General features: G+C 64.9%; 54 protein-coding genes, 2 tRNA genes and 1 riboswitch (2 of these 57 running past the window's edge). Of the genes, 26 read left to right on the top strand and 30 right to left on the bottom strand.

From position 1 onward, the window contains the following. From C7G41_RS18540 to C7G41_RS18510, 7 genes are all read right to left on the bottom strand, one after another. Positions 1–613: the start of an ammonium transporter gene (locus C7G41_RS18540; RefSeq protein ID WP_106943926.1), read on the bottom strand. It extends 836 nt beyond the left edge of the window; 613 of the gene's 1,449 nt are visible here — the first part of the coding sequence; its start codon is at positions 611–613; the stop codon falls past the left edge of the window. Between the two features lie 38 nt (positions 614–651). After that, entirely contained in the window at positions 652–990 is a 339-nt protein-coding gene (locus C7G41_RS18535) for a P-II family nitrogen regulator (protein ID WP_008142813.1), read from the bottom strand. A gap of 434 nt (positions 991–1,424) precedes the next feature. Next, positions 1,425–2,027, bottom strand: a complete 603-nt coding sequence (locus C7G41_RS18530) for an ATP-dependent Clp protease proteolytic subunit (protein WP_106943925.1) — start codon at positions 2,025–2,027, stop codon at positions 1,425–1,427. Between the two features lie 41 nt (positions 2,028–2,068). Further along, positions 2,069–2,425 carry an SRPBCC domain-containing protein gene (locus C7G41_RS18525; protein ID WP_106943924.1) on the bottom strand — a complete coding sequence of 119 codons (357 nt, stop codon included), beginning with the start codon at positions 2,423–2,425 and terminating at the stop codon, positions 2,069–2,071. Next, positions 2,422–2,736 carry a helix-turn-helix transcriptional regulator gene (locus C7G41_RS18520; RefSeq protein ID WP_106943923.1) on the bottom strand — a complete coding sequence of 105 codons (315 nt, stop codon included), beginning with the start codon at positions 2,734–2,736 and terminating at the stop codon, positions 2,422–2,424. Before C7G41_RS18520 ends, C7G41_RS18525 begins: the two co-directional genes overlap by 4 nt. Before the next feature lie 41 nt (positions 2,737–2,777). Further along, a complete protein-coding gene (locus tag C7G41_RS18515; RefSeq protein ID WP_106943922.1) occupies positions 2,778–4,079 on the bottom strand; it encodes an ammonium transporter in 1,302 nt (433 codons plus the stop codon). Positions 4,080–4,277: 198 nt separating this feature from the next. Further along, a complete protein-coding gene (locus tag C7G41_RS18510; protein ID WP_106943921.1) occupies positions 4,278–4,616 on the bottom strand; it encodes a P-II family nitrogen regulator in 339 nt (112 codons plus the stop codon). A 239-nt stretch (positions 4,617–4,855) separates the two neighbouring features. Here C7G41_RS18510 and C7G41_RS18505 point away from each other — a divergent pair, with 239 nt between their 5' ends. Continuing rightward, on the top strand, positions 4,856–5,749 hold the full coding sequence (locus C7G41_RS18505) for a DUF4339 domain-containing protein (RefSeq protein WP_106943920.1): 894 nt from the start codon (positions 4,856–4,858) through the stop codon (positions 5,747–5,749). A gap of 40 nt (positions 5,750–5,789) precedes the next feature. Here the strand turns inward: C7G41_RS18505 and tesB are convergent, their stop codons facing one another. After that, positions 5,790–6,653, bottom strand: coding sequence for an acyl-CoA thioesterase II (gene tesB / locus C7G41_RS18500; protein WP_106943919.1), 864 nt, complete (start codon positions 6,651–6,653; stop codon positions 5,790–5,792). 212 nt (positions 6,654–6,865) lie between these two features. Between tesB and C7G41_RS18495 the strand changes: the two genes are divergently transcribed. After that, positions 6,866–8,086, top strand: coding sequence for a ubiquinone biosynthesis hydroxylase (locus C7G41_RS18495; protein WP_106943918.1), 1,221 nt, complete (start codon positions 6,866–6,868; stop codon positions 8,084–8,086). Positions 8,087–8,281: 195 nt separating this feature from the next. Here C7G41_RS18495 and C7G41_RS18490 read toward each other — a convergent pair whose 3' ends face one another. Both C7G41_RS18490 and C7G41_RS18485 read right to left on the bottom strand, forming a co-directional pair. Then, a complete protein-coding gene (locus C7G41_RS18490; RefSeq protein ID WP_027514851.1) occupies positions 8,282–8,479 on the bottom strand; it encodes a Trm112 family protein in 198 nt (65 codons plus the stop codon). 61 nt (positions 8,480–8,540) lie between these two features. Beyond that, entirely contained in the window at positions 8,541–9,071 is a 531-nt protein-coding gene (locus tag C7G41_RS18485) for a TetR/AcrR family transcriptional regulator (protein WP_106943917.1), read from the bottom strand. A 107-nt stretch (positions 9,072–9,178) separates the two neighbouring features. Between C7G41_RS18485 and C7G41_RS18480 the strand changes: the two genes are divergently transcribed. From C7G41_RS18480 to C7G41_RS18455, 6 genes are all read left to right on the top strand, one after another. Further along, positions 9,179–9,529, top strand: coding sequence for a hypothetical protein (locus tag C7G41_RS18480; RefSeq protein ID WP_106943916.1), 351 nt, complete (start codon positions 9,179–9,181; stop codon positions 9,527–9,529). Positions 9,530–9,570: 41 nt separating this feature from the next. Beyond that, positions 9,571–10,374, top strand: a complete 804-nt coding sequence (locus C7G41_RS18475) for a crotonase/enoyl-CoA hydratase family protein (protein WP_106943915.1) — start codon at positions 9,571–9,573, stop codon at positions 10,372–10,374. Beyond that, entirely contained in the window at positions 10,359–10,817 is a 459-nt protein-coding gene (locus C7G41_RS18470; RefSeq protein ID WP_245446576.1) for a PaaI family thioesterase, read from the top strand. Before C7G41_RS18475 ends, C7G41_RS18470 begins: the two co-directional genes overlap by 16 nt. Before the next feature lie 3 nt (positions 10,818–10,820). Further along, a complete protein-coding gene (locus C7G41_RS18465; RefSeq protein WP_106943914.1) occupies positions 10,821–11,663 on the top strand; it encodes an SDR family oxidoreductase in 843 nt (280 codons plus the stop codon). A gap of 131 nt (positions 11,664–11,794) precedes the next feature. Further along, the gene (locus tag C7G41_RS18460; protein ID WP_106943913.1) at positions 11,795–12,073 is read left to right on the top strand and encodes a PepSY domain-containing protein; all 279 of its coding nucleotides are present in this window, start codon (positions 11,795–11,797) and stop codon (positions 12,071–12,073) included. Between the two features lie 41 nt (positions 12,074–12,114). Next, on the top strand, positions 12,115–12,729 hold the full coding sequence (locus C7G41_RS18455) for a cytochrome b/b6 domain-containing protein (protein WP_106943912.1): 615 nt from the start codon (positions 12,115–12,117) through the stop codon (positions 12,727–12,729). A 19-nt stretch (positions 12,730–12,748) separates the two neighbouring features. On the opposite strand, the gene C7G41_RS18450 is transcribed toward C7G41_RS18455, so the two are convergent. Both C7G41_RS18450 and trxA read right to left on the bottom strand, forming a co-directional pair. Next, a complete protein-coding gene (locus tag C7G41_RS18450) occupies positions 12,749–13,426 on the bottom strand; it encodes an LON peptidase substrate-binding domain-containing protein (RefSeq protein ID WP_106943911.1) in 678 nt (225 codons plus the stop codon). A 68-nt stretch (positions 13,427–13,494) separates the two neighbouring features. Continuing rightward, positions 13,495–14,418: a thioredoxin gene (gene trxA, locus C7G41_RS18445; RefSeq protein ID WP_027566282.1), complete on the bottom strand. Its 924-nt coding sequence runs from the start codon at positions 14,416–14,418 to the stop codon at positions 13,495–13,497. Positions 14,419–14,693: 275 nt separating this feature from the next. Here trxA and C7G41_RS18440 point away from each other — a divergent pair. The 4 genes from C7G41_RS18440 (at position 14,694) to C7G41_RS18420 (ending at position 18,277) form a co-directional block, all read left to right on the top strand. After that, positions 14,694–14,768 (top strand) — tRNA-Gly (locus C7G41_RS18440). 76 nt (positions 14,769–14,844) lie between these two features. Next, positions 14,845–15,831, top strand: a complete 987-nt coding sequence (locus tag C7G41_RS18435) for an NAD(P)-dependent oxidoreductase (RefSeq protein ID WP_199198460.1) — start codon at positions 14,845–14,847, stop codon at positions 15,829–15,831. Positions 15,832–16,208: 377 nt separating this feature from the next. Continuing rightward, on the top strand, positions 16,209–17,489 hold the full coding sequence (locus C7G41_RS18425; protein WP_106943909.1) for a sorbosone dehydrogenase family protein: 1,281 nt from the start codon (positions 16,209–16,211) through the stop codon (positions 17,487–17,489). A gap of 194 nt (positions 17,490–17,683) precedes the next feature. After that, positions 17,684–18,277 carry a c-type cytochrome gene (locus tag C7G41_RS18420; RefSeq protein ID WP_106943908.1) on the top strand — a complete coding sequence of 198 codons (594 nt, stop codon included), beginning with the start codon at positions 17,684–17,686 and terminating at the stop codon, positions 18,275–18,277. Positions 18,278–18,446: 169 nt separating this feature from the next. Here C7G41_RS18420 and panE read toward each other — a convergent pair whose 3' ends face one another. The 4 genes from panE to C7G41_RS18400 all read right to left on the bottom strand — a co-directional run bounded on the left by panE (position 18,447) and on the right by C7G41_RS18400 (position 22,291). Further along, the gene (panE, locus tag C7G41_RS18415) at positions 18,447–19,370 is read right to left on the bottom strand and encodes a 2-dehydropantoate 2-reductase (protein WP_106943907.1); all 924 of its coding nucleotides are present in this window, start codon (positions 19,368–19,370) and stop codon (positions 18,447–18,449) included. A gap of 182 nt (positions 19,371–19,552) precedes the next feature. Then, entirely contained in the window at positions 19,553–20,161 is a 609-nt protein-coding gene (locus C7G41_RS18410) for a 2-hydroxychromene-2-carboxylate isomerase (RefSeq protein WP_199198459.1), read from the bottom strand. A 94-nt stretch (positions 20,162–20,255) separates the two neighbouring features. Further along, positions 20,256–21,620 carry an MATE family efflux transporter gene (locus C7G41_RS18405; RefSeq protein WP_106944059.1) on the bottom strand — a complete coding sequence of 455 codons (1,365 nt, stop codon included), beginning with the start codon at positions 21,618–21,620 and terminating at the stop codon, positions 20,256–20,258. A gap of 74 nt (positions 21,621–21,694) precedes the next feature. Beyond that, positions 21,695–22,291 carry a DUF2239 family protein gene (locus C7G41_RS18400; protein WP_106943905.1) on the bottom strand — a complete coding sequence of 199 codons (597 nt, stop codon included), beginning with the start codon at positions 22,289–22,291 and terminating at the stop codon, positions 21,695–21,697. A 149-nt stretch (positions 22,292–22,440) separates the two neighbouring features. Between C7G41_RS18400 and C7G41_RS18395 the strand changes: the two genes are divergently transcribed. Next, positions 22,441–23,106 carry a glutathione S-transferase family protein gene (locus C7G41_RS18395; protein WP_063992271.1) on the top strand — a complete coding sequence of 222 codons (666 nt, stop codon included), beginning with the start codon at positions 22,441–22,443 and terminating at the stop codon, positions 23,104–23,106. Positions 23,107–23,204: 98 nt separating this feature from the next. On the opposite strand, the gene C7G41_RS18390 is transcribed toward C7G41_RS18395, so the two are convergent. Next, positions 23,205–24,500: an MFS transporter gene (locus C7G41_RS18390; protein WP_106943904.1), complete on the bottom strand. Its 1,296-nt coding sequence runs from the start codon at positions 24,498–24,500 to the stop codon at positions 23,205–23,207. Between the two features lie 96 nt (positions 24,501–24,596). After that, positions 24,597–26,348 carry a gamma-glutamyltransferase gene (gene ggt / locus C7G41_RS18385; protein WP_106943903.1) on the bottom strand — a complete coding sequence of 584 codons (1,752 nt, stop codon included), beginning with the start codon at positions 26,346–26,348 and terminating at the stop codon, positions 24,597–24,599. 99 nt (positions 26,349–26,447) lie between these two features. Here ggt and C7G41_RS18380 point away from each other — a divergent pair, with 99 nt between their 5' ends. Further along, on the top strand, positions 26,448–27,836 hold the full coding sequence (locus C7G41_RS18380; RefSeq protein ID WP_106943902.1) for an MFS transporter: 1,389 nt from the start codon (positions 26,448–26,450) through the stop codon (positions 27,834–27,836). A gap of 145 nt (positions 27,837–27,981) precedes the next feature. Here C7G41_RS18380 and purH read toward each other — a convergent pair whose 3' ends face one another. From purH to C7G41_RS18365, 3 genes are all read right to left on the bottom strand, one after another. After that, complete coding sequence (purH, locus tag C7G41_RS18375; RefSeq protein WP_106943901.1) at positions 27,982–29,574, bottom strand: bifunctional phosphoribosylaminoimidazolecarboxamide formyltransferase/IMP cyclohydrolase; 1,593 nt, start codon at positions 29,572–29,574, stop codon at positions 27,982–27,984. Positions 29,575–29,596: 22 nt separating this feature from the next. After that, positions 29,597–29,678: riboswitch (ZMP/ZTP riboswitch) on the bottom strand. Between the two features lie 59 nt (positions 29,679–29,737). After that, positions 29,738–31,456, bottom strand: a complete 1,719-nt coding sequence (locus tag C7G41_RS18370; protein ID WP_199198478.1) for a heparinase II/III family protein — start codon at positions 31,454–31,456, stop codon at positions 29,738–29,740. A 156-nt stretch (positions 31,457–31,612) separates the two neighbouring features. Continuing rightward, on the bottom strand, positions 31,613–32,959 hold the full coding sequence (locus C7G41_RS18365; RefSeq protein WP_106943899.1) for an RsmB/NOP family class I SAM-dependent RNA methyltransferase: 1,347 nt from the start codon (positions 32,957–32,959) through the stop codon (positions 31,613–31,615). Between the two features lie 187 nt (positions 32,960–33,146). Between C7G41_RS18365 and C7G41_RS18360 the strand changes: the two genes are divergently transcribed. Both C7G41_RS18360 and C7G41_RS18355 read left to right on the top strand, forming a co-directional pair. Beyond that, positions 33,147–33,356: a DUF1674 domain-containing protein gene (locus tag C7G41_RS18360; RefSeq protein WP_106943898.1), complete on the top strand. Its 210-nt coding sequence runs from the start codon at positions 33,147–33,149 to the stop codon at positions 33,354–33,356. A gap of 57 nt (positions 33,357–33,413) precedes the next feature. Next, positions 33,414–34,004 (top strand): thermonuclease family protein, encoded by a 591-nt coding sequence (locus tag C7G41_RS18355; protein WP_106943897.1) that lies wholly within the window; start codon positions 33,414–33,416, stop codon positions 34,002–34,004. 55 nt (positions 34,005–34,059) lie between these two features. Here C7G41_RS18355 and C7G41_RS18350 read toward each other — a convergent pair whose 3' ends face one another. Next, entirely contained in the window at positions 34,060–34,575 is a 516-nt protein-coding gene (locus tag C7G41_RS18350) for a L,D-transpeptidase (protein WP_007598677.1), read from the bottom strand. 451 nt (positions 34,576–35,026) lie between these two features. After that, positions 35,027–36,973: an acetate--CoA ligase gene (acs, locus tag C7G41_RS18345; protein WP_199198458.1), complete on the bottom strand. Its 1,947-nt coding sequence runs from the start codon at positions 36,971–36,973 to the stop codon at positions 35,027–35,029. Between the two features lie 393 nt (positions 36,974–37,366). On the opposite strand from acs, the gene C7G41_RS18340 reads away from it, so the two are divergent. After that, a complete protein-coding gene (locus tag C7G41_RS18340) occupies positions 37,367–38,536 on the top strand; it encodes a DNA topoisomerase IB (RefSeq protein WP_106943896.1) in 1,170 nt (389 codons plus the stop codon). A 13-nt stretch (positions 38,537–38,549) separates the two neighbouring features. Here the strand turns inward: C7G41_RS18340 and C7G41_RS18335 are convergent, their stop codons facing one another. Continuing rightward, positions 38,550–39,005, bottom strand: a complete 456-nt coding sequence (locus C7G41_RS18335; RefSeq protein ID WP_106943895.1) for an SRPBCC domain-containing protein — start codon at positions 39,003–39,005, stop codon at positions 38,550–38,552. Between the two features lie 101 nt (positions 39,006–39,106). Here C7G41_RS18335 and C7G41_RS18330 point away from each other — a divergent pair, with 101 nt between their 5' ends. Continuing rightward, positions 39,107–40,201 carry an adenylate/guanylate cyclase domain-containing protein gene (locus tag C7G41_RS18330; RefSeq protein ID WP_199198457.1) on the top strand — a complete coding sequence of 365 codons (1,095 nt, stop codon included), beginning with the start codon at positions 39,107–39,109 and terminating at the stop codon, positions 40,199–40,201. An 88-nt stretch (positions 40,202–40,289) separates the two neighbouring features. Here the strand turns inward: C7G41_RS18330 and C7G41_RS18325 are convergent, their stop codons facing one another. The 4 genes from C7G41_RS18325 to tsaD all read right to left on the bottom strand — a co-directional run bounded on the left by C7G41_RS18325 (position 40,290) and on the right by tsaD (position 44,093). Next, positions 40,290–40,703 (bottom strand): EVE domain-containing protein, encoded by a 414-nt coding sequence (locus C7G41_RS18325; RefSeq protein ID WP_106943893.1) that lies wholly within the window; start codon positions 40,701–40,703, stop codon positions 40,290–40,292. Between the two features lie 101 nt (positions 40,704–40,804). Beyond that, on the bottom strand, positions 40,805–41,920 hold the full coding sequence (locus tag C7G41_RS18320; RefSeq protein ID WP_106943892.1) for an alpha/beta hydrolase: 1,116 nt from the start codon (positions 41,918–41,920) through the stop codon (positions 40,805–40,807). Positions 41,921–42,036: 116 nt separating this feature from the next. After that, positions 42,037–43,017, bottom strand: a complete 981-nt coding sequence (locus C7G41_RS18315; RefSeq protein ID WP_106943891.1) for an NAD(P)H-dependent glycerol-3-phosphate dehydrogenase — start codon at positions 43,015–43,017, stop codon at positions 42,037–42,039. A gap of 2 nt (positions 43,018–43,019) precedes the next feature. Further along, positions 43,020–44,093 (bottom strand): tRNA (adenosine(37)-N6)-threonylcarbamoyltransferase complex transferase subunit TsaD, encoded by a 1,074-nt coding sequence (gene tsaD / locus C7G41_RS18310; RefSeq protein WP_106943890.1) that lies wholly within the window; start codon positions 44,091–44,093, stop codon positions 43,020–43,022. 164 nt (positions 44,094–44,257) lie between these two features. Here tsaD and C7G41_RS18305 point away from each other — a divergent pair, with 164 nt between their 5' ends. The 6 genes from C7G41_RS18305 (at position 44,258) to C7G41_RS18280 (ending at position 51,498) form a co-directional block, all read left to right on the top strand. Beyond that, entirely contained in the window at positions 44,258–45,004 is a 747-nt protein-coding gene (locus C7G41_RS18305; protein WP_106943889.1) for a uroporphyrinogen-III synthase, read from the top strand. Positions 45,005–45,069: 65 nt separating this feature from the next. Beyond that, a complete protein-coding gene (locus tag C7G41_RS18300) occupies positions 45,070–46,362 on the top strand; it encodes a COG4223 family protein (protein WP_106943888.1) in 1,293 nt (430 codons plus the stop codon). 36 nt (positions 46,363–46,398) lie between these two features. Beyond that, positions 46,399–48,198 carry a heme biosynthesis HemY N-terminal domain-containing protein gene (locus C7G41_RS18295; RefSeq protein ID WP_106943887.1) on the top strand — a complete coding sequence of 600 codons (1,800 nt, stop codon included), beginning with the start codon at positions 46,399–46,401 and terminating at the stop codon, positions 48,196–48,198. A 100-nt stretch (positions 48,199–48,298) separates the two neighbouring features. Continuing rightward, positions 48,299–48,374, top strand: a tRNA-Thr gene (locus tag C7G41_RS18290). A gap of 260 nt (positions 48,375–48,634) precedes the next feature. Continuing rightward, on the top strand, positions 48,635–51,010 hold the full coding sequence (locus C7G41_RS18285) for a hypothetical protein (protein ID WP_106943886.1): 2,376 nt from the start codon (positions 48,635–48,637) through the stop codon (positions 51,008–51,010). Positions 51,011–51,114: 104 nt separating this feature from the next. Beyond that, positions 51,115–51,498 carry a hypothetical protein gene (locus C7G41_RS18280; RefSeq protein ID WP_106943885.1) on the top strand — a complete coding sequence of 128 codons (384 nt, stop codon included), beginning with the start codon at positions 51,115–51,117 and terminating at the stop codon, positions 51,496–51,498. Between the two features lie 76 nt (positions 51,499–51,574). Here C7G41_RS18280 and C7G41_RS18275 read toward each other — a convergent pair whose 3' ends face one another. After that, positions 51,575–52,621 carry a polysaccharide deacetylase family protein gene (locus C7G41_RS18275; protein WP_106943884.1) on the bottom strand — a complete coding sequence of 349 codons (1,047 nt, stop codon included), beginning with the start codon at positions 52,619–52,621 and terminating at the stop codon, positions 51,575–51,577. 253 nt (positions 52,622–52,874) lie between these two features. Here C7G41_RS18275 and C7G41_RS18270 point away from each other — a divergent pair, with 253 nt between their 5' ends. Next, entirely contained in the window at positions 52,875–53,186 is a 312-nt protein-coding gene (locus C7G41_RS18270) for a hypothetical protein (RefSeq protein ID WP_106943883.1), read from the top strand. A gap of 161 nt (positions 53,187–53,347) precedes the next feature. Next, positions 53,348–53,560: a hypothetical protein gene (locus tag C7G41_RS18265; RefSeq protein ID WP_007604145.1), complete on the top strand. Its 213-nt coding sequence runs from the start codon at positions 53,348–53,350 to the stop codon at positions 53,558–53,560. Positions 53,561–53,585: 25 nt separating this feature from the next. Here C7G41_RS18265 and C7G41_RS18260 read toward each other — a convergent pair whose 3' ends face one another. Continuing rightward, positions 53,586–55,266, bottom strand: partial view of an MFS transporter gene (locus tag C7G41_RS18260; RefSeq protein WP_106943882.1) — the 3' portion only. The gene runs 8 nt beyond the window's last position; the window shows 1,681 of its 1,689 coding nt (coding positions 9–1,689); the start codon falls outside the window, past its right edge; the stop codon is at positions 53,586–53,588.

The following is a 55,266-nucleotide window of genomic DNA, read 5'->3' as shown; positions in this document are numbered from 1 at the left end:
CGGTCTTCGCCGCCGCGTCAGTCGCAGCAGCGAGCGCCTTGGCAGCGTCCTGGATCATGTCCGGGCCGGGCCAGTACCACACCATGTGCGCGATCGGGAAGTAGATCAGCGTCACCCAGAGCGGGATGAAGAGCGCGATGGCCGCGAACTTCATGCGCTCGGCGAAGGCGCCGACGATGAGGGCGGGCGTGATCGCCGCGAAGGTCATCTGGAAGCACATATAGATGAGCTCCGAGATGTTGGCGTCGACCGAGAAGGTCGCAGCCTTCGAGTCGGTGGTGACGCCCATCATGAAGGCCTTGGAGAAGCCGCCGATGAAGTCCGAGCCGCCGGTGAAGGTGAGGCTGTAGCCGTACACGGCCCAGATCACGGTGACGACGCAGACGGTGTAGAACACCTGCATCAGGACCGAGAGCATGTTCTTGGAGCGGACGAGGCCGCCGTAGAACAGCGCGAGGCCGGGGATGGTCATCAACAGCACGAGCACTGTCGATGTCAGCATCCAGGCGTTGTCTCCCTTGTTGACCGTTGGCTCGGCGTAGGCTGCGGTCGCAGCGAACAGGCCGACTGCGAGAGCCGCCAATCCCGCGCCATAGGGACGCTTAAACGTCATTTTATTTACTCCTGATTGAATTTTGATTGAGCGCGAAATCAGAGGGCCGCAGCATCGGCCTCGCCGGTGCGGATGCGAACCGCATGGTCGAGATTGATGACGAAGATCTTGCCGTCGCCGATCTGTCCGGTTTTCGCGGCGGACGTGATGGCGTCGATGGTCTTGTCGACCTGGTCGGAGGCGACAGCGACCTCGATCTTGATCTTGGGCAGGAAGCTCACGGCATATTCGGCGCCGCGATAGATTTCCGTATGGCCCTTCTGGCGGCCATATCCCTTGACTTCCGTCACCGTGAGACCGTGAACGCCGATGGCGGTCAGGGCGTCACGGACTTCTTCCAGCTTGAATGGCTTGATAATCGCCATAACAATTTTCATGGGTCCTATCCCCGCTTGGGCCCGGTCCGGACGTGGCCGGGCGTTTCTCGACTGGTTCGCCACGAGGGAGAAAGTTCACTACGCGGGCACAGCCAGAACCCTTAGAATCAAATGCCGTGCCAGATCGGGCGTGTTGCCTAACGGACTATGAAAACGGGTGTTTTCGGGTTTGACGCGTATTGCGGTGCAGTGCGCCATTACGCCGCGCTCAATACCTGACCACGCCTGATTAAAATAAAGGCACGACAGGCTGTCGACACATTGGTGCTCACGCGTCGGGCAGCAGAAAGGTATTTCCGTAAGGCGGGCGCCTGTTGCATGGCTGGTCGTGCCGCGAAATATCGGGCCGCTCGCACTTTTGCTCACGGAATGCGCGCATCCGGCCCACCAGCTTGGGCGGGGCGGGCTTGCGGGACGGCCGCGGGCAGAGACGGTCAGGCGGCGCTGCGTTCCGCGAACACCCGGTCGATCAGCCCCCAGTCGGCCGCCTGCTGTGCGGTCATGAAGTGGTCGCGGTCCAGGGTCCGCTCCACGTCCGGCTCGGGGCGCCCGCAATGGTGGGCATAGAGCCGGATGATGCGCCGCTTGGTTTCCTGCATCTCGGTGGCATGGATCAGGATGTCGGACGCCTGGCCCTGGAAGCCGCCGAGCGGCTGATGCACATGAAGGCTTGCATTGGGCAGAGCGGCGCGGTGACCGGGCTCGCCGGCCATCAGCAGGAACGAGCCCATGGAGCGCGCGGTGCCCATGCACAGCGTATGCACCGGCGCCTTGATGAATTGCATGGTGTCGTACATCGCGAGGCCAGCGGTGACCACGCCGCCATAGGAATTGATGTAGAGGTTGATCGGCTTGTTCGGATTCTCCGCCTCAAGGAACAGGAGCTGCGCGCAGACCAGTCCGGACATCGCATCATTGACCTCGCCGTTGAGGAAGATGATGCGCTCGCGCAACAGCCGCGAATAGATGTCGAAGGATCGCTCGCCGCGGGCGGATTGTTCGACGACCATAGGGACGAGCTGAAGCATGTCGCGCATCGGCGACCTCCATGTCTGCGGGTGATGAAGTGGTGTCGGTGTCAGGCGGCCGCGCGCATCAGGCAGCCATTGCTGTTGGCCGGCTGCGGCAGCTTCATGCCGATATCGCAGGCGTGCTGGATGATGCGAAATCGGGTGCCGCCGTCCTCGTTCGGTTCGATCCGGAAGATGACATGGCTTTCGCGAAACGGCGGTTCGGAATCGCGAAGCCGGTAGCGTACCTCCTGGCCTGGGATCGATGTCTCCGGCTCGGCGCCCGCAAGATCGCAATCCGGCAGCCAGCGCTCGCGCAACGCCGGAATGGTCACCGCGCGCCAGACCTTGGCCGGCGGCGCATCGAATTCATATTCGAGCACCAAGTCTGTTTCGGAGGGATCAGGCTTCACGACGTCGCTCATTGATCCATCTCCTTCAAGAGATCGGCGAGGGCATCCATGCGTTTCGGCCAATAGGCGCGGTAGCGCGCAAGCCAGGTCCCGATGGCGACGATTCCTTCGGGATCGACTTCGTAATTCACAAAGCGGCCCTGCCGCTGTTCGCGCACCAGGCCTGCCCCGCGCAGCACCGCAAGATGCTGCGACATCGCCGGTTGGCTGATCTCCAATCCGTCGCGCAAAGCGCTGGCATTCAGGCTTCCGCAGGCCAGCTTCTCAAAGACCTTGCGGCGGGTCGGGTCGGCCAGCGCCTTGAAGATGTCGGCTTCGATCATGGCGAGACATAAGCACGTGCTTATGTGTCGCGCAAGCCCGATTACTGCAGCGCCTCGCCGTGCTGCGAAATATCCAGCCCTTCGAGCTCGTGCTCGCGGGAGACGCGCAACGGCACGAACAGGCCGACCAGCTTGAGCAGGATGAAGGTCACGCCCGCCGACCAGACGAAGGTGACGGCGACCCCGTAGAGCTGGATCAGAAGCTGCTGCGGATGGCCTTCGAGCAGGCCGGCCGTGCCGCCGATCGCGCTGGTTGCGAACACGCCGGCCAGCAGGGTGCCGGTCAGCCCGCCGATGCCGTGGACGCCGAACACGTCGAGCGAATCGTCATAGTCGAAGCGGTGCTTCAGCCAGGTGCAGGCCCAGTAGCAGACCAGGCCCGCGATCACGCCGATGACGATGCCGTGCCAGGGCGCCACGAATCCCGACGCCGGCGTAATGGTGCCGAGGCCGGCCACCGCGCCGGAGATCATGCCGAGCACGGAGGGCTTGCGCCGCGTCGACCATTCGATCGCGGCCCAGGTCAGCGCGCCGGAGCAGGCTGCGAGATGGGTCGCGATGATCGCCAGCACCGCGCGCGAATTGGCCGCGCCCGCCGAGCCGCCGTTGAAGCCGAACCAGCCGACCCACAACAGGCCGGTGCCCATCACCGCGAGCGACAGATCGAACGGCGAGAGATTTTCGGTGCCGTAGCCATGACGGCGTCCCATCACCTTGGCGGCGACGAGGCCGGCGGTGCCGGCCGACAGATGCACCACGAGGCCGCCGGCGAAATCCAGCACGCCCATGCCGGCGAGGAAGCCGCCGCCCCACACCCAATGCGCCAGCGGAATGTAGACGAAGATGAACCATGCCACCGAGAACAGCAGATAGGCGGAGAAACGCATCCGGTCGGCGACCGCTCCCGCCACCAGCGCCACCGTGATGATCGCAAACGTCATCTGGTACAGCATGAACAGCGCTTCCGGGATCGTCTTCGCTGCCGGGTTGACGCTGTCCATGGTCATGCCGGCGAGGAACCAGCGGTCGAGTGTGCCGATCCACGGGCCGTCGCCGACGAAGCACAGCGAATAGCCGAACGCGACCCAGAGAATGGAGATGATCGTCACCGCGGCGAGGCTCTGCGCCATGGTGGCGAGCACGTTCTTCTTGCGCACCATGCCGGAATAGAACAGCGCGAGCCCCGGGATCGTCATCATCAGCACGAGCGCGGTGGCGACGATCATCCAGGCGGTGTCGGCGGTGCTGATCTCGGAGCCTGCAGCATGCGCCGGCGAAGCCATGATCGACGCAAGCCCGACCGGCACGGCCATAGCGGCCGCGCGGCGCAACAATCCCGCCATGTCGTTTCCCCCAGCATAGTGATTGCGTCGCACGCTGTGGCGCCGTTGCCCGGTGCGATCTAGATAAGAGTTAGTCCTTGCCTCACCGCACTCCACCCTCATCCTGAGGGGCCCGCGACAAGCGGGCGTCTCGAAGGATGGCCGTGAGCGACTCCATGGTTCGAGACGCGCGTTCCGCGCTCCTCACCATGAGGGTCTTCAGAGCGCGTCGCTGTCGGTCTCGCCGGTGCGAATGCGGATCGCGTGATCGACCGGCGTGACGAAGATCTTGCCGTCGCCGATCTGGCCGGTGCGCGCCGTCGCGGTGATGACGGCGACGGCCTTCTCGGCGATATCGGAGGCGACCGCGATCTCGATCCGCAGCTTCGGCAGGAAATTCACGACATATTCGGCGCCGCGATAGATCTCGGTATGGCCCTTCTGGCGGCCATAGCCCTTCACTTCGGTCACGGTCATGCCGTGGACGCCGATCGCCGTCAGCGCCTGGCGGACTTCATCGAGCTTGAAGGGTTTGATGATCGCGACGACGAGTTTCATGGTCAGGCCTATTCCCCGGGATGCGCCGCGCCGTATGTCCCCGGCGCAGCGTCAATCCTGGCATCTTTCCGGGCAAATGGCATAAAAATGTTGCAGATTGAAGCAGAAAATCGTTGGGCCATGTGAACGACCGCCTCTGTACAGGGCAGCCGTTCATCCTCCACAATGCGTTTTTGGAATGGATGCGATGAACCCAAGCGTCGCGGCCGGCACAAAACTATGTTCGAGGGGGACGCTTCATGGCGAGTTGGTTCTACGCATCCGAGGGTAAGCAGCAGGGACCCTATCCGGAAGGGCAATTCCGCGACCTCGTCGCCCAGGGGGTCGTGCGCCCGGATACGCTGGTGTGGTCGGAGGGCATGGCGGGCTGGCAGAAGGCCGCTGAAATCCCCGGCCTGATCGGCGGCGGCGGCGGTGCGCCCCCGATGATGCCCGACGGCGGCCCGCCGGCGATGGGCTCCGGCGGTTATGCTGGCGGTGGCGCCGGAGGATCGCTGGCGGTCGATTTCGGCATCCTCGAGTTCACCTGGCGCAGCCTCGTGATGCTGATCGGCATGTGCTTCATCATCCCGGTGCCGTGGGTGTTCGTCTGGTACACCAAATGGATCGTGTCCTGCGTGAAGGTCCCTGGACGGCCCAATCTCAGCTTCACCGGCAACGCGATGGCGCTGGTGCCCTGGTATTTCGGCTTCATCGTTCTGGCGATCGTGATCGGCTACATCGGCGTCCCCTTGCTGAGCAATTTGCTGTTCATCGCCCAGATCGTTCTGTACTGGCTCCTGATCAAATGGATGGTCGCGAACCTCGCCTCCAACGGGCAGCCGCTCGGCCTCAGCTTCACCGGCACGGTCTGGGCCTATGTCGGCTGGAGCCTGCTGTTTGCGATCTCCATCATCACCATCATCGGCTGGGCCTGGGTCGCCGCGGCTCAGATGCGCTGGTTCTGCCGCAGCATCGAAGGCACGCGGCGCGAGATCGTCTTCAACGGCAGCGGTCTCGGGATTCTCTGGCGGGGCATCGTCGCCGCATTCCTTTGCGGCTTCATCATCCCGATCCCGTGGGTGTATCGCTGGATCATGAACTGGTTCGCGTCGGAGACCGTTCTGGCTCCGCGAGGATCGAGCCGGGCATGACCTCGCGAGGCATAAGCGCGATCGATCGTGCTTATGCCTCTTAGGCCTTCCGCTCGCGCACGGAGCCTTCCTGCGCGACGGAAGCCACCAGCGTGCCGTCAGGCTTGAAGATCGAGCCGCGGGTCAAGCCGCGGCCGCTTCGCGCGCTCGGCGAGTCCTGTGCGTAGAGCAGCCATTCGTCGGCACGGAACGGGCGGTGAAACCACATCGCATGGTCGAGGCTCGCTGGCATCATACGCTTGTCGAACAGGGTGCGGCCGTAGCGCGCCATGATCGCATCGAGCAGCGAGAAGTCGGACGCGTAGGCCAGCGCGCACATGTGCAGCGCCGGATCGTCCGGCAGCGTCGCCGCGGTCTTGATCCAGACATGGATGCGGCCGTCTTCGATCCTCTCACCGAAATAACGGCCGAGCTCGACCGGGCGCAGCTCGATCGGACGGTCGGATTCATAGTAGCGGCGGATGAACTCCGGCATCTCCTTGAACATCGGCTGCTTCGCCACTTCCTCCGCCGTCAGCTTTTCCGGCGGCGGCACGTCGGGCATCTTGTCCTGGTGATCGAACGCGCTCTCCTCCTCGGCATGGAACGACACCATGATCGAGAAGATCGCGTTGCCGTGCTGGATCGCGGTGACGCGTCGCGTCGAGTAGCTCTTGCCGTCGCGCAGGCGCTCGACCTGGTAGATGATCGGAATCTGCGGATCGCCAGGCAGGATGAAATAGCAATGCAGCGAATGCGGCAGCCGGCCCTCGACGGTGCGGCACGCTGCAACCATCGCCTGCCCGATCACCTGGCCGCCGAACACCCGTTGCCAGCTGGTCTTCGGACTGTTGCCGCGGAACAGGTTCACCTCGAGCTGTTCGAGGTCGAGGATCGAGATCAGGTCGATCAGGCTCTTGGACATGCTCGTGCTTTCAAATGCCTCGTCATTCCGGGGCGCACGGTGTGCGAACCCGGAATCTCGAGCTGACGACCTCTGGATTCCGGGTTCGCGCTCGCGCGCGCCCCGGAATGACGGAATGAGGCCGTTCCGCCCTTGTTTCACCGCACTGTTTCGCCCACCTCAAGTCTGGTAGCAAGACCAAGAAAACGCGAAGACTTAGCCGGGAATTGGGTATGTCGGTACAGGGTAGCATTGTCATCGGTGGCGGCGCGTTTGCGGGCCTGGCGCTGGCCCTGGCGCTGCGCCAGGGGCTCGGCCCCGAGATCCCCGTCATCGTCGCCGACCCCGCGCTCGGAACACGTCCGAGCCGGGACCCGCGCGCGACCGCGATCGTGGCTGCCTGCCGCCGCCTGTTCGAGGCGATCGGCGCCTGGGATGACGTCAGGGGCGAGGCGCAGCCCATCCTCGACATGATCGTCACCGATTCAAAGCTGGAAGACGCCACCCGTCCGGCGTTCCTCAACTTTGCCGGCGATGTCGCGCCCGGCGAGCCCTTCGCGCATATGGTCGAGAACCGCCGCCTGATCGATGCGCTGGTGGTGCGCGCCGAAGCCGAGGGCATCGATCTCCGCGCGACCACCGTGTCGTCTTACGACGCGCGGCCCGAGGGCATCGACGTGACGCTCGGTGACGGCAGTGTCATTGCGGCGAGCCTGCTGGTCGCGGCCGACGGTGCGAAGTCGAAACTGCGCGAGCGCGCCGGCATCGCCACACATGGCTGGGAATATGATCAATCCGGCATCGTCGTCACCGTCGGCCATGAGCGCGATCACGAGGGCCGCGCCGAAGAGCATTTTCTGCCGGCGGGTCCGTTCGCGATCCTGCCGCTTTCAGGCAAGCGCTCCTCGCTGGTCTGGACCGAGCGCCGAAGCGAAGCCGCGCGTATCATTGCGTTGAGCGATGAGGAATTCCACGGCGAGCTCGAGCAACGCTTCGGCCTGCATCTCGGCGAGGTGAAGGCGCTCGACAAGCCGCGCGCGTTTCCGCTGTCCTATTTCGTCGCACGCTCTTTCATTGCCCCGCGCCTCGCGCTGGTCGGCGATTCCGCCCACGTCATCCACCCGATCGCGGGTCAGGGTCTCAACATGGGGTTGAAGGACGTCGCCGCGCTGGCCGAAGTCGTGGTCGATGCCGCGCGGCTCGGCATGGATCTCGGCGCCGCCGACGTGCTCGAACGTTACCAGCGCTGGCGTCGCTTCGACACGATGGCAATGGGTGTTGCCACCAATTCGCTGAACTTCCTGTTCTCCAACCAATCGACGCTGCTGCGCACCGTCCGCGACATCGGCCTCGGCCTCGTCGACCGCGCCCCACCGCTGAAGAACCTGTTCATCCGCCAGGCGGCGGGTTTGACCGGCGAGATACCGCGGCTGTTGAAGGGCGAGGCGCTGTAGTTCTCGCTGCCGCCTAGCCCTCCGTCGTCCCGGCGAAGGCCGGGACCCATACGCCGCAGCAATAGTTTTGCGAAGACTCGGAGTTACCAGCTCGCGCCGCAACTTCTCTCTGTGGTTATGGATCCCGGCTTTCGCCGGGATGACAGTGAGCGTGTGGGGCGGTCATCGCGCCATTCTGCGCGCACAACCTCAACCTCAATCGATCTTGCGGGCCTCTTCGGGCAGCATGATCGGGATGCCGTCGCGGATCGGATAAGCGAGCCTGGCGCTGCGCGAGATCAGCTCCTGCTTTGCAGAATCGAACTCCAGCGGACCCTTGGTCAGCGGGCAGACCAGAATCTCCAGCAATTTGGGATCGACGCTGGCTTCGGGGCGTTCGGTGGGCGCGTTCATGGGGGTCTCCGGCGGTCGGTTGCCTCTAGCATAGAAAATCGTAGCAGCCCATCGCGTCGCCTCAAGCGGAAACCATCCGCAGGATCTCGTCGACCAGGCCCTGGAGCCGCGCGGCCGGCAATTGCGGGCCCGACAGTGCGAAGCCGAGAAACGTCCAGTACAGGATTTGCGCGCGGCCTCGCGCCGTCGCCGCCTCGAACCCGCGCTTTCTCAGCAGCTCTTCGATATAGTCGAGCCTGCGCCGGTCAATCGCACGCACCGCCGTTTGTACCGCCGCATCGAAGGCCGCCCAGTTCCGTACCGCGCGCTCGAGGTCGAGCCGCGCGCCAAAAGTCCTGCGCAGCAGCGCCTTCAGCGGCTCGTCGCTGTCCGCCTCGACGTCGGCGATGATCTGCTCGGCCGCGATCTCGCGCCAGCGCTTCAGGAGGGCGGCGTGGAACGCGCCGAGATCGGCGAAATGCCAATAGAAGCTGCCGCGCGAGACGCCCATGGCTTTCGCCAGCGGATCGGCCTTCAGCGCGGTGAATCCGTCTTTCGCGAGTGCCTTCAGTCCCTCTTTGATCCAATCGTCGGCGTTCAGCTGTTCGGCCATGGCGGGTTCCGGGTTCGAACCATACACTAGTGTATTGACAGCCGGCGGGCCAGCGCCTATCTCACCATACAGAACTGTATGGACGACATTTTCAGGGAGCTTTGACGATGCGTGATCTCTTGCTCCAGTGCGCCGGGGTCGTGACCATCGTCGTGGCCCTCATCCACGGCATTCTCGGCGAGACCAAGGTCTTTGCCCGCGCTCGCATCGAGCCGGAACGCCTCCGCACCCTGATCCGCCTGGTCTGGCAGGCCTCGACCGTCGCCTGGATCGGCGGGGGCGTGCTCCTGATCGCGGCGCCCTGGATGGAATCGGAGCCGGCGCGGCACTGGATTGTCGTCACCATGGCAGGTGTGTTCGGCTTCTCTGCCTTCGCCAACGCATGGGCCACGCGCGGCCGGCATTTTGGATGGATGGCGCTCAGCGCCGTCGTCGTCATGGCGGTCGCCGGCTACTGAGCGGCGCGACGATGAGCCACGGACCCCACCGGAGCAGCGTCATGGAAGATCGAGTCCGGCTGACCATCGATAACGGCGTCGCCCATCTCCGGCTCAATCGCCCGGACAAGATGAATGCGCTCGACCCGGCGATGTTCGCGGCGATCATCGAGACCGGCACGCAGCTTGGTGCGCGCAACGACATCCGCGCCGTCGTCCTGTCCGGCGAAGGGCGCGCATTTTGCGCGGGCCTCGACCTCGATCGGCTCGTCGCCACCGCGAACGGCGAAGCGCTGATTCCGTCGATCGACCTGATGCGGCGAACGCATGGCATCGCCAATTATGCCCAGCATCTGGTCTGGCTCTGGCGTGAGTTGCCGGTGCCCGTGATCGCAGCGGTGCATGGCATCGCCTTCGGCGGCGGCTTTCAGCTCGCGCTCGGTGCAGACCTCCGCTATCTCGCACCAGCAACGAAACTCGCAATCATCGAGACGAAATGGGGCCTCGTGCCTGATATGTGCGGCACGCAATTGATGCGTCATCTTGCGCGCGACGACGTTGTTCGCGAGCTGACCTATACGGGCCGCGTCTTCTCGGCCGAACAGGCGCTTGCGTATGGCCTTGCGACGCAGCTCGCCGAAGATCCTGTCGGGGCCGCGCTGGCAACGGCGCATGAAATTGCCGGCCGCAGCCCCGATGCGATCCGCGCGGCCAAGCGGCTGCTCAATCTTTCTGCGGCCTCCGACGTGGCGACGGGGCTTGCTGCGGAGACCGCAGAGCAGGCAGCCCTGCTCGGATCTGCCAACCATTTGGAGGCCGTGGCGAGCAATCTCGACAACCGAACTCCACGATGGAGCATGACATGAGCGAAAGCTTCGGATTTGATCTGCCAACGCTCGGCGCCGTGAACGCATCCGCGGCGTTCAACCGCCTCGCTGGCTTTGAATTGGTTGCGGCCGGCAACGGCGAAGCGACCATCCGCATGACATGGCGTGACGACTTCACCCAGTATTCCGGGCATCTGCACGCCGGCCTGATTGCAGCCCTGCTCGACACAGCCTGCGGCTTTGCTGCCGCGACCTTGGCTGGTTCGGTCACCGCGTCTCATTTTTCAATGAACTGCCTCAAGCCGGCCATCGGTCACCTCTTCATCGCCAAGGGAACGACCCTTCGTGCCGGCCGCAGGCAGGCGTTCGCCCGTGCCGAGCTGTTCCCAGCAGATGAGCATGGCGAACTGTCGCTCGTGGCAACAGGCGAGACCGTCCTCATTCCGACCGGCGAGCCGCCGCGCAAGATTAGCAAGGGCTGACATATGGTGGTCACGCTGGTCACCGGAGGCACAGGTCATCTCGGTCGCGATATCGTCGATCGTCTCGTTCAGGACAGACGACGCGTCCGGGTGTTTGCGCGAACGCCGGGCGCGCGGCTGGATGTAGAATGGGCGAGCGGAGACTTGGCGACAGGCGCGGGACTGCGAGAGGCGTTGCGCGAGGTCGACACGGTCATCAACGCGGCGACGTATTCGCCGATCGCGCGGCGTGGCGGCGTTCGTCCGATAGACTTCTTTAGGTCGCCCTCTGCCGTGGACGTCGAGGGCACCGAGCGGCTCCTGCAGCTCTGCGGGCAGGCCGGGGTGCGGCACTTCCTTCACGTCTCGATCGTGGGCCTCGATGAGGCGACTCTGCCCTACGCGCGGGTCAAGCTTGCCGGCGAGCGGCTGGTGCGTGCGTCGGCCCTGTCCTGGTCCGTGGTTCGCGCAATGCCGTTCTACTATTTGCTCGACAAGTTCCTCTCGGGCCTCGTCTGGCTTCCACTCTGGCCGGTGCCGACCACGACGTTCGATTCCGTCGACACGTCCGATGTGGCCGCTCATGTCGTGACTTGCGCGTTCGACGGGCTGCGCGGCGAGCGCGCGGAGATTGGCGGCCCCGAAGCGCTCGATCTCGTTACCTTCGCCCGCCAATATCAGGATGCGAGGAAACTGCATCGAAGGATCCTGCCGATCGGCGTTTCGGATGCGAAGGCCCGGTGCATGGGCTTTGTCGTCAGCCGCGGGGTGCGAGGACGTCTCTCGTGGTCGGATTGGCTGCGATCAACCGTGAGACGTAAGGCCGCAGTGTCGTCTCGAATGCGCGCTGCATGCGGAGAGCGCTGATCTTTTTCGGATCGTTAGAATAACTCTAAAGCGAGTTGGCCGCGAACCGCATTGACTTCATCATGTGCTTTGCTTCCTTCGGTCCCGCTTCGCCCTAGGGCGTAGCGTCCACGACAGAAGAGGAGAGGTTCGTGAAGTTTATTCGTGTTGTTGCCGTTGCATTGACGATCGGGATTGGCTTGGGATCGGCAGCCTTGGCCGATGGTTTCAAGGACTGCACCAAGCTCGACAAGGCTTCGTGGAAGCCGGCGAGCGAAGCCGAAGCCAAGGCCAAGGCGCTCGGCTACGAGGTGCGGCGCTCCAAGATCGAAGGCTCGTGCTACGAGGTCTACGGCGTCAAGGAAGGCAAGCTTTACGAGCTGTTCTACAGCCCCGAAGATCTCAGCCTGAAGCACACGATTGCGAAGTAGACCGCGCAAAGTGGGCTTCGCGCAAATGTCTGCGCAAAGTTATGCCTGAGGGTGGTCCTCGCTTGATCGAAGAAACGGCACGGCAAGCGCGCGGGGTGTCCAATCGGACCCCCGCGGATCGCACCGCTTCGCGGACAGTCGCGGTCTGGGACCTTCCGCTGCGGCTCTGGCACTGGGCGCTCGCGGCTTGCGTTCTGGCCGCGTGGTTCACGCCGACCGTCTATGACGGACTTCACCGCATCATCGGTTATACGGTGATCGGGCTTGTTGCCTTCCGTCTGGTCTGGGGTCTTTGGGGAAGCCGCTATTCGCGCTTCCGCATGGTCGGCGTCAGGCTTCGGGCCGCGCCGAATTATCTCTGGAATCTGCGCCGCGGCATCACCGGCCGCTATATCGGGCTCAATCCCGCCGGCACATTGATGCTGGTGGCGCTGCTGGTCTCGCTCGCGGTCTCGACAATATCAGGCGCGATGTCGGTGACAGTGACCTTTTTCGGCGTCTGGTGGGTCGAGGACACCCACCACTATTCATCCGACGCGGTCATCGTCCTGGTCGTGCTGCACGTCTTGGGCGTGCTGATGATGGGACGTCTCCAGCGCGAGAACCTGATCCGCTCGATGATCACCGGACGCAAGCGCATCCGCGGTCATTCCTGAGTAGCCGCGCACGCACCGATCACTGCAACGGCGGATCGCCGCTGGTGCGCTTCTTCGCGAGATCCATCTCGGTCACCGCGACCAGGATTTCAGCGCGGGTCTTCAGGTCGGGCGCTTCCAGCATCGCCTGCTTCTCGGCCACGCCATAGGGCGACATCATCGCCAGCGCGTTGACGAGCGCTTCGTTGGGGGCGGTCTCGACGCCCTCCCAGTCGACCTTGAGGTTGTTGGCTTTCAAAAAATCCGCCAGCACCGTCAGCAGTGCCTCGCGATCGACCTCGTCCTCGCCCATGCGCGGCGTGAAGTCGTCGACGAAGGTGAAGAAATCCACCTTGCACTGCCGGTAGGCGGTGAGAACTTCGAGCTCCTCGACCACCTTGAAGCGCGAGACGCCGGTGAGCTCGAGGATGTAGCGGCCGTCGCCGGATTCGGCGAGCTGGGTGATGCGGCCGACACAGCCGACGCTGAACAGCGTCGGCTTGTCGGAATTCTTGGGCGAGTGCGCGATGTCGGGCTGAATCATGCCGATCAGGCGATGGCCGTCGCGGAAGGCATCGTCGATCATCGCGAGGTAGCGCGGCTCGAAGATGTTGAGCGGCATCTGCCCGCGCGGCAGCAGCAGCGCGCCCGGTAGCGGAAACACCGGAAGGATCTCCGGAAGGTCAGCGGGCCCGCGATATTCGATGTTGATCGGCATCTGGTCCCCATTGTCCGCATCAAGTCACGATGCCTAACGCTCCGCCGGCTGTGATGGATCAATCATCGTCAGGAAAACAGGATGATCGACAAGCGCTTGCGTCCCTCGACGGTTGCATCGTCGGTGCCGCCCCAGGCCTCGAAGAACTGCACCAGCTGCTTGCGGGCGCCGTCGTCGTTCCATTTGCGGTCGCGCTTGACGATCGCGAGAAGCTGCTCGGTGGCCGCGGCCCGGTTGCCTTGCGCGTTGAGCGCGATCGCGAGGTCGAATCGGGCCTGATGATCGAGCGGGTCTGCGGCGACTTTCTGTTCCAGCTCGGCGACGGGCCCGAGCTGCTCGGCCTGCTCGGCAAGATCGATCGCGGTCTGCACGGCTTTCACAGCCGGGTCGTTGCGCTTGGATTCCGGCACCATGGCAAGCGTTTGCTTGGCCTGCTCCATCGCGCCCGATACGGCGTAGCATTTCGCGAGCCCGGCAAGGGCTGCGATGTTGGTCGATTCGTGCTGCAGGACTTCCGCGTAGATCTGGGCGGCCGCGGCGGCATCGCCCTCGGCGAGCACGGCCTCGGCCTCCTGGAGGATTTCCGCGACATTCGGCTCACCCGGCGCGGTCACGCCCTTGGTCAGCTTTTCGATGAAGGCGTTGAGCTGGCTCTCCGGGACCGCGCCCATGAAGCCGTCGGCCGGCTGGCCGTTGACGAAGGCGATCACCGCCGGAATCGACTGGATGCCCATCTGCCCCGGGATCGCCGGATGCTGGTCAATGTTCATCTTGACCAGCTTGACCTTGCCCTTGGCTGCCTTGACCGCTTTTTCCAGCAAGGGCGTGAGCTGCTTGCAGGGGCCGCACCACTCCGCCCAGAAGTCGATCAGCACCGGCTGGTGCTTCGATTCCTCGATGACGTCCTTCACGAAGGTCTGGGTGGTCGTGTCCTTGATCAGATCGGCGGCAGCCGGGCCCGCTGCTCCGTTACCCTGGTCGATGATCGTCACGGGATCCCCTCGTCTGATGTCTGGAATTGGCGGCTCTTTAGCACGCCGCCAATTCATATGCTTCGCTGTTGGCCCTAAATTGGGCCGGGACGGCCGAATTTCAATCCATGCGTGCCGATTCGGTGGTTCCGGGACCTTTTTGGGGCATTTGGCCGCGTTCGGGTCCATATCGGGCCTCCGATTGCGAATCTATGCCGCCGGTAGCTGTTGCATTCCCCGCCCGCTTTTGGCATACGACAGCCGTTGCCGGCGCAGTCATGCGACCGACACAGGATGCGGGTGTAGCTCAGTGGTAGAGCACGACCTTGCCAAGGTCGGGGTCGAGGGTTCGAGCCCCTTCGCCCGCTCCAATTTTTCCCAAAGCATCCAGTTGAGCCGGACGGGCACGTGGGTTTCCACGCCGCTGGCGGCTGTATTGGGTTTGCAATGACAATTCTGGTTACCGGCAGCGCGGGCCATCTCGGGGAGGCCCTTCTCCGCACGCTCCGGGGGCGCGGTTTGCCTGCGCGTGGAATCGATCTGAAGTCATCGCCCTTCACCGACGCTGTCGGCTCGATCGTCGATCCCGACTTCGTGCGGGGCCAGATGGACGGCGTCACCGCGGTGATCCACACCGCGACGCTGCACAAGCCGCATGTGGCGACCCACAGCAAGCAAGCCTTCATCGACACCAACGTCACCGGCACGCTCAATCTGCTCGAAGCAGCCGTGGCCGCCGGCGTGCGCAGTTTTGTCTTCACCAGCACCACCAGCGCGTTCGGCTCGCAGCTTCGGCCGGAGGCGGGACAGGCCGCGGTGTGGGTCACCGAGGATCTGCCGCCGATCCCGAAGAATATCTACGGCACGACCAAGCTGATGGCTGAGACTCTCTGCGAGCTGTTTTGTCGCGAGCGCGGCCTGCCTGTCGTGGTCCTGAGGACCTCGCGCTTCTTCCCGGAGGACGATGACGATCCGGCGATGCGGTCGGCTTACGCGCCGGAGAATGCGCAGGCCAACGAGCTGCTCTATCGCCGGCTGGATATCGCGGACGCGGTGAGCGCCCATCTGCTCGCCGCCGAGCGCGCGGCGGACATCGGGTTTGCCCGCTACATCGTGTCGGCGACGAGCCCGTTCGAGCAGCGCCATCTCGCGGTTCTGGCGCGCGATGCGGCCGGTGTCGTGCGCGAGCTCTATCCGGAGTGTGCGGAGCTCTACGCGGTGCGCGGCTGGCGGCTGTTCCCCGCGATCGACCGCGTCTATGTCAACGCGCGCGCGCGGCGCGAGCTGGGCTGGCGGCCCGAATTCGACTTCGCGCATGTCCTGAAGTGTCTCCGCGACGACCGCGATTTTCGCAGCACGCTGGCGCGCGATGTCGGGTCGAAGGGCTATCATGAGACGATTTTCGACGATGGTCCCTACCCCGTCGCCCCATAGCCGCCACCTTTGCTAATTCGCTCGACGCATCAGATGTCTACCCGAAGTCACCGGCAGCACGATGGCCAGAGCATTTCTACTGTGCATGGGGTTGTTTTCGCGTTTTTTGTTCAGGGTCCTCATGCTGCCTGCAAATTAGCCGCGCATGATCTTGATTCCGCGCTGCAGCGAGCGCGTTGTCGTTGCGGCGTTGGCGCTCGTTGACATTCCGTCTCAATTTTTAATGAGGGCAACTGCAGTGCACGCAGCGCGCTTCTCTCCGCTGGCAGATGTGCTAACCTTTTCGCGTCTGCCTCTCGACAGACCCAAACTTCGCCTCTCGACTAGCAAAACAAAATAACGTGCAGCCCTGATGGCTGCCTTAGGGGAGTGACGCGATGAAATTCCATCGATCCGTCTTTCAATCCGTCCTGGCGCTTGCAGCGGTTGCCCTTCTCGCGGGGACAAGCGCCGGTCACGCGCAGCAGCAGGACAAGAACAAGCCGCTGAAGAAATACGAATCCGGCACCAAGGAGTTCTGGACCCATCCGCCGGACGACTGGTTCCTCGGCGACGAGACCGAGGCGCAGAAGGGCCTGGCGCCGCCCTCGGGTCCGCCGACCGGCGCTTCGGACGCCGAGCTCGCCAATATCGTCAAGAAGGTCAAGCTGCCACCGGGCTTCAAGATGGAGGTTTACGCGTCCGGTGTGCTGGCCGCGCGGCAGATGGCCTGGGGTGACAAGGGCACGCTGTTCGTCGGCTCTTTCGGCCTCGGCAACGTCTATGCCATCAAGGACAACAACGGAAAGAAAGAGGTCAAGACCATCCTCAAGGGGCTCAACATGCCCACGGGCCTGGCCGTCAAGGACGGTGCGCTCTACGTCATCGCGGTCGACAAGCTGATCCGCTACGACGATGTCGAAAACAAGCTCGACAATCTCGGCGAGGGCAAGGTCGTCTATGACGACATGCCGTCCTATGCCGCGCATGGCTGGAAATACATCGCGGTCGACAAGGAAGGCTGGTTCTACATTCCGTTCGGACCGCCCTTCAACATCGGCGTTCCCCCGACCAGCGTCTCGCAGATCCGCCGCGTCGATCCCAAGACCGGCAATGCGGAAATCTACGCGCTCGGCGTTCGCAACTCGGTCGGCGGCGACGTCGATCCGCGCACCGGCAAGTTCTGGTTCACCGAGAACGCCCGCGACTGGATCAGCGACGATCTGCCCTCGGACAAGCTGAACATGATCAGTAAGATCGGCGAGCACTTCGGCTATCCCTACTGCCACCAGGGTGACCTGCCGGATACCAAGTTCGCGATGGGCCACAAATGCTCCGAGTTCACGCCGCCGGTGCTGAACCTCGGCGCTCACGTCGCTCCGCTCGGCATGAAGTTCTATACCGGCGACCAATTCCCGGCCGAGTACAAGAACAACATCCTGATCGCCGAGCACGGCTCCTGGAATCGTCACAAGTACCAGGGTGGCCGCATCATGCGCGTGATCGTCGGGCCCGACGGCAAGAACGCCAAGCAGGAGGTGTTCGCCTCCGGCTGGATCGAGGGCGACCAGGGCTATCTCGGCCGTCCCGACGACATCATCCTCGCCAAGGACGGCTCGATCCTCGTCGCCGACGACTGGGCCGGCGCGATCTACCGCATCAGCTACAGCAAGAAGTAGTGTAAGACGACGCGAGGCTGCGGTGCCGAGGGGCACCGCAGCCTTTTCATTTCAATTTCGCACGCTGTCGTTCCTGATCGCGCGCCGCCTGCGCGCAAGTCCGGAACCCATGGCCACGAACGCGGGTTATGAATCTCCGGGCTCGCGCCAACGCGTGCCGGGAGTGACGCGTTCGATAGATCGGAATTCCAATCATGCGCCGGCAGTTCATCTCGCACGCAATCAGCGCGGTTGCGCTCCTCGCGCTCGGTTCTCTCGCCGCAAGTGCCGCCGACAATGCCGCGATCAAGGAGAAGGCCGCTGTCTGCGCCGGCTGTCATGGCGAGAATGGCATCTCGCAAACCGAGAACATTCCCTCGCTCGCCGGCCAGCCCGATCAATTCCTGCAATGGCAGCTCGTGTTCTTCCGCGCCGGCTCGCGCAAGAACGACCAGATGCAGCCCATCGCCGAGGAAATCACCAATGAGGACGTCCGCAATCTCGGCGCCTATTTCGCCGCGTTGACGCCGCCGACAGCGGCGGCGGACAAGGATCCGGACCTGTCGAAAAAAGGCGCTCAGGTCGCCGTCGGCCGCCGCTGCGCCTCATGTCATACGGATAGCTTTGCCGGCACCAAGGCCGTTGCGCGGCTGGCGGGTCAGCGCGAGGAATACCTCGTTAAGGCGCTGCACGACTACAAGAGCAGCCAGCGCGTCGGCGGCGGTGGCGCTGCGATGGCCGATGTTGCCTATCACATGAGCGACGAGGAAATCACCGCCGTCTCGCACTATCTCGCGTATTTCAAATAGCGCGGGGTGTAGCTGCAAACACGGCCGTCGTCCCGGCGAAGGCCGGGACCCATAACCCCAGGAAGAAGTTTGGCGAAAGCTCGCAGTGAAGAGTCTTCTCGCGGTGCGACCACCAGCGCCTATCGATAGATCACGCGGTATGGGTCCCGGCCTTCGCCGGGACGACCGCTCACCCCGCCCGCTGCTTCTCATACGCCTTCAGATGCGTGTATGCGATGCGCAGCTTCGGCACCGGCACCTTGGCGGCGTCGGCGCGGGCGATGAGGTCGCCTATGACGTGATCGGCCTCGACCGGCAGGCCGGCCTTGACGTCGCGGAACATCGAGGCCGTCATCGGCGAGCCCTCGGTGGTGAGGTTGCCCTTCACGCGCTCGAAGAACGGCCCGCCCGGCGTGTAGCCCGACGCGGTGGCGATCGCGCTGGTCTCGTCGAGCATGCCGAGCAGGAAATCCCTGCCGCCGGGCGCGGCGAGGATGTTGCCGACGGAGGTGCGCATCAGGCTGGTGGACGCCGCCAGCGAGGAGAGGAACACCCACTTCTCCCACATGTCCTGCATGATGTTATGGCTGGCGGTGGCCCCAGCGATGCCGCTCTTGAAGGCTTCGTCGATCGCCTTGACGCGATCCGACAGCTTGCCGTCGCGCTCGCCGTAATTGATCGACTGCATCGGCTGGAGCTGCACCACCTCGCGCTTCTCGTTGAGCGTCGCGGCGATGGCGCAGAGGCCACCGAGCACCCGCTCCTTGCCGAACTTGCCATCGAGGATGTCGAGATGCTTCATGCCGTTGAGCATGGGGATGATCGCCGTATCGGGCCCGACCGCCGCCGCAAACGACTTCATCGCGTCCTCCAGATCGAAGGCCTTGCAGCTCAAGAGCACGACGTCGAACTTGTCCTTGAGCGCGTCGGCCTGAACCGTTGGCGGATTCTTCAAGGTTACGTCGCCGTTCGGGCTCTTGATGACGAGGCCGGCGCTCGCGAGCTCGCTGGCGCGCCGCGGCCGGACCAGGAAGGTGACGTCGCGGCCGGCCTGCAACAGCCTGCCACCAAAATAGCCGCCGATGGCGCCAGCGCCGACCACGAGGATACGCATGGGATTGTCCTTGTTGTTTCTTGCCGTCGTCCTGGCGAAAGCCAGGACCCATTACCCCGACTGCATGTTATCGGGCAAGTTCGAGCCCCAGCCTATCGCCAAACGCTATTCGGTGGTTATGGGTCCTGGCTTTCGCCGGGACGACGTCGAGGAGATTGTTCGATTTCCCTACTTCAAGAAAATCACTTCCCCGACACCATCTCCTCGACCTCGCGCAACTGCTCCTTGCCGAAGAACATCTCGTTGCCGACGAAGAAGGTCGGCGAGCCGAACGCGCCGCGGGCGACAGCCTCCTCGGTGTTCTTGATCAGTCTGCCCTTCACCTCGGGTTCCCCGGCGCGGGTGAACAGCTTTTGCGCGTCGAGGCCGGAGGACGCCAGCGCCTTTGCCGCGATTTCCGGATCGTCCATCTTCTTCGGCTCGCGCCACATGTGATGGAAGGCGGCCTCGACGTATTTTTCGAACACGCCTTCGAGCTGCGCCGCGATCGCCGCGCGCATCAGGTTCAGCGTGTTGACGGGGAAGAACGGATTCATGACGTAGGGCTGAACCTGGAAGCGCCTGACGAAGCGCTCGGTCTCGACCGCGTGGAATTCGCGCTTATTCTTGATGCCGGCGAACGTCTCGGCCGGCGACTTGTTGTTGGTCGACTTGAAGATGCCGCCGAGCAGGATAGGCACATATTCGAATTTGACGCCGATGCGCTGCTCGATCGCGGGGATCGCGAGATGGCTGAGATAGGCGTTCGGGCTGCCGAAATCGAACAGGAATTGCGGGGCTGGGCGGGTCAAAATCATTCTCCCTGACGTCACTTTTTCGCATTGTGGCGCAGCGCGCGCCGCGGGTCCACCGTTTAATGATGGTCATAATCTCTTGGCGATTTCGTCAGATCAGGCGCTGGATCGTCCGCTTGCGCCACACCAGAAGGTAATAGCCCATCTGCAAAAGGAACATGGCGCAGAACACGATCGGATAGGCGGCCCACACACCCTGGAGGCCAATCGTGCGGCTCAGGAACACGGCGGACGGCAGCTCGATTGCGACAATGGCGAAGATGGCGAGCAGCATTGGCGTCAGCGCCACGCCGGCAGCACGCATCGCGCCGGAAAACACCGTCGCCAGGCCGAACGGCACCGAGCTCCACAAGGCAATCTGAAGCAAGCTCTTCGCCAGATCGAGCACGGTGTCATCAGTGATGAAGATACCGAGCACGGCGCGCGGCGCGAGATAGATCAGCGCCACCAGCCCGCCCGTCAGGACGATGTTGAACGCAAGACCGGTGCGCACGATGCCGTCGAGGCCCGTTCTGTCGCCGCGGTCGACCGCCTGCGCGCCGAGGATCGAGACCGCGATTGAAATCGACATCGCCGTGAACTGCGTGTAGCCCATCACTTGGTTGACCGCGCCATAGGCTGCGGTTGCGTTCGAGCCGAAGCCGTTGACGAGGCCGAGCAGCGCCAGCTCGGCGATCGCCATCACCACCATGCCGATCGCGCTCGGCAGTCCAATGCCGAGAATTTGTCCCAGCACCGCACGATTGAGCCGCAGATGACGCAGCAATGCAGGGTCCGGTGCCAACGCATGTTTCCTCCGCAGCAGATAGGCGGCCAGCGCGATCAGCGTCAGCGCGTTGGCGGTCGCCGCCGCCCAGGCCGGGCTGGTGATGCCGGCCGCCGGCAAGCCGAACGACCCGCGGATCAGCATTGGCGTGAGGATCAGCCCGATCGCAGTCGACAAAGCCAGCGCAAGCAGCGGCGTCAGCGCGTCGCCGACGCCGCGGATCATCGCCGTCATCAGCAGAAAGATGAAGCCGAGCGGCATGGTGAGCAGCATGATGCGGGCATAGGCGCTGGCCTCGTCGAGAATGTCCGGGGGCGTCGCGAGCATCATCATCAATTGCCGGCTGAAGATGCCGCCGATCAGTGCAATCGAAATCGAGAGCAGCAGGCCGATCGCGAGCGTCGTGCCCACGATGAGCTTGATCCGGCCCTGCTCGCCCGCACCATGGGCCTGGCCGATCAGTACCGTGGCGCCGGTGCTCAGCCCCATGACGAAGGCGAGCAGGAAGAACATCACCGGAAAGAACACCGAGACCGACGCGAGCGCGTCGACTCCGATCATCTGGCCGAGAAGAACGTTGCTGACGGTGCCGAACAGCGATTGCAGCGCGTTGCTCAGCATCAGCGGCGCGAGGAAGCGGAGGAACGTCGTCCAGAGCGGCTTGGCGGCGGGCATGGATTGGCCTTTCATCAGGGCGTGCGAAACCGTCGCCACGCGAAGCGCGCGTGGCCCGGCCGTCGATGGGGTTGTGAGAAGACGCGCGCCTAAGCGCGGTCGCTGTAGGCGAGCTTGACGATGTGGTCGCGGATGTCGGCGGGCCAATCTGCGATCAGTCCGGTGAAACGCCGCCGGTCATCCGCGAACAACGCGCGCGAAGCTTCCTCGAACTGCGGCAGATTGCCGGCCATGGTCGACATGAAGTGATAGGCCGCATCGCGCGCCTGCCGCTCGCGGTCCTTGTCGCCGCTTGCGCGTCGCGCCTCTTCGACAAGTTTCCGCAGCGCGACCGAAGCGCCGCCTGCCTGCGCGCTGAGCCACTCCCAGTGCCGCGGCAGCAGCGTCACCTCGCGCGCGACCACGCCGAGCTTCGGCCGGCCGCGGCCGCGCGGCTCGCTCGGCGATGGGGTCTCCTCAACCGGGGGCGGGACAAGCTTCGCCAACCGCGCCAGCACCTCGCGGTCGCCGCCGCGCAGATCGAAGTCGATCGATCGGCCCGTGGCGTCCTCGAAGATGATGATGGGCTCATCCGGCAGTGGCGCCATCCGCTTGACGACCAGTGCGACCTCTCCGGCCGGCCCGGACACCAGGCGACGATGCCCTTGGAAAGCGGTGAAAGTCTTCTGCATTGGAATCATTGCCATATCGATCGTGTTGAGACCTTAATACCCGGGTAAATTGCTGAGGTCAATATACCCGGGTTAAAATATCCGACCGGATGGCTCGACATTGCGTTCCCGGGCTGGCACGAACGCGCGGCCGATCGACCATGCCTAGCCCCGGGGACCACGCGATGCTGACCGTTCACCACCTCAACAATTCCCGCTCGCAGCGCGTGCTGTGGCTGCTCGAGGAGTTGGGCGTGCCCTACGAGATCGTGCGCTATCAGCGCCAGCCCGACATGCGCGCGCCGAAGGAGCTCCGCGCCATCCATCCGCTCGGCAAGTCGCCCGTCATCACCGACAACGGCAACACCATCGCTGAATCGGGCGCGATCATCGAATATCTCATCGCGACCTACGGCAACGGCCGGCTGGTTCCGCCGCCGAACACGCCCGAGCGGCTGCGCTTCACCTATTGGCTGCACTATGCGGAAGGCTCGGCGATGCAGCCGCTGCTGCTCAAGCTGCTGTTCACGCTGATGCCGAAGCGCGCGCCGGCGTTGCTGCGCCCCCTTGTGCGCAAAGTCTCGAACCAGGCGCTCACTGCGCTGGTCAATCCGCAGCTCAAGCAGCACATGGATTATTGGGAAGGCGAGCTCGGCAAGAGCGAGTGGTTCGCCGGCAACGAGTTCACCGCCGCCGACATCCAGATGAGCTTTCCGCTCGAAGCAGCCCAGGCGCGCGGCGGGCTCGAGCTCGGCCACCCCAAAGCGATGGCGTTCCTGGAGCGCATTCATGCACGGCCGGCTTACAGCCGCGCCCTCGAAAAGGGCGGGCCGTATCAGGTCGGTCGGTAATTAGTCTCACCGTCATTCCGGGGCACGCGAAGCATGAACCCGGAATCTCGAGATCCCGGGTTCGGTGCTACGCACCGCCCCGGGATGACGACCCAGCGCTAGTCTGCGTGCAGCACGCGCCCGCGCGTCTCCGGCAGCGCGAACGCGGCGATGAAGAATAGCGCGTAAGCGACGACCGCAAACATCGCGATCGCATTCGCAAGCGACGTCGTCGCCGACAGCGTTCCGACGAGGAACGGAAACAGCGCGCCGATGCCGCGGCCGAAATTGTAGCAGAACCCCTGGCCCGAGCCGCGCAGTCGCGTTGGATAAAGCTCGGTCAGGAAGGCGCCGACGCCGGAGAAATAGCCCGAGGCGAAAAAGCCGAGCGGGAAGCCGAGCACCCACAGAACTTCGTTGGTGAGCGGCAGCTGCGTGTAAAGCAGCACGACCGCCATCGCGCCGATCGAGAAGATCAGGAACAGATTGCGCCGTCCGATCCGGTCGGCGAGCCACGCGCCGGTGAGATAGCCGATGAAGGAGCCGATGATCAGGGTCGAGAGATAGCCGGTCGAGCCGACGATCGACAGATGCCGCTCCTTGGTCAAAAACTGCGGCACCCAGAAGGTGACGGCGTAATAGCCGCCCTGGCAGCCCGTCGCCATCAGCGACGCCAGAATGGTGGTCTTCAGGATCGGGCCTGAGAAGATTTCCCAGAGCGCCGGGCGATTGCCGCTCGCGGCGTACTTGGCGCGGGCCTCGGCAGCGATCTCCGGCTCGGTCACGGAGCGGCGGATATAGAACACCAGCAGCGCCGGCAGCGCTCCGATCACGAACATCCAGCGCCACGCTGTCTCCGCGGGCAAAGCCGAGAACAGGATCGCCTGCGACAGCACCGCGAGGCCCCAGCCGACCGCCCAGCCCGACTGCACTGAGCCGACCGCACGCCCGCGATATTGCGGCCGGATTGCTTCACCCATCAGCACGGCGCCCGCCGCCCACTCTCCGCCGAAGCCGAGGCCCAGCACTGCGCGTGCGATCAGGAGCTGTTCGAAATTCTGCACGACCGCGCAGACCAGCGAGAAGAACGAGAACCAGATGATGGTGATCTGGAGCGTTCTGACCCGGCCGATATGGTCGGAGAGATAGCCGCCGAGCCAGCCGCCGATCGCGGAGGCCAGCAGCGTCACGGTGCCGGCGAGCCCGGCCGATCCCGCATCGACCTTCCACAACGCGATGATGGTGCCGATCACCAGCGGATAGATCATGAAGTCCATGCCGTCGAGCGCCCAGCCTGCGGCGCACGCCCAGAATGTCCGCCGCTCCGGCGCGTTCATGTCGCGATAGAAGGCGAGAAGGCTGGTGTCCTCGATCTCGGCGCGTTCGATGCGCTGGTTCGGGTCGGTCATGGTCATGTGCGTTTCCCCGGCAGTTTCTTGGCCGGGGCGTGGTAGCACGGGCGGCGGCCTGCGCAAGCCGGCCGCGGGCTTTCGCGCCATGCAGCAGCCGAGTTACTGTCCTGCGGCTTCCGCGCCCCGGCTACGCGGATCGGGCGCGCCCAGCGGCCCGTTGGCGGTCACCGCGATCGAATTGGCGGAGGTCTGTCCCATCGGCGTGACGATGAGATGATCCATTGCCTTCAGCTCAAGCAGCACATTATCGGGAAAGCCGCTCTCGACCCGGACCTCGTCGGGGAGCCATTGGTGATGCAGCCGCGGTGCGGCCACGGCGGCCGCGACGTCCATCTTGTAGTCGAGCACGTTGACGATCACCTGGAGCACGGTCGAGATGATGCGGCTGCCGCCGGGCGAGCCCGTCACCAGAACCGGCTTGCCGTCCTTCAGGACGATGGTCGGCGACATCGAGGACAGCGGCCGTTTGCCTGGCCCGGGCAGGTTGGCCTCGAAGCCGACGAGGCCGTAGGCATTGGAAGCGCCGACCGCTGCGGTGAAATCGTCGAGCTCGTTGTTGAGCAGCACGCCGGTGCCCTCGGCGACGAGGCCGAGGCCGTAGCTGAAGTTCAGCGTATAGGTGTTGCTGACGGCGTTGCCGCTGCCGTCGACGACGGAAAAATGCGTGGTGTTGCTGCCCTCGCGCGGCGAGGTCGCGGTGGAAACGAGTTGCTTCGACGGCGTGGCGCGATCGGCGGAGATGGTTGCCCGCAGCTTGGCGGCGTAGTCCTTGGCTGTGAGCGTCCCGATCGGCGCGTTGACGAAGGCGGGATCGCCGAGATAGCGCGCACGGTCCGCATAGGCGCGCTTCATGGCCTCGATCAGCAGATGCAGCGAGGCCGGCGATCCCTGCTTCAGATCGGCGAGCTGAAAACCTTCGAGGATATTGAGCGTCTCCACCAGCACCACACCGCCCGACGACGGCAGCGGCATCGACACGATGTCATAGCCGCGATAGGTGCCGCGCACGGGCGCGCGGATCACCGCCTGGTAGGATTTCAAATCGGCCGGCGTCATGATGCCGCCCGCGTCAGTCACGGCCTTGGCGAGTTTTTCCGCGACCGGCCCCTCATAGAAACCGCGCGGGCCTTGTGCGCCAACAGCCGACAGCGTTTCGGCGAGATCGCTCTGCACCAGCCGGTCGCCCTCGCCGAGCGGCGTGCCATCAGGCCGCGAGAAGATTCTGGCAGAGGCCGGCCAGCGCACCAGCCGCTGGTGCCAGCCCGGCAGCGTGTCGGCAATGTCGTCGCCGACGAGGAAGCCATCGCGGGCGAGCGCGATCGCTGGCTCGAGCAGTTGCGCCAGCGTGAACCGGCCCGAGCCATATTTTTCCAGGGCCAGCGCAAGACCCGCGACGGTGCCGGGCACGCCGACGCCGAGCGCGGAATCGCGCGACTTCGCCGCTTCGGGCTTGCCGTCGGCGCCGAGGAAAATCTGCGGTGTGGTCGCAGCCGGCGCGGTCTCGCGATAATCGATCGTGATGTCTTCGTTGCGCTCGCTCGAATGAATCACCATGAAGCCGCCACCGCCGATATTGCCGGCGCGCGGATAGGTTACAGCCATCGCAAAGCCGGTCGCGACCGCGGCATCGACGGCATTGCCGCCGCGCCGCAGGATGTCGGCGCCGACCTGTGCGGAGATTTTCTCCTGCGCCACCACCATGCCGTGCTCGGCGGGAACGGCATGCACGGTGTCGAGCGCGGGCGGCATGTAGACTCGCCGCGCATCCTGCGCGGTCGCGGCCGGAAGTCCGAACGCCAGAGTGGCAAGGAAGGCGAAAAATGTCCGCCGCGTCGGAAAAGACGACATCATCAAACTTCCGCAATGGCCATGGGCAGTTCACATGCAGCGCCGCAATGCTATACGGTTTGCTTCGATAGAGGCAAAACTGTTCGTGATGAGGATTGTGGAGTGACGACGATCGCCCCGGATGCGCGCATCGCCGGCGCGCAGCGGACCTATCCGCCGCGCAGCGCCGTCGTCAGCTGGATCTTCTTCGACTGGGCCGCGCAGCCTTATTTCACGCTGATCACGACCTTCGTGTTCGCGCCCTATTTCGCCACTGGCATTGCGCCGAATCCCGCCGCCGGGCAATCGCTGTGGGGCTTTGCGATGGCTGCCGCGGGCCTCGCGATCGCGCTGATGTCGCCGCTGCTGGGGGCTATTGCCGATGCTTCGGGCCGCAGGAAGCCGTGGATCGCCGGATTCGGCGCAGTGCTGGTGCTGGCATCCTGCACGCTGTGGATCGGCAAGCCCGGCGATCCCTCGATCATTCCGCCGCTGCTCACCGCCGTCGCGCTCGCCAGCGTCGGCGCGGAATTCGCCACTCTCTTCAACAATGCGATGATGCCGACGCTGGTGCCGCCGGAGCGCATCGGGCGGCTCTCCGGCACCGGCTGGGCGACGGGTTATGTCGGCGGCATCGTCAGCCTGATCATCGTGCTCGGCCTGCTCGCCGCGAATCCCGAGACCGGCCGCACGCTGCTCGGCTTCACGCCTCTGTTCGGGCTCGATCCCGTCAGCCATCAGGGCGATCGCGCCGCCGGACCGTTGACCGGGCTTTGGTTCATCATTTTTGTGACGCCGATGTTCCTGTTCACGCCGGACTATCCGGCGAAGCGTCCGGTGCGCGAGGCGCTGCGCGAAGGCCTGTCGGAACTGAAGCAATCGATCAAGGGGTTGCCGCAGCAGAAATCGCTTGCGGCGTTTCTGCTCGCCAACATGATCTACACCGACGGTCTGGTGTCGCTGTTTGCCTTCGGCGGCATCTATGCCGCGGGCACGTTCGGCTGGCACACGATCCAGATCGGCACCTTCGGCATCATGCTGGCGATTGCCGGCGCCTTCGGCGCGTGGCTTGGCGGCAAGCTGGACGATCGCATCGGGCCGAAGCGCGTGATCGCCGGCAGCATGCTGGTCTTGCTGCTGGCGGTGGCGGCGATCCTGCTGGTCGACAAGGATTCGATCCTCTTCGTCAAGGTCGCGCCGCCCGCGCCTGGCGGCGCATTGTTCGCCGCTGCGGCCGAGCGCGCTTATCTGGTGCTGGGCTGCCTGATCGGTGCAGCCGGAGGTCCGCTGCAAGCCGCCTCGCGTACGCTCCTGATCCGTCTCGCACCGAAGGACCGCATCGCGCAGTATTTCGGTCTGTTCGCATTGACCGGGAAAGTGACGTCCTTCATCGGCCCGCTCCTGATCGGCGTGATCACCGCGGTGACGGCGAGCCAGAAGGCTGGCATGGCGGTGCTGGTGGTGTTCTTCGTCGCGGGGCTGGCGTTGTTGATGCGGGTGCGGGAAAATTAGTGTCGTCCCGGCGAAGGCCGGGACCCATACCGCGTGATTTCTCGTTGCCGCGACGCGGCTAGTACCGCACACCAAACTACTTTCTGGGGCTATGGGTCCCGGCCTTCGCCGGGACGACCCGTTGAGAGTTTAGTACACGACAGATCTAGTGCCTGAAGTGCCGCGTGCCCGTGAACACCATGGCGATGCCGTGCTCGTCGGCGGCCTTGATGACCTCGTCGTCGCGCATGGAGCCGCCGGGCTGCACCACGGCGGTAGCGCCGGCCTCGATGCAGGCGAGCATGCCGTCAGCAAACGGGAAGAAGGCATCCGACGCCACCACCGAGCCCTTGGTGAGCGGTTCGGCGAGCTTCAGCTCGGCGGCCGCATCCTGGGCTTTACGCGCCGCGATCCGTGCTGAATCGACCCGGCTCATCTGGCCGGCGCCGATGCCGACGGTGGCGAGATCCTTGGCGTAGATGATGGTGTTGGACTTGACGTGCTTGGCCACCCGGAACGCGAACTTCAGATCGCGCATCTCGGCATCCGTTGGCGCACGCCTGGTCACGACCTTGAAGGTCATGTCGTCGACCACGGCGTTGTCGCGGCTCTGCACGAGGAGACCGCCCGCCACCGTCTTGGCGGTGAGGCCGGGCGCGCGCGGATCGGGCAGGCTGCCGGCGAGCAGAAGCCGAAGGTTCTTGCGCGCGCCGATGATGGCGATCGCTTCCTCGCTGGCGTCGGGCGCAATGATCACCTCGGTGAAGATTTTTGTGATCTCGCTCGCGGTGTCGGCATCGAGTGCGCGGTTCATCGCGATGATGCCGCCGAAGGCCGAGGTGGAATCGCAGGCCAGCGCCTTGCGGTAGGCGCTGACGAGGTCGGAGCCCTCAGCGACGCCGCAGGGGTTGGCATGCTTGACGATGACGCAGGCGGCGGTGCGCTTGGCGTCGAACTCGCCGATGCATTCATAGGCCGCATCGGTGTCGTTGATGTTGTTGTAGGAGAGCTCCTTGCCCTGGAGCTGCCGCGCGGTCGAGACGCCCGGTCGCTTGTCGGGAGTCGCATAGAACGCCGCGGTCTGGTGCGGATTCTCGCCATAGCGCAGCGATTGGATCAGCCGGCCGCCGAAGGCGCGGAAATCAGGCGCGTCGATCTCGAGCTGACGATTGAACCAGTTCGAGATCGCGGCGTCATAGGCGGCAGTGCGCGCGTAAGCCTTGGCGGCAAGGCGACGGCGCAACTTCAGCGTGGTTGCGCCTTTATTGGCGGCGAGCTCGTCGAGCACGGCGTGATAGTCCTGCGCCTCGACCACGACGGCGACGTCGTCATGGTTCTTCGCGGCGGCGCGGATCATCGCGGGGCCGCCGATGTCGATGTTCTCGATGCAATCCTCGAAGCCCGCGCCTTTGTCGACGGTCGCCTCGAACGGATAGAGATTGACGACGAGGAGATCGATCGGCGCGATGCCATGCGCCGTCATCGCGTCCGCGTGATCCTTGTTGTCGCGGATCGCGAGCAGGCCGCCATGCACCTTCGGATGCAGCGTCTTGACGCGGCCATCCATCATCTCGGGGAAGCCGGTCAGCTCGGAGACGTCCTTCACCTCGAGGCCGGCCGCGGCGATCGCCTTTGCGGTGCCGCCGGTCGAGACCAGCTCGACATCGTGCGCGGCAAGTGCCTTTGCGAAGTCGATCAGGCCAGTCTTGTCGGAAACGGAGAGAAGTGCGCGGGTGACGCGGCGGGGATGGTCAGTCATGAGCAAGATCCTCTGTCTGAAGGAGTAATGCCCAGGCGCGCGGCAGCTATGTCCCGCGCTTCCCGATGGTGCTCCATCCAAGGTCGCCAGTCGCGCGAGCGAGGGCTCGATAGCAGTTTTCGGTCGCTTTCACAACGATCAGATGGGGCCGGATCGCAGGCGTCTAGAGCGGAAGTTCCGGCTCCCGCCGCGCATTTCTGCGGGCGTTCGTGATCGCCGGCGAAGCGGTGGAGCGGACGAAACTCCAGCGGATCGAGGGCGCCTGCCGTGCATCCTGACGGATCACGATCTGCGCGGTGCGGCGCGGGCCGTCATTGCCGGCCAGGGACACGCTGTCCTCCAGCTCCACCTTGTCGTCGAGCGCCTCGAAGGTCCAGACGTCGCGGTTCGGCAGCACCAGCATGACGCCGCGGGCATCGGACAGCCGGCTCGCCTTCACTGCCGGGTGCAGATGGAATCGCAGCGCGAAATCGGCATCCGGGCCCTTGAAGCGTCCGCCTTGCGGCGGCGACAGCGTGTCCTCGCCGTCGACGCGCGCGCCGTCATTGGCGATCATCAGCACGCGGCGGTGGATCGCGCCGAATTTTGTGAGGTAACCGTCATGCGATGTCGTGAGCAGCGTGCCGTTCTGCACGATTTCGCGATAGCTCTCGACCTCGACGGGGCCGCTGGTGACCGGAGCGCCGTGCAGCAGCCGCTTCATCGCCGACATCTCCACGAACTGGCATGACGAGGTGTCGTGATAGGTCAGCGTCGAATGCGCCGCCGTGCCACGTGCGAACGGCCGCCAATTGTCGCGGCCCGTGGTCGGCATGCCGCAATTGGTGACGATGCGGCTGATACCGGAGGACAGTTCGAACGACAGGCAGCCGGCATGTGCGTCGTGGCTGACGCTGGCCGCCGGCGGCGGGCCGGTGTCGATGATCAGCGTGGTCTGGCCGGCATCGAGGCGCTGGAAACCGGTATGCGGCATGTTCGACATCGGCGCGCCGTGGGTGTCGTCATAGGCAAGCAGCGTCGCGAGCAGGTCCGAGGGCGTCGCGCTCATGCCGTTGAACAGCGCGAAATTGCCGTCGCCGTGGCGGAAGAAGCGCAGCATCGGCATCATGCGGTCGATCGCGTTGAGCAGCGCGGGCGGCGGTGCGATGTTGCGCGCGGCAAAGGTCTGCCGCAGCGGCAACAGGTCGATCAACAGCTCGATCAGCGCGCCCGGGTTGCGCGAGACATGCCCGCCGTCGGGCAGGATCTGCCGCTGCAATTCATCCGAGAGCTTTTTCGAGGCGCTGCGGATGTGACTTGCCTGGTTGGCGAGGCACAGCGCCGCATAGCACAGCGCGATCAGCACCTGGAGCTTCGGCACGCCGTCGGGAATGTTGACCATGGTGTAGCGCAGCAAGCGGATTTCGCGCGCCAGCGCGCGCAGATAGCGGCGGTAGAATTTGTTGTCGGTGTCGTTGAGCACCAGCGGCGCCTGCGACAGCAGGGAGATCACGCGTCGCGCCAGCACGTCGGCGCGTCGCGCGACGGGACGGCGCTTGCTGGCAGGGTTGCCGATCCAATCCTCGATCAGCGAGCGCGCATTCGCGCGCGTCAGTGCGGTGTCGGCGGCGCGCAAATGGCGCAGCCAGCCGAAGCCGAGCAACGCAACCTCCCAATCCTCCGACGGCGGCTCGAGATCGAAGATCGAACGGCCGTGGCAATTGACGATCTTGCCGGCGAAGACGAAGCGGCCGGCATAGATCTCGGCGGCGCGGGTCGCATCCGCGGTGCGCAGATCATGCGGCGCGATGATCAACCGGTCGGCGCGGCCGGGCCAGACCCGCGACAGGGCGACGGAACCGCCGCTCGCGCGCGCGAGCATGTTGCGCGCGAAGCGGTTCATCACCAGCGTCGAGATACGTCTGCGTTGAGCGACCGACACGCCTTGCCTTGATGGGGAGAGGGATTCCGACGAATCCTTATTAATCCCAAAATCGGACGGCCGACACCACCTTGAACGGTGCGAATCAGCGCCGTGGTTGCAAAATCCAGTGCAAAATCAGGATTTAACGAGCCGGGCCGCGAAAAATCCGTCGAGCCCGCCGAGCTTGGGATCGGCGTTCGGCAGATGGCTGGGCAGAGTGCGCAAGTCGCCCTCGGCGGTAATGATCTCGCCGAGTCCCGATACTTCGGACGCTTCGATCGGAACCCGGCGAAGCCCAGGCTCTGCGGCCAGCAGCGCGGCGACCGCATGCTCGCCCTCTTCCGGTTCCAGCGAGCAGGTACAGTAGACCAGCGTCCCGCCGGGCTTGAGCAGCGAGACCGATTTTTGCAGCAGCCGCCGCTGGAGCAGGGTCATTGCGGCGATGTCGGATTCCTGCCGGAGCCAGGATACATCGGGGTGGCGGCGGATCGTCCCGGTCGAGGTGCAAGGCGCATCAATGAGGATGCCGTCGAAGCCATCGGCCGGACCGGCCCATTCCGCGGCGTCGGCGACGACGGTCTCGGCCTGGAGCGACAACCGCGTCAGATTCTCGCGCAGCCGCGCCACCCGGGCGGGCGAGCGGTCGATGGCCGTGACGTGCGCACCGGCCTGCGCCAGTTGCGCGGTCTTGCCGCCGGGAGCTGCGCAGAGATCGGCGATGGATTTGCCCTTGATGTCGCCGAACAGCCGGGCCGGCAGCGCGGCGGCGGCGTCCTGCACCCACCATTGTCCTTCGGCGAAGCCGGGAAGCGTGGTCACCGCGCCGTGCAGCACCGTACGCACCGATCCGGTCGGCAGCACTTCGCCGTGGAGCCGGCTCGCCCATTGCGCGGCGTCCGACTTCACGGTCAGATCCAGCGAGGGATCGTGGCTGAGCGCGAGCGCCATGTCTCTTGCGACGGTTTCGCCGTAATGCGCGCTCCAGCGCACGACCATCCAGGGCGGCAGGTCCAGCGACTGCGCGGCAACTTCGTCCACCAGCGCCTTGCCCTCGCGGGCGCAGCGGCGCAGCACGGCGTTGACGAGGCCGGCATAGCGCGCGGCGCGCCGGTCGGATTGCACGAGGCGAACGGAGAGATCGACGGCCGCATGATCGGGCACGTCCATCCAGAGGATCTGGGCCGCGCCGATCAACAGCGCGCTCTGCGCGCGCGGCGCGTCGGAGGGAATGCCCTTGTCGAGCAAGCGGGACAGCACATGGCCGAGCGTGCCGAGCCGGCGCAGCACGGTGGCGACCAGGCGGCGCATCAGTGCGCGGTCGCGGTCGGGGAGCGTCTTCAGTCCGGGATGGGCGCCGCTGCCGTCGAGCTGCTCGTCAAGCGTGCGGTGCTTTTGCAGCACGCCGTCGACGATGTCGGCGGCAATCCGCCGCGCCGCGAGACCGGGCACTTCGGATGGAGGAGCGAAACGTTGAGAAGGCATGCGGAAACAAGGTTCTGAGCGAGCGGCAGTTCGCCGTAATGGGCGCATGCCTTGAGAAGGCGATCTGTGGCACGCGAATATGCCAAATGTAAGAATCGCTTCCGGGTTTTTTAGCCCTTTCGGAGCCATTTCAGGAATGCGTTATTGGGCGTCGCGCCGCGGGCCCTCCCGCGCTAGAAACCCGACGATGAGTGACCAGCCTCCCGTTCCCGACCGCAAGCCGCTCACGCCGGCCGCCCAGCGCGCGCTGGCCGAGGCCGAAGCGCGCCGGCAGGCTGCGGCAGTCCGAGCCAAAAACGACGGCCAGGCGGCGCCAAAGGAGTTGCAGGGGCCAAAAGGACCCGAGCCGACCCGCTATGGCGATTGGGAGCGCAAGGGCATCGCTTCCGATTTCTGAAGCTTGCCTTTTGAGGCTTGCTTGCCGGACTGCCCGACTCAGCCCTAGCGTGCGCGGATGTCGCGTTTCGATCCAAGCCATCCCTATCGGTCTTCATACAGTGGCTCGCCATTTGGTCGCCGGTTCTCAGGACTGTTGCCGTGGATGTTCGTGGTCGGAATCGTGGTGGCCGTGGTGCTCACCTTCCGGCACGGGATGAACTGGCCGTTCCCTCATGCGACCGACGGGCAATCGCAGGACGCCGAGATTGTGCTCCAGCAAGGCGGCCGTCCCGATCGTCGCGAGGCGGTCGATGTCGTTCGCACGATTGACGGCGACACCTTTCTCGCACGCGTTCGTCAGCGCAACGGTCGCGATCTCGTCGTGCGCATTCGCCTGCGCGGCATCGATGCACCCGAGATGAAAGCATCCTGCCAGGAGGAGCTGGACAAGGCCGAAGCTGCGGCCCGCGCATTGCGCGATCTGCTCGCGCAGGGTGGCGTGACGATCACCAATCTCGGACCTGACAAATATGGTCGCGTTCTCGCCGACGTCGCGACCAGACGAACCGACAACGTTTCGGCGGCGTTGCTCGCTGGCGGCTACGCGCGGAGCTACAATGGCGGCCATCGCGACGGCTGGTGTGCGCGCAGCTGGCGCTTCTGGTAACAAAAAAGCCGCGTTGAAAGACGCGACTCTCGCCGTCTCGCCCGGATGCCGGCGATCAGCGCGTCACGACCACCGTCGTGCCGACCGAGACGCGGCTATAGAGATCGGTGATGTCGTCGTTGAGCATGCGGATGCAGCCATAGGAGACGAAGCCGCCGATCGAGCCCGGCACGTTGGTGCCGTGGATGGCGTATTCACCACCGGACAGTGTCATCGCCGCGACGCCCATCGGATTGCGCGGCGAGCCGCCCGGGATGACGTCCGGGATGCTCGGCTTGTCGCGCTTCACCTCGGCAGGCGGCGACCAGGCCGGATTGCGGTACTTGCCGTCGATGCGGGTTGTGCCGGCCCACTGCTTGCCGGACTTGCCGACGCCGACCGGGTAGCGCACGGCGTGGCCGTTATCGAGGACGAGATAGAGCCGACGCTCGTTGGTTTTGACCACGATGGTGCCCGGCGAATAGTCGGCCAGGTGCGTCCCCACCATTTCCGGCCGCGCCTGCGCCGCCGTCGACATCAGGACCCCTGCCCCGACGGTGGCGGCCAGCGCCACTGCAATCCTCATCGACATCGATTTTCCCCTTGCCCCGAACGGACCGTGCAAAATTACGCAAAACCGGCAATCACCGGCTCGCCAAGTCCTTGTTACAAGTCCTTGTCAGGGGACATTCTTAACCGCGCCTGTTAACCGGATGGTTTCCACGCACGGTCGCCAAGGGCCAGCCAGCAGGGGGAACAAAGGAAATGTTCGAAACAAAGTAAATGACCTGAAAACAACACTCGGCCGGAAAGATGCCCGCGCGCCTGGGCGCGGCCTGACAAGTGCGTGAGGATGTGAACGGTCGTTGTTTTGGCGGAGCGCTAGCGCGGGGATGGGTCTCGTGTCCCGGACACGGCGCAGCGCGAAGCGGTGCGACGCAGAGCCGGGATCCAGAAAGCCATAGAGTCTGCCGTTGCATGGGCCCCGGCTCAGCAGCGCACCGCTAAAGAGCGCTGCGCTGCGTCCGGGGCACGAGACGGCCTTACGCCGACTTCTTGTTCTGCCGGTTCTTGACGAGGTCGTCGACCACGCCGGGATCGGCCAAGGTCGAGGTGTCGCCCAGGCTGCTCGGCTCGTCCTCGGCGATCTTGCGCAGGATGCGGCGCATGATCTTGCCGGAGCGGGTTTTTGGCAGGCCTGGCGAGAACTGGATCTGGTCAGGCGCAGCGATCGGGCCGATCTCCTTGCGCACCCAGAGGACGAGCTCCTTGCGCAGTTCGTCGCTCGGCTCGATGCCGGCCATCAGGGTCACATAGGCGTAGATGCCCTGGCCCTTGATGTCGTGCGGGTAACCGACCACGGCGGCCTCCGACACCTTCTCATGCGCCACCAGCGCGCTTTCGACTTCGGCGGTACCCATGCGGTGGCCGGAGACGTTGATGACGTCATCGACGCGGCCAGTGATCCAGTAATAACCGTCCGCATCGCGCCGGCAGCCGTCGCCAGTGAAATACTTGCCCTTGTAGGTCGAGAAATAAGTCTGCTCGAAACGCGCGTGGTCGCCGTAGACCGTGCGCATCTGGCCCGGCCATGACCGCGTCAGGCACAGATTGCCGGATGTCTCGCCGTCCAGCACGTTGCCGTCGGCGTCGACGATCTCGGGCACCACGCCGAAGAAGGGCTGCGTCGCCGAGCCCGGCTTGAGCTTCGTGGCGCCGGGCAGCGGCGTGATCAAGATCCCGCCGGTCTCGGTCTGCCACCAGGTATCGACGATCGGGCAGCGGTCGTCGCCGACGACGCGGTGATACCACTCCCAGGCTTCCGGATTGATCGGCTCGCCGACCGAGCCGAGCAGGCGCAGGCTGGCGCGCGAGGTCTTCTTCACGGGCGCGTCGCCGCTCTGCATCAGCGCGCGGATCGCGGTCGGCGCGGTGTAGAAGATGTTGACCTTGTGCTTGTCGATGACGTTCCAGAATCGCGAATTATCCGGGTAATTCGGCACGCCTTCGAACATCAGCGTGGTCGCGCCGTTGGCGAGCGGTCCGTAGAGAATGTAGCTGTGGCCGGTGACCCAGCCGACGTCGGCGGTGCACCAGTAGATGTCGCCGTCGTGATAGTCGAAGACGTATTGATGCGTCATCGCGGCGAACACGAGATAGCCTGCGGAGGTGTGCAGCACGCCCTTGGGTTGGCCGGTCGAGCCCGAGGTGTAGAGGATGAACAGCGGATCCTCGGCGTGCATGTGCTCGACCGGGCACTCGGTCGTCACCATCTTGGCGGCGTCGTGGTACCAGAGGTCGCGCGAGGGATTCATTTCGACCGCGCCGCCGGTGCGCTTGACCACGACGACCCAGTCGACGCCGTCTGCCTTGGCGAGCGCCGCGTCGACATTGGCCTTCAGCGGCACCTTCTTGCCGCCGCGCAGGCCCTCATCCGCGGTGATGATCACCTTGGACTGGCAGTCGTTGATGCGCTGGGCGAGGCTGTCGGGCGAGAAGCCGGCGAACACCACGGAGTGAATTGCGCCGATCCGCGCGCAGGCCAGCATCGCGTAGGCCGCCTCCGGAATCATCGGCAGGTAGATGGTGACGCGGTCGCCCTTCTTGACATTCCGGGTGCGCAGGATGTTGGCCATCCGGCAGACCTCGTCATGCAGCTCCTTGTAGGTGATGTGCCGGGATTGCGAGGGATCGTCGCCTTCCCAGATGATCGCGGTCTGGTTGGCGCGGCTGTGGAGATGCCGGTCGATGCAATTATGGGCGACGTTGAGGATGCCGTCCTCAAACCATTTGATGGAGATGTTGCCGGGCGCGAAGGAGACGTTCTCGATCTTGGTCGGAGCGTGCATCCAGTCGATGCGCTTGGCCTGCTCCGCCCAGAAACCGTTCGGGTCCGAGATCGAGCGGGCGTACATGTCCTTGTACTTGGCCTGGTCGACCCAGGCGCGCTTCGCCCATTCTGCGGGGACGTCGTAGATCTTCTCGGACATGTTTCCCTCCACATACGGCAAGCCGAGCACAGGCCAGCCGACTTGATCGTTGAACCGATTATGCGTCGGGCTAACCGGACCCGACAAGGTGCACAAGCTGGACCTTCGGCGAGCAGCCGACCATGCGGAGGATCAAGCCGCGTCATGCGACTGTCGCAGTTTTGAAACAGGGCGACGGGCAGCTTTCGGGTCGTTACCCAAATCCGCGCAATGGGCCCGCGCAGAGAGCCATGCACCCGGCAGAGGTATTTAGAAACCGCCTTTCACTGATTCGGGACTCGCAATGCGGTTCGGAACACCCTAAATGGCCAACCCGGGTCCAACGAGACCCCTTGGAACAAAAATCAGAACAGCGGCATTGACCGATAACAGACAGGGCTAAGGCATAAGACTATGATGGATCAGCAGAATCTCGGGACGATGCGGCCCGCTTCAGCCGATCCTGCTGCCATTGCGCTGGCCAAAGCCCTCGGACAATGGCCCAAACCGGCCGGTTCCGGCCGCCCCAGCCCGAAAAAAGTGTTCGACACGGCGCCCGCGGCAACGGTCGAGGCCCTCGCCAGGGAGCTGGGCCTGCGGCTCGGTGACCAGAACGAGCTGACCATTCGCCGCATCAGGCGCGGCAAGGGCTATTCCTTCGTCCGGCCAAACGGCGCGCATATCCGCGACGCCCGCACCATCCGTCGGCTGCATTCGATGGCGGTGCCGCCGGCCTATCGCGAGGTGCGCTACTCGGCCGACCCGAGCACGCATCTTCAGGCCGTGGGACGCGATGCCGCGGGTCGACTGCAATATCGCTATCACGCCGATTGGGAGAAGGTTCGCGAGCAACGCAAGGCGCATCGCCTGGAGAGACTCGTCGGCGCGTTGCCCAAGATCCGGCGCAAGGTCTCCGCGTTCCTGTCGGGCGATGAGCCGACCCGCGAGTTCGCGCTCTCGGCCGTCATCGAGTTGATCGCGCGCACCGCGATTCGGCCCGGCAACGAATCCTATGCCCGTCTCAACGGCACCCGCGGGGCCACCACGCTGCTGAAGTCCAATGTCTCGCTGGAAGACGACAGCTTCGTGCTGACCTTCAAGGCGAAGGGCGGCAAAGCGGTGCGCAAAGAGTGCGACGCGGCCAAGCTCGTGCGCGCCATCGGCATTTTGCAAGGCGTTCCCGGCAAGCGCATGTTCCAGTATCGCGATGCCAACGGCATCGTGCGTGCGGTCAGCACCACCCAGGTGAACGCGTTTCTGCGCGAGATCGCCGGCATCAAGATCTCGCTGAAGGATTTCCGCACGCTGATGGCCTCTGCCGTCGTCGTGGAATCGCTGTCGCGGATTACGCCGGCGACCAGCCAGCGCGGCCGCAAGAAGCAGGTGCTGGAGGCGATCCGCGGCGCCGCCGATAAACTCTCCAACACGCCGGCGATCTGCCGCAAGAGCTATGTCCACGACACCATCGTCACCGCGTTCGAGGACGGCATCCTCGAGCGCTTCGCCGCGACCATGAAGGGCCAGCGCTCCCAGGCCAGGCGCGAGCAGCTTTTGCAGCAGGTGGTGGCGACCGCGGCGGTCTGACCTTCTTCCGTCGCTACGCCTTGTTGGAAACGCCGTTGTCGGGACCGGGATCGCTACCCGCAGCTGCGGTCGTGAGCCGTCCCAGATAATGCGCCCATCCGGTCGCGTGTGCGGCCGCCTGTTCCTCGGTCGGCAGCCCGCTATGGGTCATGCGCAGCAATGTGCCGCCGTCGCGTTCGATGAGGTCGATCTCGATCAGGCTCGAGCCGGGCGGCACTTCCTGGCCGCCCTCCCATCCAAACGTGTAGGCGAGACGATGCACCGGCACGACTTCGCGAAACGCGCCGCGGGCGGCACCGCCGCGGGGGCCGATGCCTTTGAGCAGATACAGCCCGCCGGGATGCGGCTCCGTGGTCGCGTCGGAACCCATCCAGCTCAGAATCTTCTCGGGGTCGGTCAGGTAAGCGAAAACGGTGGCGCGCGGGGCGGCGATCTGGGTCTCGCGTCGCACTATGAACGGTTCGGTCATCGGCGATCATCCCTGGGCTGACTGTGGGACATGGCGGCGCGCGGGCGGCCCGTCAAGGATTGCCCGTGACAAAGAGGGCCCGCCTTCGTCATGATCGGGCCATGCACCTCTCGCCGACGCTCGCCTGGCTTGTCGATGCCGCCGCCGATAGCGCCGAGGCCGACCGCCTGCTCGCGGACCTCGGCGCACATCTGGTCGCCGATGGCGTGCCGCTTGCGGCAGGCAGCCTGACGCTCGAAGTGCCGCATCCGTTGATCGCGAAGCGGACCTGGTTGTGGCGCGCGGAGAACGGCCGGGTGATCGAAGCGCTCGGCTTCGCACCGGGCGGCCTCGCGCCCGACCCGCCCAACGATGCCGGCCGCCGCTGGCTGCGCGACATCGCGGATGGTGAGGTGCACGAAGATTTGGTCGGGCGGCTCGACGGGCCGTTGCTCGGTTGGATCGGGCCGCGCCCGTTCACCGCGGACGAGACCGAGCAATTGCGCCAGGCCGCGCGCTTTGCCGCAACACCCCTTGCGGTGCTTGCCGCGCGTGCAACGCTGCGCGCGACGCTGGATGCTTATCTCGGCAAGCGCAGCGCGGAGCGGGTACTGGCGGCACCGCTGCGGCGCGATCTCGGCGAGACCATACAGGCCGCGCTGCTCTATGCGGATCTGCGCAACTTCACGTCCCTGTCGGAAACCAATCCGCCTGCCCAGGTTATCGCGGCGCTCGATGCCTGGTTCGATCGCATCGCCGGCGCGGTTCACGCGTTCGGCGGCGAGGTGCTGAAATTCATCGGCGACGGCGTGCTCGCGATCTTTCCGGTGGTCGAGGCGTCACCGCGCCACGCGTGCGATGCAGCTCTGCGCGCCGCGAGCGCAGCCGAAGCCGGGATGGCGTATCTCAATGCGGAGCGCCGAGCCCAAGGTGTGCCGCCGCTCGCGTTCGGTGCCGCGCTGCATCTCGGCGAAATGCTGTGGGGCAATATCGGCGCCGCCAACCGGCTCGATTTCACGGCGATCGGTCCCGCCGTCAACCTCGCCAGCCGCCTCGAAGGATTGTGCAAGCCGCTCGGCAGAACCGTGCTGGTGTCGGGCGCACTCGCCGCGGAGACCGACATGCCGCTGGTCGCGCTTGGATCGCACTCGCTGCGCGGCATTGCCGCGCCGTGCGAGGTATTTGCGCTGCCGGAGAAGCAAGCTCCGATATCGTAGCCCGGATGGAGCGGAGCGTAATCCGGGTCTTGTGCCACATGATGACTTTCCCGGATTGCGCTTCGCTCCATCCGGGCTACTGCAGTAACTAAACCCCGCCCATCTTGCAGACGAGCTTCCATTCCTCGGCCGTCACCGGCTGCACCGAGAGGCGCGAATATTTCACCAGCGCCATGTCGGCGAGTTTCTTCTCGGCCTTGATCGTGGCCATCGTCACCGGCGTCTTCAACGGCTTGTCGGCCTTGATGTCGACGCAGACGAATTTCTCGGTCTTGTCGGACGGATCGGGGTAGGCCTCCTTGATAATCTCCGCGATGCCGACGATCTCCTTGCCCTCGTTGGAATGATAGAAGAACGCCTTGTCGCCCTTCTTCATGGCAACGAGATTCTGGCGCGCGGTGTAATTGCGCACGCCGGTCCAGGCTTCGCCCTTGGCGCCCTTCGCCACCTGCTGGTCCCAGGACCACACCGACGGCTCGGATTTCACCAGCCAGTAGTTCATCGCAACTTGCCCCATTCACGGATACGCCGCTTACGTGCCGCGATATCTAGGGCACGCGGATGCCCGCGACAAGCGCGGGCATCCGATATCAAACGCAACACTCACTGCTTCAGATGTCTATCGAAGAATTTAGCGATGTCGGTGAAGGCTTCCCTGGTCTCCGGCGCATTGATGTTGAACTGGTACTGCGCGTGGGATTGCCCCTCATAGACGTTGAGATCAGCAATCGCGCCGGCGCGACGCAATTTGCGATGCGTGCGAACCGTGTTGCTGAGGAACAGATCGCGCGTGCCCGACGTCAGGATGGTCGGCGGGAAGCCTTTGAAGTCACCGTAGATCGGTGAGATGTAGGGATTCTTCAGGTCCGTCCCGTTGGCGTAGAGCTTTGCGGCCCGGCCGAGCCAGCCGTCCCAGGTCACCAGCACATTGTCGACCCATTCATTGCTGGCGTAGGTGTCGCCGACCTTGTCGATGTCGGACCACGGCGTGCCCGGTGCGATCGCCGCCGGCTTTGGCAGCTTCTCGTCCCTAGCCCGCAGCACCATCGCAAGCGTCATCGCGCCGCCCGTAGACGTCCCGAAGATCGCCATCCGGCGGGCGTCGTGCGTCTTGGTGATCTCTTTCCAGACCGCCATCGCGTCGTCCATCGCGGCGGGATAGGGGAAGTCGGGCGGCATGCGGTAATCGACCGATATCACCTTGAAGCCGCCAAAACCCGCCATCATGATCGCTTCTGGCAGCGCGGCTTCGCCGGGTCCGAACACATAGCCGCCGCCATGGACATGGACCAGAAGCCGTTGCCGGTTCTCGGACGGGATCTTGTTCGGCGTGACGATGAAGCAGTGCACGCCGGCGATTTTGGTCTCCTCGACCTTGACGCCTAGCTTTTCCTTCATCGCCGGAATGCCTGATATCGACAGCTTTGCGCGGCGATCGATCAGCTCTTTCCACTCCGCTGGTGTCTTTGGGTCCGCATTGAAGTGCGGCGGAAACGGCGCGCCGATCATGGCCTGCATATCGGAGCTGACGTCCCCGGAGGGATTGGCGATCGACTTGACCGGCGCGACCCGCTTGCCGTTTTCGGCATTGGCGGCGGCCTCGTTCTTGGCGAGTTCGTCATAGGATAGCGCGGCCTGGGCGCCGGCCGCGGTAGAGAGCGTAATGGCGGCAAGTGTGATGATGGCGATCGAAACGATCGCATGATGCGGTTTGCGCATGCGTTTCCCCTGGGATCCGTTTCGTTGTTGTTGGACCGGGATCCTGCGGTGTGCCGCTAGGCTAGACCAGCGTGCAGAGCGCGTGAAGTGCTACCTGCGACGCGAGGGGAGCGCCGCTATTCCTCGGCCCTGAATGGCCGTGTCAGCAGCCCTTCGATCGCGGCGTCAATCGTCAACCTGCCATCCAGGATGGCCGCCACCGCTTGGGAGACCGGCATGTCGACATTTCCGGCGGCTGCGAGCTCGACCAGCACCGGCGCAGTGAATGCACCTTCCGCAAGCTTGCCGGCCGGTGCGGCCTCGCCGCGACCGAGCGCGATCCCGAGCGCAAAATTGCGCGATTGCGCGGTCGAGCAGCTCAGCAACAGGTCGCCGAGGCCGGAAAGACCTGAGAGTGTTTCCGTGCGCGCGCCGCTGGCTCGGCCGAACCGTGCCAGCTCACTGAAGCCGCGTGTGGTCAGTGCGGCGAGCGCGGAGGCGCCGAGATTGCGGCCGACCACGATGCCGGCCGCGATTGCCAGCACGTTCTTGGCGGCGCCGCCGATCTCGACGCCGCGGACATCGGTCGAGTGATAGGGCCGGAACGTCGGCGAGCCCAGCGCCTGCACCAGGCTGCTGGCCAAGGCGTCGTCCTTTGCGGCCAGCGTCACTGCCGTCGGCAGGCCGCGCGCGACGTCGTCGGCAAAGCTCGGGCCCGACAGGATCGCCGGCTGCGCGTGAGGCGCGGCCTCGGCGATCACGTCGGTCATGAATTTATGGGTGCCGTGCTCGATGCCCTTGGCGCAGGCAATGATCGGCACCGGCTTTTCCAGGTGCGAGGCGAGCATGTTGACAGCACCGCGCAGATGCTGCGCGGGCACTGCGATCAGCAGCATGTCCGCGCGCGCGGCGAGGGCCAGGTCGCTCGTGATGATGATCTCCGGCGCAAGCCGCACGCCCGGCAGCCGTGGATTGTCGCGGCTCGACGCGATTCGCGTCGCGTGCTCGGGATTGCGCGCCCACAGCGTCACGTTCCGTCCGGCCCGCGCCGCCACCATCGCCAGCGCCGTGCCCCAGGCGCCGGCTCCAATCACCGCAACCGATTGGAACGTGGTCATTGCTAATATCCCGCGCGCGTCTTGCCGTATCCGGCCGGTGCCGTCGCGTTCGCATCGAGCAGCCAGCGCGCGCGCGGCTGTGCTTCCATCGTGTCGGTCATCCCGAGTGCGAGACGTTCGGCGCCGGCCCAGGCGATCATCGCGCCGTTGTCGGTGCAGAGCGCCGGCGGCGGCATGATCAGTTGGGTACCGGCTTTCCTCGCAACGTCATGCAGCGCGCCGCGGATCGCCTGATTTGCGGCGACGCCGCCGGCCGCCACCAGCGCACGCGGTGCGCCGAACTGCTCGCGGAAAAGTTTCAGGCCGACACTCAACCGGTCGGCGGTGGAGTCGAGCACGGCGGCCTGGAAGCTCGCGCAGAGATCGCTGACGTCCTGCGGTGTGATCTCGGCCAACCGGCTCGCTTCGTTGCGGACCGCCGTCTTCAAACCCGATAACGAGAAGTTGGCGTCGGGGCGTCCCTGCAGCGGCCGCGGAAACGCAAATCGCGCGGGATCACCGCTGACTGCCGCGCGCTCGACCTGCGGCCCGCCGGGATAGGGGAGTCCCAGCATCTTCGCGACCTTGTCGAAGGCCTCGCCGATCGCATCGTCCACGGTGGTGCCGAGCCGCACATACTGGCCGACGCCGGTGACGGCGACGATCTGGGTATGGCCGCCCGAGGCGAGAAACAGGCAATAGGGAAATTCGAGTGCGTCGGTCAGGCGCGGCGTCAGCGCATGCGCTTCCAGATGGTTCACGGCGACCAGCGGCGTATCGTGCACCATCGCGATCGCCTTCGCGGTGGTGAGCCCGACGATGACGCCACCGATCAGCCCCGGCCCCGCCGCGGCCGCGACACCGTCGAGCTGGGCGAAGTCGATGCCGGCCTCAGTCATGGCGCGGTCGATGATGCCGTCGAGCAGGTCGACATGGGCGCGGGCCGCGATCTCCGGTACCACGCCGCCGAAGCGGGCATGTTCCTCGACCTGCGACCGTACGATATTGGACAGGATCTTGCCTGTGCCGTCAGGCGCACGCTCGATCACCGCCGCGGCGGTCTCGTCGCAGGTGGTTTCGATGCCCAGTACCAGCATTGGCGAATTGTTATCCAATTTGCGCCCTTCTCACCCCCCTTGCGCTCATCCGCAAAGCAGAGTTCTGGTACGTCCGGTAGCATTCCGGGGTCGGCCAACGCAATCGTCACGCGCGGCCGTTCCTCGTGAAAGCGCCACCGCCACGTGGTTCGGGAACACAAGCGATGTCCATTCTTGTCACACGGCCGCATCCCGACAATGAGGCGACGTCGGAAAGTCTGCGTGCACGGGGTCATGTGGTGCTGCTTGCGCCGGTGCTCAAGTTCGAGCCGGTCGCCTTCCATGACGAGAGTGAGACAGGCTACAGCGCCGTCATCGTCACGTCGGCCAATGCGATTCGTGGCGTCGCACCGCAATTGCAGGACCTTGGTCTTCTGGAGCTGCCGCTGTTCGCGGTCGGTGAGCACACGGCCGCCGCCGCGCGCGATGCCGGCTTTGCCGAGGTGGTCGTCGCCGGCGGCGATGCCGCGGCCTTGCGCGACAAGGTGATGCAGGGCGCGCGCGACAAGCGGCTGAAGAAAAAGAGCACGTTGCTCTATCTCGCGGGCGCGGATCTGTCGCGCGACCTCGGCGGTGAGCTGGGCGCCGAAGGCTTCAACGTCGTCACGCAGACGACCTATCGCATGGCTCCGGTCAAGCTGTTGCCACGTGATGTCTGTGAAGGTTTTGCCACCCATGGGATCGAAGCGGTGCTGCATTACTCCCGGCGCAGCGCGCGGGCTTTCCTGGAGGCCGCGCGGGACGAAGGTGTCGAAATCTCGGCTCTGGCGATCCCGCAATGCTGCCTGTCCGAGACGGTCGCAGGCGTGCTGCGCGAGGCAGGTGCCTCGCGGGTTCTGGTGGCGGCTACGCCAGACGAAAATGCCTTATTTGACACCTTGGAGCGTGCTTTGCGCACCCGTTTGGCGTAAGAGGTCGGGCCGAATCCGACGCAATCGGGTCCGTTTAGGGCATGTAAGTGTGAGGAACCGTCACGATGGCCGACGACAAGCCTGAAGACGCAGGATTGGCTCCCGAGTCCGGCCGCGCCAAGCGCACCCCGCCCACCATCGACCTCGAGGCAACCGAAGTCTCGACCCAGCCACAGGGGGTGGCGGGCGAGCCTGAGGCTGCGGCAGCGAGCGAACAGGCCGCGCATGAGCAGGCCAAGTCTGAACAGGCCATGTCCGAAGAGGGCAAGTCCGAAGAGGCCAAGTTTCAGGAGGCCAAGTCTCAAGAGGCCAAGCCCGAAGAAGCTAATGCCGAGCCGCAGCCCGAACCTGTCGAGGAGGGGTCTTCGGTTGCGCCCGCGTCGGTATCGCCGTCGATTTCACCCTGGGTTATCGCTCCGTTCTCCGGCGCTGTCGCAGCCACAATCGTGATCGCGGTCGGCTGGATGCTGGGCTGGCCTGCGGTGCAGGCGCCGCCGGCCGCTCCGCAAGTGACGGGCGCAGCCGTCGACGCGCTGAGCGGGCGCGTTGCCGCGGTCGAAGCCAAGGCAGGCAAGCCTGCCGTCGATCCGGCCATGGTGGCGCGGATCGATGCGCTGGAGAAATCCGCAACGAGCCTGCGCAGCGACATCGCCAGTCTGCGCGCACAGTCCGACAAGACTGCTAGCGCCCTGAACGACGCGACATCGGCGCCGCGCGCTGCTGCGCCCGATCTTGCCGCTCTCAACGACCGCCTCGCTCAGCTCGAGCGTGCCAGCAAGACCGAGCGTGCGGAACTCGCGCAGCAAAGCGAGAAGGTTGCCGCCGCGAGGGCGATGGACGACAAGCCGCTGCGCCATGTGGTGGCGGCCGCCCTGCTCGACGTCGCCGTTCGCCACGGCGACGCCTACGAGGCGCAACTTGTCGCAGCGCGGTCGCTGGCAGCAAAGCCGGATATGCTGAAGCCGCTCGACACCTTTGCATCGTCAGGCATTCCGACGCCGGTCGCGTTGAGCCGCGAGCTCCTCAACATCGTGCCAAAATTGTCCCCGCCGGCGGAAGCCCCGGCCAGCGGCACCGGCATCGTCGAGCGCCTTCAGGCGGGGGCGTCAAAACTCGTCCGCATCGAGCGTACCGACGGGGTGGGCAATGATCGCGGCGCCATCGTCGCGCGGGTGACGGCGGCTGCGTTACGCAACGATTTCGTCGAAGCACGGCGCGAGTTGAAGACGTTGCCCGAAGCCGATCGTGCACCGGCGCAAGCCTGGCTCGATAAGGCCGATGCCCGTGACGCGGCGCTCGCCGCCTCACGCAAATTCGCCGACGCCGCCATGGCGGATCTCGTCAAGCCTGGTCAATAAAGGTTCGCGCAATCATCAGCGCGTATAGGGATCGTCATGCTTCGCATCGTCCTCTTCCTCGTCCTGATCGCGCTGGCGGCGGCCGGCGCGGCCTGGGTTGCCGATCAGCCCGGCGACCTCGTCCTGACCGCGGGCGCTTTCCGCGCCACGACGACGCTTCCCCGATTCGTGTTCTTGCTTGGCCTCTTTGCCGCGGCCGTCGTGCTGGTCTGGAGCCTGCTGACGATGGTCTGGCGCGCGCCGGGGCGTCTGCGCCGCCGTCGTCACGAAAAGCGTCATGCTCGCGGCCGCCACGCCATCACCCACGGCCTGCTTGCGATCGGCCATGGCGACACCGCTCTTGCCCGTCGTCACGCCGATACAGCGCGGCGGCTGGCCGCGAACGATCCGCTCGCGCTTCTCCTGCATGCGCAATCGGCGCAGCTCGAGGGCAATCGCGACGAGGCCCAGCGCGTCTTCCGTGCCATGGCCGAGCGCGAGGACACGCGCCTGCTCGGCCTGCGCGGCCTGTTCATCGAGGCGCAGCGCGCCGACGATGCGGTCGGCGCGGTGATGATCGCCGAGGAAGCGATCAAGCTGTCGCCGTCCTCGACCTGGGCCTCGCATGCGGTGCTCGGCTTCCGTTGCGCGCGCGGTGACTGGAGCGGCGCGCTCGCGATCCTCGATTCGAATCTGTCCGCGGGCCTGATCGACAAGCAGGCCTATCGCCGCCAGCGCGGCGTGCTGCTCGCCGCACGCGCGCTGGAATTGGAAACAATGGACCGCGACGTCGCGCGCGAGAGCGTGATGCAGGCAGTCAAGCTCGCGCCGACGCTGGTCCCGGCCGCAGTGCTCGCTGCAAAATTCGAGAGCGAGGCGCATCAGGTACGCCGCGCCATGAAGCTGGTCGAAGCCGCATGGGTTGCCAATCCGCATCCTGATCTCGCCGATGCCTATGCGCATGTGAAGCTCGGCGATTCCGCGCGGCAGCGTTTGCAGCGGGTCGAGACGCTTGCGGCCAAGATTCCTGCCGACAGGGCCGGCCATGTCGAGGGCCAGCTGGCGATCGCGCGCGCCGCGATCGATGCGTCCGAGTTCGCCCGTGCACGCGCGGTGCTGGCGCCTTACGTCAACGATCCGACCCAGCGCGTGGCGCTGCTGATGGCCGAACTCGAGCGCACGGAGCATGGTGATGGCGGCCGGGCCCGCGCCTGGACGTTGCGCGCGGTGCGCGCCCGCCATGACCCGGCCTGGACCGCGGACGGTTATGTCAGCGACCGCTGGCGTCCGGTGTCCCCGGTCACGGGCCGCCTCGACGCGTTCCAGTGGCAGACGCCGGTCGCGAGCCTTCCTTCCGGCAAGGGCGATACGATCGAATCCTCGGCCTTCGAGGAAGCCATGCTGGCGGCCCCGCCGCCGAAGCGGGTGACGGCGGCCCCGAGCGAAGGCCCGGTGGAACCGGCTGTCACGGCACCGGATCCGGTGCCCGCCGCGCAGGACAATTCGCCGCCTCTTGAGGCCCAGGAAATCTCAAAGGAGGCCGTCCAGGAAACCGCGAAGGAAACCGTCAAGGAAGAGCCGGTCGTCACGCCCGCCGAGCCGGTCAAACCGGTCCCTGAGGTTGCCGAATCATCGCCAGCGGCGGCAACGCCGGTGTTCAGAACCCGCGCCGACCTCGGCAAACCTGCACAAGCACCTATTCCCGTCGTCATCCCGATCGTCCGCGCCCCTGATGATCCCGGGATCGATGACGAGGGTCCGAGCGATGAATTTACGGAACAAATCGGCACGCCCAGGGACCATGCAAAGGCCCAGGCCGGCGGCTGGCGCGGATTCTGGTCTCGCTGGGGCGGATGAGCGGCATTTCGGAGCCGGCTCCACCTTGCCAATTCGGGCCCCGCCCGATATCAGGAGCGCGCGTAACGGGACCGGCCTCGCGCGGGCCCCGGCAGGGTTCGCCGCAATAGCTCAGTTGGTAGAGCACGTCATTCGTAATGACGGGGTCGGGGGTTCGAATCCCTCTTGCGGCACCAGCGCCTTCAATGTCCGTCCCGAAGACATGGGCAACGGAACGCACCTAAGTACGGAACGTACCTAAGACATGGGACAACCTCGTGCCGAACGGGTTGTCGAGAGGTTGCAGGTTTTCTGCTCCAGGTCGAAGTATCCCAGATCATAGTGCATGAAGCCGACGACCAAATGCTTCGCGGCTCGCGTGCTTTGTTCATTTGCCTTGGATTGACAGCGTGTCCGGACGGCCGAAACTGCACGGAACTCGGCGGCGCGAGGCAGCATGCACGATATCCTGGTGGTTGGGCTCGTCGCGCTGACGTGCGGCGCCATTGGTCTTCCGTTCTCCCTGCTTCTGCCATCGGACCATTTTGCTGTGCGCTGGGCGCTCGCGCCACCGCTCGGCTTCGGCCTGCTCGCCGCCGGAACCGCGGTCCTGTATCTTTCCGGCGTCGCTCCATGGGTGACGCTGCCCGCGATGGCCATCGCCGGTCTTGTCACTGCCGGGGCAATGCGCTTCCTGGCGCTGCGTCGGCGGTCCAAGCCATCGCCCGGACGATGGCTTGCGATGGCGATAGCGGTCGCGGCTATCGCGATGGTTTGTCTTGCTCCCGGCTGGACCGGAGGCGCGCGCTTTCGCGTTTTCCAGGCCAACGTCTACGATCACATGTTGTACCTGGGCTCCTCGGTTTCGTATCGGGTGCTCGACTACGCAACCCTGGCCGTCCAGGGCGCGGACGATGCGAAGTCCAATCCAATTTCGGTGATGGCGCTGTGGTTCGTCGACTATCGCGGCGCGGTGTCGATGATCCATGCGGCAATCGCCGCCATCAGTCGCGGCGGTGTCGTCGATTGCACCTATCCATATATGGTCGGCATGCAGCTCAACATGCTGTTTGCGGCGCTGTTCGTCTTCGTCAACGCGCTCTCGATGCGGCGCTGGCTGGCATTTGCGTGCGCCGCGGCGCTTACGATCGGATTCTTCGAGCAGTACGTCTTCGATATCAACGCATGGTCGCAACTTGCGACGCAGCCGATCTTCCTGCTTCTCCTCGCATTCGTCGCGTTCGCCTTCGACACCAATCGCTTCGGGCAGACGCAAAGCTCGATCATTCGGCTGGGAGCCATCTTTGCAGCGCTGATGACAGGCGCGTTCTTTCTCTATCCGGAATCGCTGACGATCTACGGTCCCGCCGCGGCGGTTGCGGCCGCGATGGGCTGCTGGCATCGCGCCTCGCGCAAGGCCTTGCCCGTGGCTGCGTCAGGCTTGGCGGCAGGTGTGGGAATATCGCTGCTCGCGTGCATCCCGCTCTGGTCCGGCACGGTTGCCTATGTCTTCCGCCAGTTGAGCCATGCAGCCGCCAACCCGCCCGACTGGTGGAAGTACTATCAGCGTTACCTGTTCGGCAGTGACGCGAACTTTCTCGATGTCATCGCCAGTCCCGAAAGTCGTTTCGGAGAATTGGCGAACGCCTGGTTCTCATTGCCCGTCGAATCCGCGCTCGCCGGTCTCGGCCTTTATGCGGTGCTGCCGTCCGCGGGCTGGCCTGCCGCGATCGCGGTCGTGTGGAAATTGCTGCTTTATGGCTTTCTGTTCGTGCTGTTGAGGGGGATTGCAAGAACAGCGTGGACGATCTGGCGCGCCGAGCCGGACGGAAGCGCCGCGCGGCTCCTGGCCGGCAGCCTTGCCGGATGCCTCGTGCCCATTGCCATTGTCGCGGCCGGTCATGGCTGGGCCGCGGGCAAGGGCCTGGCCATGGCGACGCCGATGCTCTTCACTCTCGTCGTTGCGCCCTTGGGCCCCTTGGCTGCGAAGCGGTGGAATCCGGGCGCCGTTGCCGCCGTTGTCGTCGTCGTGGCTGTTCACCTCGGCCTTGGCATGTTGCGGCCACTGCTGGTGATGCAAGCGATGGGCGCGGGTATTCCGGGTCTTCCAACCGCCGCCGCACAGGTCAACGTGCAAAAGGCGACGTCTCTCGACTGGGACTACAATCGCTTGTCCGCGGACATCAAGAGCTGCAACGGACTCGTCATCGAGGTTGCCAATCCGATGATGCACAATTTGTTGCGTCGACTCGCAGCGGACCTTCGGGTGCCTTGGGCGGCGGCGCGAGTCACGTCCTGGCCCGACAGAGCCGGGCGGCCGTATTTTCCGGAAGGCTTTGAAAAGTTCGACTGCCTGGTGGCGTCCGGGCGGCTCACGGCCAATCCGGGGCAGCGGATGATATCCGTGGCCACAGACCGGTCTTCGCGCGAATTCCTGGATGGGCAGCGCAATGTGCTCGAGGTCGGTACGGAAGCCCCGCCGGGGATCGCAACGCGCGGTCTTTTCGGCAAGGAAACAACCCCTGGAGGTGCGCTTCAATGGGCATCACCGAACGCGCGTCTCGAGATTCCGAACAAGCCTGTGATGCCGGCGCGCACGTTGAAGCTTGAATTGTGGCCCATGCCGATCTCCGGCAACGAATTCCTGGTCAAGATCAATGGGCGTGAGATCTACAAAGGCGTCGTGCCTGCGGGCCCTTCGTCATTTCCGTTGGATCAGTTCGCAGGCGACGAGACGCTCGTGGTGGAGTTGGACACCAACGCCGTCACGCATTTCCCGGGCGATCCCCGCGACCTCGGTTTCGCGATCCGCGAGCTGAGCGTTCGCCGGTAGCCAATGAACAGATGCGAGGGATGCCGCCGGCGTGACTCGCATCACATTACCCCCAGCGCGGCTCCCCTAGTGTCCAGCTCATGCCAAACACGGGGAGATTTCATATGCGCAAGATCATTCTGGTGGCCGCCATGGTGCTGGTCTCTGCATCTGCCCAGGCCGGAGGCCCGCGCAGCCTGTCGCTGTCCGCGGCGAGCGAGCCGGCTTCGGCTCAGCAAACGGCGCCGGCACTTGCTGCCGCGCCGACGCAGGTGAGCGAAGCAGCTCCTGCCGTCGAAGCTCCGAAATATCTCGATCGCCCGCCGGCGGTTTCGCTCACGCCGCCTGCGGCGACTGCCACACCCACGACCACGATCACCTCAGCGCCCGCGACGACGACCCAACCCGCCGCGAAGACGGCGGCCAAGGCAGACAAGCCGAAGCACAAGCGCGCCTGGACCGAAGGCCGCATCATCAGTGAGCTGCATCGCCACGGCATCTATTGGTAAGGGGCATTGGTCCCAAAAAGGTCATGGCCGGGACGAGCCCGGCCATGACGCAGAAATTTCGATTGGATCGGGTGCGCTACTGCGAAACCGTCTGCACCACGCTCCCAATTGGACGCGCGCTCGAGGTCGGTACCTTCAGGTCCTTCAGCAGCGCCTCGTCATATTCCGGCAGCGTCTGGAAGGTCGTCTTGGCCTTCATCTGCACGATCTTGTAGCCGCCGGCCTTCAACCGCGCGAGCAGCGCCGGCATGGCTTCGCCGGTGTGCTTCTGGAAGTCGTGCATCAGGATGATGCCCTTGCCGAGCTTGTCGAGCCTGGTCATCACGGTCTCGATGATCTTCTCCGGTGTCGCGCCCTTCCTGAAGTCGAAGGAGTCGATGTCGGTCGAGAACATCGCGACGTTGCGGGTGGCGAAATAGCTCACGATCGCCGGATTGTGCTGAAGCTGCGGGAAGCGGAAGAACGGAGCGGGGTTGGTGCCGAGCGCGAATTTCACTGCGCTAAAGCCCTTTTCGACCTCGTCCTTGGCCATTTGCTCCGTCATCTTCTTGCCGTTCAGATTGACGTGCGACCAAGTGTGCGCGCCGACCGTATGGCCCTGAGCCAGCACCTGGCGCAGGATTTCCGGATGGTAGGTCGCATGCTTGCCGACCGAGAAGAACAGGCCCTTGGTGCATTCGTCCGCGAGCGCCTTCAGCACGGCGGGCGTGTTGACCGGCCAGGGACCGTCGTCGAAGGTCAGCACGACCTCCTTGTCGGTGAGGAAGTCGAACTGCTTGAAATGATCGAAGCCGAAGCCCGGACCGCCGGTGGTGTCGATCTCGACCACGCGGGAGACGCCGAGCGCGTTGGGATTGGCGCAGGTCGATTTCTGCTGCACCGGCATGGGCGCGGGTGCGGGCGCCGGAACGGCTGCCGCCGGCTTGGCCGCAATCGCCGCCGTGGTGGCTACGTCGTCCTTGGCGGCGAGCTTCGCCTGTGCCGGCAACTGATCGGCGGCACGGGCGGCAATTGTCTTGGGAGCGGCCTGGTCGGCGCGCGAGGAATAATAAAACCAACCGCCGGCGGCAATCACGACCGCCGCAAACACACTGGCCAGCATCAGGCCCAACGCATTACGCATCGCTATTCTTTCCAATTACGCAACCAAACCGGCGGAATTTCCCGCTCGCCGAGCCATTAATGCGAAGGAACAGTTAACGTGACACCAACACGACAGCGGATACGAAGGAATTTCAGCGAGGTGCGCCAACGTGACCGAAGTCACAGAGGGGCCCCCTCCCGTGACCGTCATCACAGTGGAAACTGTTTTGCTGGAGCATGGTCGGTCCCATCAACAACGGGCCCGCTTCCAGCGGTGCCAATGGGAGCTTCAAATGACCAAGTCTCTGAACACCAAGTCCTTGAGTAGCAAGATCCGCGACATCAGCCTGGCTCTGGGCTTTGCCGCCATCGTCTCGATCGCCTCGACCGGCTCGAGCTTCGCCTTCTCGTCCGAAGCGCAGCAGCAGTGCACCGGCGACGCCTTCCGCCTGTGCTCGTCGGAAATCCCGAACATCCCGAAGATCACGGCGTGCATGATGAAGCATCGTTCGGATCTGAGCGCCGGTTGCCGCACCGTGATGGACAAGGAACTCGCCAAGGGCGGCGCGTCACGCAAGGTCGCTGACGCCCAGGACAGTCAGTAAGCGCAACGATCGTTGCGTCGCTTAGCTCCCTCGCGATGTGCCCCGGCGTGAATGCCGGAGCCACGCGGCGGCGCAAGCCCGCCTGTCAATAAAGCCGTTGCGGCTTCGGGATCGTCGCTCTAGCTTCGCCCGCACATCTTCCGGGTAAGAGGCATTACGCGATGACCAGATTTCTTTTCATCATTCCATTGATCCTGTTTGCATCGGCCGCGTCAGCGCAGCAGCCCGGTCACGACGCCTGTGCGCGCGATGTGACGCGCTTCTGCCGCCCGGTGATGAACAATGGCGATCAGGCTGTGCTCGCCTGCCTCAAGCAGAACCGTACGCGGCTCACCAAAGGCTGCGACAAGGTCCTGACGGATCACGGGCAGTAAGACGTCGCGTCGGACTCGCAAAACCCTACGTGCTGCTTCCCGCCGCAGTGGCGACCACGGGCAGCACCTCGCTTGAGGCCTGGTCCGGCGTCTCCTCTTTCCAGCGCACCGAGCCGAACGGACGCTCGAGCATGCGGCGGATCCGCACCGGATCGGGGCCGATGTGGAAATCGATCGCCTCTTGATGCAGCGCGCGTTCGGACTGGGTCGAGCGGTTGCGCTGGCGCAGATAGTCGAGCCAGGTCGGACAGTGATAGCGCTCGGTCCACAATTCGGGATCGGCGATGTCGCGCGCGATCGACCAGCCATAGGCGCCGTTGCGCTGGCGAGAGAGCTGCACGTCCTGCATCACGTTGTGAAAGGCGCGCGCGTTCTCTTGGGCGACGCGGTATTCGATCTCGACCACCAGCGGCCCGCTGCGCGCCGTGAGCGACAGCTTGACTTCAGGATCGGCCAGCACGTCGGCGTCTTCGTTACGGGCGCCGACGCGCGGCATCGTGAGCCAGATCCCCAGCACCGGCGAGATCAGCATCAGGCCGGCGGCCGTCAGCAGCGCGACCTCGACGCCGGCATAGTCGGTGAGATGGCCCCAACCCCAGGCGCCGATCGCGATGCCGCCGGAAATCGAGGCCTGGAACGCCGCGAGCGAGCGGCCGGCGACCCAGCGCGGCGCCGAGAGCTGCACGCCAATATTGAACAGCGCGATGGCGGCCATCCAGACTGCGCCGGCGAGCACCAGGGCAGCCGCGGTCAGCACCGGCTCCGTGCTCACGGCGAGCGCGGCCATCGCAAACGCCATTGAGATGGTGCAGGCGCGGATCGCGGCTTCGCCGCTCATGCGCTTGCGCAATTCGTGAATGTTGAGCGCGCCGACCACGGCGCCCATTCCGAAGGCGCCAAGCATGATGCCGTAGGTCTGCGCGCCGCCATGCAGCAGATCGCGCGCGACCAGCGGCATCAGCGCCATGATGGCACCGCCAATCAGGCCCATCACCAGCGTGCGCAACAGCACGATCTTGATCGGCGGCGAATTTGTGATGTAGCGGAAGCCCGACACCATGGCGCGGTTGAGCTTCTCCCGCGGCAGGCGCGAGGGCTCGGTGTTGCGCCGCCAGAGCAGCAGCACCACCAGCAACGGCAAATAGAGGATCGCGTTGCACGCAAATGCCGCCACCGCACCGAGCGCGGCGACGATGACACCGCCGACGGCCGGACCGAAGCTGCGCGCGATGTTGTAGCTGATGCCGTTCAGCGCGACGGCCGACGGCAGGGCATCGGGCGGCACCTGCTCGCTGACCGAGGACTGCCAGGCCGGACCGAACAGTGCGTTGCCGCTGCCGACCACGAAGCAGAAGACGAGCAGCGTTTCCGGGGAAATGTAGTTGAACCAGGCCAGGACCGTGAGCGCGGTCGCGCCAGTCAGCGCGATCATGAGTGCGATCAGGGTCACGATGCGGCGGTCATACATGTCGGCGATGGCGCCGGCCGGCATCGAGATCAGCATGATCGGCAGCATCAGGGCGGTCTGCACCAGCGCCACCTTGTCCGCCGAGGCCGCCATCTGCGTCATTGCCCAGGCAGCGCCCACGCCCTGGATCAGCAGGCCGAGATTGGAGAGCAGGCTGGCGAGCCAGATGCGCCGGAACACGGTGTACCGCAGCGGCGCCATGATGCCGTCGGCGTCAATTTTCTGGCGGTTCGTCTGC

Origin of the sequence: Bradyrhizobium sp. MOS002 (assembly GCF_003020115.1) — a bacterium.
In the GTDB taxonomy this organism is placed as follows: Bacteria; Pseudomonadota; Alphaproteobacteria; order Rhizobiales; family Xanthobacteraceae; genus Bradyrhizobium.
This window is presented reverse-complemented; position numbering and strand designations above follow the sequence as displayed.

Excerpts from the sequence above, each read along its gene's own strand:
- purH (WP_106943901.1), bottom strand. The coding sequence starts at position 29,574 with ATGACTGACCATCCCCGCCGCGTCACCCGCGCACTTCTCTCCGTTTCC.
- C7G41_RS18265 (WP_007604145.1), top strand. The coding sequence starts at position 53,348 with ATGACCAGATTTCTTTTCATCATTCCATTGATCCTGTTTGCATCGGCC.
- C7G41_RS18450 (WP_106943911.1), bottom strand. The coding sequence starts at position 13,426 with ATGCCGATCAACATCGAATATCGCGGGCCCGCTGACCTTCCGGAGATC.
- C7G41_RS18510 (WP_106943921.1), bottom strand. The coding sequence starts at position 4,616 with ATGAAACTCGTCGTCGCGATCATCAAACCCTTCAAGCTCGATGAAGTC.
- C7G41_RS18480 (WP_106943916.1), top strand. The coding sequence starts at position 9,179 with ATGCGTGATCTCTTGCTCCAGTGCGCCGGGGTCGTGACCATCGTCGTG.
- C7G41_RS18270 (WP_106943883.1), top strand. The coding sequence starts at position 52,875 with ATGACCAAGTCTCTGAACACCAAGTCCTTGAGTAGCAAGATCCGCGAC.
- acs (WP_199198458.1), bottom strand. The coding sequence starts at position 36,973 with ATGTCCGAGAAGATCTACGACGTCCCCGCAGAATGGGCGAAGCGCGCC.
- C7G41_RS18465 (WP_106943914.1), top strand. The coding sequence starts at position 10,821 with ATGGTGGTCACGCTGGTCACCGGAGGCACAGGTCATCTCGGTCGCGAT.
- C7G41_RS18400 (WP_106943905.1), bottom strand. The coding sequence starts at position 22,291 with ATGGCAATGATTCCAATGCAGAAGACTTTCACCGCTTTCCAAGGGCAT.
- C7G41_RS18300 (WP_106943888.1), top strand. The coding sequence starts at position 45,070 with ATGGCCGACGACAAGCCTGAAGACGCAGGATTGGCTCCCGAGTCCGGC.
- C7G41_RS18470 (WP_245446576.1), top strand. The coding sequence starts at position 10,359 with ATGGAGCATGACATGAGCGAAAGCTTCGGATTTGATCTGCCAACGCTC.
- tesB (WP_106943919.1), bottom strand. The coding sequence starts at position 6,653 with ATGTCCAAGAGCCTGATCGACCTGATCTCGATCCTCGACCTCGAACAG.
- C7G41_RS18395 (WP_063992271.1), top strand. The coding sequence starts at position 22,441 with ATGCTGACCGTTCACCACCTCAACAATTCCCGCTCGCAGCGCGTGCTG.
- C7G41_RS18390 (WP_106943904.1), bottom strand. The coding sequence starts at position 24,500 with ATGACCATGACCGACCCGAACCAGCGCATCGAACGCGCCGAGATCGAG.
- C7G41_RS18420 (WP_106943908.1), top strand. The coding sequence starts at position 17,684 with ATGCGCCGGCAGTTCATCTCGCACGCAATCAGCGCGGTTGCGCTCCTC.
- C7G41_RS18515 (WP_106943922.1), bottom strand. The coding sequence starts at position 4,079 with ATGGCGGGATTGTTGCGCCGCGCGGCCGCTATGGCCGTGCCGGTCGGG.
- C7G41_RS18340 (WP_106943896.1), top strand. The coding sequence starts at position 37,367 with ATGATGGATCAGCAGAATCTCGGGACGATGCGGCCCGCTTCAGCCGAT.
- C7G41_RS18275 (WP_106943884.1), bottom strand. The coding sequence starts at position 52,621 with ATGCGTAATGCGTTGGGCCTGATGCTGGCCAGTGTGTTTGCGGCGGTC.
- C7G41_RS18405 (WP_106944059.1), bottom strand. The coding sequence starts at position 21,620 with ATGAAAGGCCAATCCATGCCCGCCGCCAAGCCGCTCTGGACGACGTTC.
- C7G41_RS18455 (WP_106943912.1), top strand. The coding sequence starts at position 12,115 with ATGCCTGAGGGTGGTCCTCGCTTGATCGAAGAAACGGCACGGCAAGCG.
- C7G41_RS18475 (WP_106943915.1), top strand. The coding sequence starts at position 9,571 with ATGGAAGATCGAGTCCGGCTGACCATCGATAACGGCGTCGCCCATCTC.
- tsaD (WP_106943890.1), bottom strand. The coding sequence starts at position 44,093 with ATGCTGGTACTGGGCATCGAAACCACCTGCGACGAGACCGCCGCGGCG.
- C7G41_RS18365 (WP_106943899.1), bottom strand. The coding sequence starts at position 32,959 with ATGCCTTCTCAACGTTTCGCTCCTCCATCCGAAGTGCCCGGTCTCGCG.
- C7G41_RS18490 (WP_027514851.1), bottom strand. The coding sequence starts at position 8,479 with ATGAACGCGCCCACCGAACGCCCCGAAGCCAGCGTCGATCCCAAATTG.
- C7G41_RS18525 (WP_106943924.1), bottom strand. The coding sequence starts at position 2,425 with ATGAGCGACGTCGTGAAGCCTGATCCCTCCGAAACAGACTTGGTGCTC.
- C7G41_RS18520 (WP_106943923.1), bottom strand. The coding sequence starts at position 2,736 with ATGATCGAAGCCGACATCTTCAAGGCGCTGGCCGACCCGACCCGCCGC.
- C7G41_RS18335 (WP_106943895.1), bottom strand. The coding sequence starts at position 39,005 with ATGACCGAACCGTTCATAGTGCGACGCGAGACCCAGATCGCCGCCCCG.
- C7G41_RS18315 (WP_106943891.1), bottom strand. The coding sequence starts at position 43,017 with ATGACCACGTTCCAATCGGTTGCGGTGATTGGAGCCGGCGCCTGGGGC.
- ggt (WP_106943903.1), bottom strand. The coding sequence starts at position 26,348 with ATGATGTCGTCTTTTCCGACGCGGCGGACATTTTTCGCCTTCCTTGCC.
- C7G41_RS18320 (WP_106943892.1), bottom strand. The coding sequence starts at position 41,920 with ATGCGCAAACCGCATCATGCGATCGTTTCGATCGCCATCATCACACTT.
- C7G41_RS18355 (WP_106943897.1), top strand. The coding sequence starts at position 33,414 with ATGTCGCGTTTCGATCCAAGCCATCCCTATCGGTCTTCATACAGTGGC.
- C7G41_RS18280 (WP_106943885.1), top strand. The coding sequence starts at position 51,115 with ATGCGCAAGATCATTCTGGTGGCCGCCATGGTGCTGGTCTCTGCATCT.
- C7G41_RS18485 (WP_106943917.1), bottom strand. The coding sequence starts at position 9,071 with ATGGCCGAACAGCTGAACGCCGACGATTGGATCAAAGAGGGACTGAAG.
- C7G41_RS18325 (WP_106943893.1), bottom strand. The coding sequence starts at position 40,703 with ATGAACTACTGGCTGGTGAAATCCGAGCCGTCGGTGTGGTCCTGGGAC.
- C7G41_RS18285 (WP_106943886.1), top strand. The coding sequence starts at position 48,635 with ATGCACGATATCCTGGTGGTTGGGCTCGTCGCGCTGACGTGCGGCGCC.
- C7G41_RS18360 (WP_106943898.1), top strand. The coding sequence starts at position 33,147 with ATGAGTGACCAGCCTCCCGTTCCCGACCGCAAGCCGCTCACGCCGGCC.
- C7G41_RS18330 (WP_199198457.1), top strand. The coding sequence starts at position 39,107 with ATGCACCTCTCGCCGACGCTCGCCTGGCTTGTCGATGCCGCCGCCGAT.
- C7G41_RS18350 (WP_007598677.1), bottom strand. The coding sequence starts at position 34,575 with ATGTCGATGAGGATTGCAGTGGCGCTGGCCGCCACCGTCGGGGCAGGG.
- C7G41_RS18530 (WP_106943925.1), bottom strand. The coding sequence starts at position 2,027 with ATGCGCGACATGCTTCAGCTCGTCCCTATGGTCGTCGAACAATCCGCC.
- C7G41_RS18425 (WP_106943909.1), top strand. The coding sequence starts at position 16,209 with ATGAAATTCCATCGATCCGTCTTTCAATCCGTCCTGGCGCTTGCAGCG.
- panE (WP_106943907.1), bottom strand. The coding sequence starts at position 19,370 with ATGCGTATCCTCGTGGTCGGCGCTGGCGCCATCGGCGGCTATTTTGGT.
- C7G41_RS18305 (WP_106943889.1), top strand. The coding sequence starts at position 44,258 with ATGTCCATTCTTGTCACACGGCCGCATCCCGACAATGAGGCGACGTCG.
- C7G41_RS18495 (WP_106943918.1), top strand. The coding sequence starts at position 6,866 with ATGTCGGTACAGGGTAGCATTGTCATCGGTGGCGGCGCGTTTGCGGGC.
- C7G41_RS18295 (WP_106943887.1), top strand. The coding sequence starts at position 46,399 with ATGCTTCGCATCGTCCTCTTCCTCGTCCTGATCGCGCTGGCGGCGGCC.
- C7G41_RS18370 (WP_199198478.1), bottom strand. The coding sequence starts at position 31,456 with ATGAACCGCTTCGCGCGCAACATGCTCGCGCGCGCGAGCGGCGGTTCC.
- C7G41_RS18535 (WP_008142813.1), bottom strand. The coding sequence starts at position 990 with ATGAAAATTGTTATGGCGATTATCAAGCCATTCAAGCTGGAAGAAGTC.
- C7G41_RS18435 (WP_199198460.1), top strand. The coding sequence starts at position 14,845 with ATGACAATTCTGGTTACCGGCAGCGCGGGCCATCTCGGGGAGGCCCTT.
- C7G41_RS18505 (WP_106943920.1), top strand. The coding sequence starts at position 4,856 with ATGGCGAGTTGGTTCTACGCATCCGAGGGTAAGCAGCAGGGACCCTAT.